The organism is Rhodococcus sp. T9N (genome assembly GCF_024436645.1).
Taxonomy (GTDB): domain Bacteria; phylum Actinomycetota; class Actinomycetes; order Mycobacteriales; family Mycobacteriaceae; genus Rhodococcus_F; species Rhodococcus_F qingshengii.
In genome coordinates this window covers 1-57,504 of record NZ_JAMSKS010000026.1, presented here as the reverse complement: position 1 = coordinate 57,504, position 57,504 = coordinate 1, and the positions used below count along the sequence as shown (strand labels likewise).

Genomic DNA, 57,504 nt, shown 5'->3' with positions numbered 1-57,504 from the left:
GGATACCTCACTGGCCTTCTTGCCGGTCTTTGATTCCATGCCAGTTCGAGCCATGATCATGGTCGCGGGAATCCTCCTCAACGGACTGGCCAGCGTTCTCTACATCGGCGCGGGCATGGGGCCGGGCCCCCGCGACGGATTGATGACCGGACTGGTCGCTCGCACAGGTCTGTCGGTCAGGCTCGTGCGTACCAGCATCGAGATCGCGGTCCTCACGACCGGATGGCTCCTCGGTGGAACCGTCGGCGTCGGAACAGTGTTGTACGCCTTCGGGATCGGACCGACCATTCAATTCCTCATCAAGGTGCTGCCGGATTCCATGACAGCAGCGGTGACCGGAGGACGTGTCACGGAACGTAAGGCCAAGACCGTGGGGCCGGTCAGCGAAATCTCGGTGCCGACGGGAACTTCGGCCGTGGAGGCAGGTTCTCCGGTGGGTGAAGCCGAATCGAACGATGCAGTCAAGGTGCCGTCGAACCATTCCGGAGTGCCGACGGTGACCTGAACCGGTCCACCGGAATGCAGGATCAGGAGCCAACTGTCGTCACCGAGTGGGCGCCCGGTTCGAGTGTGAGACCGAACGTCGGCTCCGTCGATCCAGGCCTGCAGCGTTCGGTGACTCTCGTCGTACCATGCGGTGTCGTCGAATTCGACGCCGGCAGCGTCGAACCAGACGAGGTCCGGGTGCTCCAGTCTTCTTCTGCCTTCGAAGAATTCGGGCTGACGCAACGCCGGTGCCGTTCGGCGTAATCCGAACGCTCGGGAGACGAACTGCACCAACGACTGATCGGCCGCCGTCCAGTCCAGGGCCCACGAATCGGCTGGGGAGGCAAGTGTGGGAACACAATACGCGTTGTTGTTTCCGCCGAGACTGTGGCCGAACTCGTCTCCGGCGGTGAGCATCGGTGTGCCTGTCGACAGCACGAGCGTGGCCAGTAGCGCCCGTACATGACGTGCTCTGGCGTCCTGAATCTCGGGATCGGTGCTCGGGCCTTCGATTCCGTGGTTGAACGAATCGTTGTGATCGGCGCCGTCACGATTGTCTTCACCGTTGGCTTCGTTGTGCTTGTGGTTGTACGCGACCAGATCGGCGGCGGTGAACCCGTCGTGCGCTGTGACGAAGTTGATCGACGCCCAGGGGCGACGGCCGCTGCCGGCAAAGATGTCCTCGGAACCGGCGAGGCGCGACGCGACCTTCCGGACGCTGGAGCCGCCGTTCCAGAACTGGCGAATGGTGCTGCGGTACTTGTCGTTCCATTCCGACCATTGGAGTCCGAAGTTTCCGACCTGGTAACCGTCGGCAGTGGCATCCCACGGTTCGGCGATGAGCTTGCACCGGGTCAGTACCGGATCGGAGGAGATGGCGGACAGGATGGACGCCCGCTGGTCGAAGCCGCCGCCGCGCGGCCTACCCAACGCGCTCGCGAGATCGAATCGGAAGCCGTCGACACCCATTTCGGTGGCCCAGTAACGGAGGCTGTCGGTGATCATGCGGACGGCGATGGGGGAGCAGGCGTCGACCGTGTTGCCGCACCCGGTCAGGTCGATGTCGCGGCCGTCGCCGTCGAGAAGGTAATAGCCGGGGCCGTCCAAACCTCGCCAGCTGACACTGATTCCGTCGACACTTTGCTCGCAGGTGTGGTTGTAGACGACGTCGAGGACGACCTCGATGCCTGCCGCGTGTAGTGCGTCGACCATGATCCGGAACTCGGTGACTTCGCCGCCCGGAGTTGCCGCGTATCCGGGATGCGGGGCGAAGTACGACGCCGTCGAGTATCCCCAGTGGTTGCGCATCCCTCGCTCGCGGACGCTGTGTTCGGTCAGAAATGCCTGTACGGGAAGCAGTTCCACGGCAGTGACGCCGAGTGAGACGAGGTGATCGATCACGGCCGGTGCCGTCAGGCCGAGGTACGTTCCGCGGTGGGCGGCGGGTACTCCTGGATGACTGGCGGTGTACGCGCCCACATGCAGTTCGTAGATGACGCTTTCCTCCCACGGCGTCTCGAGGCGGGCTCCGGCGGGCGCGAGGCCGGGAGTCACCACGGACAGCGGCACGTGGCCGAGCGAGTCGACCGTCGACGGGTCGCCGAAGGGATCGTCGGCGTACGACAGGAGGGCACGGTGATCACCGAGATCCCCCTCGATGCGGCGCGCCCACGGATCGACGAGCAGCTTGTGTGGATTAAGTCTCAGCCCGGCGCGCGGATTCCACGGGCCGGACGCCCGAATTCCGTAACGCTGCCCCGCACCGATCCCGGAGATGATTCCGTGCCAGATTCCGTACGTGTGTTGCCGAAGTTCGACGCGATCTTCGTTTCCGTCCTGGTCGATCAGGCAGATCTGGACGCTCGACGCAGCTGGGGCGTGGACCGCGAACTGGGTTCCGGAGTCCACGATGTGGGCGCCGAGTGGGAACGGAGACCCGGGCGTCGGGGTGTGAGTTTCGATGAGAGGCGACACGCAAGATGATCCTGCCGTGAACGGCCGGAGAATGTGCGGGAAGATGTTCGGGTGCCGCTACCTGATCCAGATCTGCTCATCGATTTCGACAACGTACTCATTCGTCGGGGAGGGTCCACTCTCGTGGGGCCCGTCACCTGGAAAGTGGAGCTGGACGAGCGATGGGTGGTGCTCGGGCCCAACGGTGCCGGCAAGACCTCGCTGCTGCGTATCGCGGCCGGTGAGACTTTCCCGACCAGTGGTTCTGCCCACCTCCTTGGCGAAGTTCTCGGCAAGGTCGACGTCAACGAGTTGCGCCCGCGAATCGGTTTGTCCTCGTCGTCGTTGGCGAACCGCGTGCCCGGCGACGAGAAGGTCAGCGACCTCGTCGTGTCGGCGGGCTATGCCGTTCTCGGTCGGTGGCGCGAGGAGTACGAATCCATGGACACCTCGCGCGCTGTGGAGATGCTCGAAAGCCTCGGCGCCGAGCACCTGGCGGATCGGACGTACGGGACGCTTTCCGAAGGCGAGCGCAAGCGCGTCCTCATCGCGCGAGCCTTGATGACCGATCCCGAACTTCTTCTCCTGGACGAGCCCGCCGCCGGGCTCGATCTCGGTGGACGTGAGGAACTTGTGGCTAGACTCGCCGAACTGGCTGCCGATCCGGACGCCCCGGCTACCGTTCTGATCACCCATCACGTCGAGGAAATCCCGCCGGGATTCACCCACGCACTCCTTCTCAAGGAAGGGGAGGTCGTCTCTCAGGGCCTTCTGGACGACGTCATCACCGCCGAAAATCTGAGCGCGGCATTCAGCCAGTCCATCAGCCTCGACAAGGCGGACGGCCGATACTTCGCGCGCCGTGCGAGGCCGTCCGGAGCTCATCGCGCGTGAGCTTCAGTGGGACCTGAAATGCGGCCCAGATCACAGATCGCGTAGGTTCGCGAAGCATGGCTAACGAGAATGCAAACGCTGTCCCCGAGCCCAAGGATGCGTCGACCGTCATCTTGGTGCGCGATGCCGAATCCGGGATCGAGATCTTCCTTCTTCAACGAGTACAGGGGATGGCGTTTGCCGGGGGCATGACGGTATTCCCCGGCGGCGGCGTCGACAAGTCCGATGCGACGGCCGAGGTCGAGTGGGCCGGACCGTCGGTCGAATGGTGGGCCGAGCGGTTCAGCACGGATGTGGCTCGGGCGAAGGCTCTCGTCTTGGCTGCGGTGCGGGAAACTTTCGAGGAGTGCGGCGTCCTACTCGCCGGACCGACCGCGGACACCGTCGTCGCGGACACGGCCGGCTACGCACAGGACCGAGTAGCTCTCGAAAAGCACGAGCTGTCGTTCAGCGATTTCCTGAAGAAGGAGAACCTGGTCCTGCGAACGGATCTGCTGCGGCCGTGGGCGAACTGGATCACGCCGGTGGGCGAGACCCGCCGCTACGACACGCGCTTCTTCGTCGCAGCGTCACCGACCGGACAGATCGCGGACGGCGTCACCTCCGAGGCCGCCGAGGTTCGTTGGCAGAGCCCGCAAGACGCGCTGGCGCATTGGCGGGAGGGTGGCAGCATCCTGTTGCCGCCGACGTGGAGTCAGCTGACCGAATTGGCCAAGTTCAGTTCGGTGGCGGAGATACTCGCAGCCGAGCCGGAGATTCCCGTCATCCTGCCTACGTTGATCACCGACGAGGAAACGCTGCGCGTCGAGTTCCCGAACCAGGACGGTTACTACGTCGCCGGGCCGCATCCGTGGTCGGTCAAGGCGGCAAAGTAACCTCTCGACCATGGCTGAATTTGTGACTCTCGAGGTTTCCGAAGGCATCGGCACCATCCGTCTGGCGCGTCCGCCCATGAACGCTCTGAACCGTCAGGTTCAGGACGAGTTGGCTGCTGCCGCACACGCTGCGACCGTCGACAAGGCAGTCAAGGCCGTCATCGTCTACGGCGGCGAGAAAGTCTTCGCAGCAGGTGCCGACGTCAAGGAAATGGCCGAGATGGACTACGGCCAGATCCGTGACGCGATCGGCGGCATGCAGGCCGGACTCGGCGCCGTGGCGTCCATCCCGAAGCCGACCGTTGCCGCGATCACCGGATACGCACTCGGCGGTGGACTCGAAGTTGCACTCTCGGCCGATCGCCGGATCGTCGGAGACAACGCCAAGCTCGGAGTTCCGGAGATTCTGCTCGGAATCATTCCCGGTGGCGGCGGAACGCAGCGTCTGGCTCGTCTGATCGGTCCGGCCAAGGCCAAGGATCTGGTCTTCACCGGCCGTTTCGTCGGGGCTGACGAGGCATTGGCCATAGGTTTGGTCGACGAGGTCGTCGCTCCCGACGACGTGTACACCGCGGCCCGGACATGGGCCTCGCAGTTCGTCGGGGGAGCGTCACGTGCGTTGGCTGCTGCCAAGGCAGCCATCGACGAGGGTCTGAACACCGACCTGGAATCCGGGCTCAAGATCGAGCAGCATCTGTTCGCCGGATTGTTCGCGACCAAGGATCAGGCGATCGGCATGGAGTCGTTCATCGCCAACGGTCCGGGCAAGGCCGAGTTCACGGGCGAGTAGGCTCCCCTAAACTAGAACTTGTTCATCTCTTACCAGCGAGTAGGATAGCCGCCATGACAGCCAGCCCGAATGACGACGCAACCGTCACGCCGCCCGCCGCTACCGACACCTCGGTAGTCGACCCCGCGCCGCGGCCGCACGCCACGGCCGAAGAGGTCGAGGCCGCTCGTAAGGACACCAAGCTCGCCCAGGTGCTCTACCACGACTGGGAAGCCGAAACCTACGACGACAAGTGGTCCATCTCGTACGACGAGCGCTGCATCGACTACGCACGTGGTCGTTTCGACGCCGTCGCGGGCGATCAGCCGCTCCCGTACGAGCGCGCGCTCGAACTCGGTTGTGGCACCGGATTCTTCCTCCTGAACCTGATGCAGGGTGGAGTCGCCAAGACCGGTTCGGTCACCGACCTCTCGCCCGGCATGGTCAAGGTCGCACTGCGCAATGCCGAAAGCCTCGACCTTCCGGTCGACGGCCGTGTTGCCGATGCCGAGACCATTCCGTACGAGGACAACACCTTCGACCTGGTGGTCGGCCACGCCGTGCTGCACCACATTCCGGACGTCGAGAAGTCGCTGCGTGAGGTCCTTCGTGTCCTCAAGCCCGGCGGACGTTTCGTCTTCGCCGGTGAGCCCACCACTGTCGGCAACTTCTACGCCCGCTGGCTCGGCCGCGCGACGTGGGAAGCAACCACACGCGTGACCAAGCTGCCGTTCCTCGCAGACTGGCGTCGTCCGCAAGAGGAACTCGACGAGTCTTCTCGTGCAGCAGCTCTCGAAGCTGTCGTCGACATCCACACGTTCGACCCCACCGACCTCGAGAACATGGCGAAGTCTGCGGGCGCCGATCAGGTCCACGCTGCCACCGAGGAATTCGCCGCGGCGCTTCTCGGCTGGCCTGTCCGTACCTTCGAAGCGGCTGTTCCGCCGGAGAAGCTCGGTTGGGGCTGGGGGCGTTTCGCTTTCGGTGGTTGGAAGACACTCAGCTGGGTCGACGAGAAGGTGCTCCGCCACGTCGTTCCTCGCGGATTCTTCTACAACGTCATGATCACCGGCGTGAAGCCCGGCAACTGAATTGGGTTATGACTTCACCCTCGGCGACGTCGACTATCTCGGAAGTGATTCCGGCGTAGCTGCCTTGGCCGAGGTGGATCAGCTCGAACTGTCCACGCGTACGCGTCTGGCCGACATCGGCCGGGCGCGTACGCGTTTCCGTGATCACATGCCTGCGCTCGTGGACACCGTCCTGCTTCGACGTAGAGCCGCCGCCAAACTGCCGGGCAGTGAGCAATGGTTGTTCACGGACGACGCGATGCAACAAGCCACTCCCGGCGTTGTCGCGGCCCACCGCGCGCAGCGTCTGATCGGGCGCGACGTCCACGACGTGACGTGCTCCATCGGCGCCGAACTGCATGCCTTGACCGGAGTTGCGCATCGCGTGATCGGCAGCGACATCGATTCCGTTCGCCTGGCGATGGCACAGCGCAATGTGCCGAGCGCAGCGTTGCTGCGGGCCGACGCGCTCCGCCCGACGACACGCGACACCGTCGTACTGGCAGACCCCGCACGGCGATCGGGCGGTCGCCGCACTCACGATCCGGCAGCGTTGATGCCACCGTTGCCGGACCTCATCGAGGCGTACTCCGGCCGTGATCTCGCGGTGAAGTGCGCTCCGGGACTCGATTTCGACAATCTGGGCTGGGACGGGGAAGTCGAGGTCGTCTCACTCGACGGCGGCGTCAAGGAAGCCTGCCTGTGGTCGACGGGACTGGCCGAGTCCGGCGTCACGCGTCGAGCTTCGGTGCTTCGCTCCGACGGGAGCGGGTGGGCGATCACCGACGCCGAGGACGACGTGATTCCGGAGCAAGCGCCGGGGGAGTGGATCATCGACCCGGACGGAGCGGTAGTGCGCGCGGGCCTCGTGCGCCACTACGCGGCCAGACACGGCCTCTGGCAGCTCGATCCACGCATCGCTTATCTGACCGGTGACAGCGTCCCTGAGGGAGTTCGCGGATTCCGGATCCTCGAGCAGATCAAGTACTCCGAGAAACTGCTCAAACAGACACTGTCCAAGCGGGACTGCGGTGTGGCCGAAATCCTGGTGCGAGGAGTCGACGTGGACCCGGCAGTGCTGCGTCCACGGCTCAAGCTCAAGGGCTCGCGTGCTCTGAGCGTCGTGATCGTGCGGATCGGACGATCGGCGTCGGCCTTCATCTGTGAGGCGTCCCGCTAGCTCACTTGAAGACGAACAGCTCACCGATTGCGCTGGGCGTCAACACTTCGCCCTTGGGGCCGATCGAGGTGCCGACGGTGAAGCCGACTGCTCCCGGCAACGTGTCCTGATCCACCGTCTCACCGGTTTCGGTGTCGAAGGTGATCAGGCTCAGTCCGTTCTCACCCTTGCGTACGACGGTGTATCCGGTGTTGCCGGCGGTCTGCGCCGGAACGCCCAGTTGCAGAAGGTCTTTACGTTCCCAGGCCAGTTCGGCGTGATCTCCCTCGTCGCGCACGGCAAGGAGGTGGCCCTTGTCGCCGCCGGCGGGAATGATCAAACCGTCGTCGGACGTCGAGGCACTACCGGCCGAGTTGAAGCCGATGTCGTAACTCCACCTGGTGTCACCGGTTTCGGCGTTCACTGCCCAGAGAGATCCGTTGTTGTCGGTGGCGTAGACGGTCTTGCCGTCCTTCGACAGGTCCGGGCTCGACGCCGTTCCACCGGGAAGCGCGTCGGTGGACCACTCGCGGGTGATGGACGGATTGTCGCCGCCCGTGTACTTCATGGCCACCAGATCGGCTGCCTGAGAACTGGGTCCGTAGAAGGTGAAGTAGAACTTGCCGGTGCCCAGGTCCACTGCCGGGGTATTGGCCACCGGGCAGCCGGACGTGCCGAGGAAGCACTCGTTCAAACCCTTGTTGTCGGGAATGAGTTCTGCATTCGCGCCCTGGTCGATCGACGGCGGCGGGATCAGGTCGAACGACGGAACCACTTTTGCGCCGGTCTGCGGGTTGAGCACGTTGATCTGACCCAATTGGGTGATGAACAACAGGTTTCCGTCGCCGGTGAACTGTGACGAGAGAGGAGTGCCCACAACGAGCGTGCGCCAACGCAATTGACCAGTCTCGGTGAAGGACATCATCGCGCCGCTCTCGCCGACGTAGACATTGGTGGCAGTGTCGACGATGGGCGTCGAGGCGACTACTCCGTCGTTGAGTCGAGCGCACCACTTCTTGCGACCCGAATCCATCTGGAACGAGAAGAGATTGCAGCCGTTCTCGGTGCGCGCGGTGACGAAGCTCTGACCGTTCGCGGCCACCGAGGCGTACGCGGCAACCGGACCGCCGAGAGGGCGTGACCATGCGAACTCGACATCGCGTGATCCGGTGACCGGGCTCGTGTCGCTGTTGCGGGCGTCGGCATGCATGGCCGGCCAACCCGCCGACGCGTACCGGTCCACCCGTCCGTCGTCGCTGCCGCAACCGGCGATCAGGGCCGCAGCGATCGCCGTCGACACCATCACGGACGAACGTAGGACCCGCCGCATCACAATCTCCCTGCCTTCACTTGATCAAGAGCCCTCGGTAACTGCACAAGCCCGGACCAGAGACTATCCCGACCGGGGCAACGTGACGGGGCACACCCCGAGGGTCGGTGAGTCGGCCCCACGTAGGCTGAACACTCATGACGAGCATGTGGGGCGCACCGTTGCGCACTCGATGGCGGGGATCACGCCGAGGCGACACCGATCAGGCCAAGTTCTTGACGGTCGATTCCCTCAAATGGGTTCTGGCGAACAAGGCGTACACACCCTGGTATCTGGTGCGGTACTACCGTCTCGCCAAGTTCAAGATGGCCAACCCGCACGTGATCCTGCGCGGCATGGTGTTCCTCGGCAAGAACGTCGAAATCCATTCGACCCCCGACCTGTCCCGCCTCGAGATCGGGCGCTGGGTACACATCGGCGACGGCAACGCGATCCGTTGCCACGAAGGTTCGCTGCGCATCGGCGACAAGGTCGTCTTCGGCAAGGACAACGTCGTCAACACCTACCTCGACATCGAAATCGGTGCGTCGACGCTCGTAGCCGACTGGTGCTACATCTGCGATTTCGACCACCGCATGGACGACATCAACACACCGATCAAGGACCAGGGCATCGTCAAGGGCCCCGTCCGTATCGGCCCGGACACCTGGGTGGCAGCGAAGGTCACCGTGCTGCGAAATACTCGCGTCGGACGCGGTTGTGTCCTCGGGGCGCACGCCGTCGTCAAAGGCGACATCCCGGACTACAGCATCGCGGTCGGCTCGCCCGCGAAGGCGGTCAAGAACCGCAAGTCCGATTGGGAAGCCGGCGCTGCCGATCGCGCGAAGTACATCGCGGCGCTCGAAGACATCGCGCGCAAGAAGGCCGCCGCAGACGCTGCCGACGCGTCGTCGACGTCGTAGCTCATTTTCCGCAGAACCAGCGATTACTTTCGGCGCCGCCACCGGTCTGTATCGGTATCGGCGCCGAAAGTCTGCGCCGGTGAAAGGAGTGCCGACATGAGCGAACAGACACCCGAATGGGTCGTGGCGCAGCGCCGCGAACTGGTGGGATTTCTCGAAGGCCTGAGCACGGAGCAGTGGAACGCGCCGACCCTGTGCGAGGGGTGGCGGGTCCGCGAAGTGATCGCGCACATCACCATGCCCTACCGATACTCGGCGCCGCGATTCGTCGTGGAAATGGTCAAGTCACGCGGAAACTTCAACAAGATGTCAAACCGGCGAGCGCTCGCCGATGCGTCGGAAGTCGGTGAGCGACAACTGCTTGCCTCGCTTCGCGACAATGTTGCACACCCGTGGAAGCCTCCAGGCGGCGGCTTCGAGGGTGCGCTCTCGCACGACGTGATCCACGGTCAGGACATTCGCGTGGCACTCGGCGACGACTACGTGGTGCCCGAAGACCGGCTCACTCGCGTGCTCAGCGGACTCTCGCCCAAAACCCTGAAGTATTTCGGAACTGACCTCGACGGCGCTCGGTTGCGCGCCGACGACCGAGACTGGACGTACGGTGCCGGCGCCGAGGTTCACGGGGCGGCGCAGGATCTCCTGCTCGTGCTGTGCGGCCGGATGCTGCCACCAGGCCATCTGCTCGGGGATGCGAGTTCTCGTTTCACCGCGCCACTCCCGACCCCCTGAGATCAGCACAAAGCGAGCTCAGCGACCGGGCAGCGGACGCTCGGGGATCTGCGGACGGGCCAACGGCTGTCGCACCCGACGCTTCGCGCCCGCGTAGACGTGAGCAGTCTCCTCGGCGACCTGATGCCAGTCGAAGTCCGATGTCAGGCGTGCGCGGGCGGCCACTGCCCGTTCCTGTGCCCCGGCGGGATCGTCGAGTACCTCGCGGACAGCCGAGGTGAGCCCGGCGATGTCGCCCGGTTGGAAGGACATCCCCGTCACCCCGTCGACGACGGCTTCGCCCAGTCCGCCTGCGGTGGACGTGATCAGCGGAGTGCCGGCCGCCGCCGCTTCGAGGGCGATGATCCCGAACGGCTCGTAGCGCGACGGCAGGACGATGGCGTCCGCTCCGTGCAGCCAGCTGAGCAGTTCCGTGTGATCGAGGTTGCCGAGAAAGTCCACCGCCCGCGCGACGCGGTGCGTGCGTGCCTGTTGGTAGAGCCAGGTGAACTGGGTGCCTTCGCCCGCGATCGCGAGGGTCGTGCCGGGGTGGCTACGACGGATTCGGGGGAGTGCTGCGATGGCGTCCTGCACGCCCTTCTCGTATTCCAGGCGGCCGACAAAGAGGAGTTTCGGCGGTCCGGATCGCGGTCCACGTTCGCGAAAGTTCCACGTGGTCACGTCGATTCCGTTGCGGATGACGGTGATCGGCGGCAGCGTCGGGCCGTAGAGCTCGGTCACTTCTTCCTGCATGGACGCCGAACAAGTTATGAGAGAGTCGGATTCGTTTGCCAGCCACCACTCGACGGAGTGGACCTGGCGGTTGATGCGTCCGGAGATCCAGCCGCTGTGGCGACCCGCCTCGGTGGCGTGAAGTGTGGAAACCAGTGGGACATCATAGAATTCGGCCAGGGCGATCGCCGGATGTGCGACCAGCCAGTCGTGCGCGTGCACGACGTCGGGCTGCCAGCCCTCGCCCACTCCTGGCTTGTGCAGCGCCATCCCGGCACGGACCATCGCGTGACCCATCGCGAGGGTCCACGCGAGCATGTCCTCGCCGAAGACGAAGTGCGCGGGGTCCTCGGCCACTGCGACGACAAGGACGCCCTCGGAAATGTGCGTGATCGTCGGGTGCGTCGACGCATCCGTTCCGGAGGGGCGACGCGAGAGAACCACGACCTCGTGGCCTGCAGCAGCCAACTCGGTGGCGAGATGGTGGACGTGTCGACCGAGCCCGCCGACGACGACCGGTGGGTACTCCCACGAGACGATGAGAATTTTCACGACGGACTCAGTTCTGTGTCAGGTAGACGGCGAGCATCCAGTCCCGGGAACAACCCGTCGGCGCGATTCCAGCCTTCGGCGAGTCGCACGGCGACGGCATCGCGGCCGGAAACGAGCGCTTCGGAGATTTCCCTGGTCGCATGGGCGTGCTTGTGCGCACGTTCGCGGGCGTACCCCGCGGCCGAATCCTTGCTCACCATGAATGCCCAATCGCTCGAAACTGTCATCAGTGTCTCGCGAAGTACCTGATCGTTGACCCGGTTTCGCAGTTCCGGTCGTCCGGGTGCGTTGTCGCGTCCGCGAGACTTGTCCACGGTGCCGAGCGCGGTCTCCACCACTTCGGAGTTCAGTTGCACCAGGTCGGACACCTGATCGCCAGCCCAGACACGCCAGTCCTTACCCGATCCCCAGGACGAATCCTCGAGTTGAACGGGTTCGCCGACGTATCCCGATGCCTTGGCGTCGGCGAGGGTGCCGACGCGAATTCCGGCCTCGGGAAGCGCGCGCAGGAGTTTTTCGAGCCACTGCGGACCTTCGTGCCACCAGTGCCCGAACAGTTCGGTGTCGAAAGCTGCGACCACGAGGGCGTCGCGGCCGATGCGGGTGGATTCACTGCGCAGACGCGCCCGAACGGTTTCGACGAAGTCGGCAACATGCTTGTCGACGGCGGCCGCAGCGAGTTCGGGGTCGTACGGCAACTTGTCGGCGGAGTCGACGGTCCGTCCGGTGACTCGCGACGGCTTGAGACCCGTCTCGTGGTCGTAGGTGTGGAAGTCGCGGTAGGCGGCGTGACCCGGATATCCGGACTTGGGGGACCAGACCCGGTAGCTGACCTGCAGGTCGCGGCCGAATGCAACCACGTCGGATTCTCGAACCGGGCGGCCGAGGGACGTGTCGCCGCGCAAGGCGGGGCCGTCGACCATGAAGTGGGTGACGCCCGCTTCGGCGTACCCGCGCTCCATGCCCGGGGTGTACCCGCACTCAGGTCCCCAGATCCCGGTCGGAGTGTGATTCCACCGGGCATGCGCGTCGGCGAGACCTTCGCGGAGGGAGAACGCCCGCAAGCGAGGATCGAGCAGCGGTTGGAACGGGTGGGCCAGCGGCCCGCCGAGAAGCTCGAAGGCCTCGCGATCGATGAGGTCGCGGAACACCGGTGAGGCGCCGTGCTGCCAGTGAGTCTCGAAATCTGCGAGAGCGGCAGCTGACGCCCGGTGTTCGCGCGCGCCGAGTTCGCGGTGCGCCGCGTCCGGCATGCCGGCAGCCTCGTGGGCGCGGATCTGCCAGTTGCCGAGCCAGTGATGCATCCCGGCGAGGCAGTGGGGATCGTCCAACTGGGCCGCGAGTACGGGCGTGATTCCCAGCGTCAGCAGGTGCGATCGGCCCTCGTCGGCCAGGCGTCGTAGCGCGGCGGCGAGCGGAATGTACGACGCAGCCCAGGACTGGTAGATCCATTCCTCGCCGACTGGCCATCTGCCGTGGTTGGCGAGCCACGGCAGATGGGAGTGCAGAACCAGGGCGAACATCCCCGGTTCGGTGACGGGTGTTGCGTTACTCACTCGCCGGTTTCCTTCACGGCAATAGCGACGAGGTCGAGGCTGTCGTCGATGTCGGGTTCGCTGATGCTGAAGTCGTCGACGGTGATGCCCTCGACGTCGCGGGTGAGATCTTCCGGCCAGGGCTCGCCGGCCAACGCGCGGTCGATCTGCGCATTGATGAACGATCCGCCGTGCTTGGCGTCGAGTTCCTTCAGGCGCGAACCGTGATGGACGCCGGTCATCAACTGAACGCGGAATCCGGCGTCTTCGAGCAATTCGGTCATTTCGGAGGCGTTGAGCTCACGAGTGTGGAAAGGGTTGAGCGGCGTGTCGCGGCCGGGGGAGAAGGTGATCCGGTTGGGGGTGCTGATCAGAAGTTCACCGCCGGGAGCGAGAACTCGGAAGCATTCGCGTAGGAACTGACCCTGATCCCACAGGTGCTCGATCACCTGGAAATTGACGACGACGTCAACCGAGTTGTCCGCCAGTGGAAGCTCGGCGAGGTTGCCGTGGAGCATCTCGACGCGGGGGTAGCGGGCACGGACGTGCTCGACCGCGGAGATGTCGTAGTCGAGGCCGGTAACCTTTGTTGCGACGTCCGCAATCATGTTGGCGCCGTAGCCTTCTCCGGAACCGGCCTCGAGGACTCGGCGGTCCGTGCAGCGCTCCAGAAGTGCGCGGTACACCACTTCGTGGCGTCGGAACCAGTAGTTCTCCTCGGGGATTCCTGGCACGGTTCGTTCGCCCGTCAAGGGCAGGGGTGCGTCCTCGTGGTTGCTGACACTCGTTTCACTCACCCGTGCGAGATTAGTGCCATCCGAGTAGAACGTGTTCGCCGTGGTCCAGATCACTGCTGTCAATTCCTGTTCGTGCCGTTATGGTGGACGAGGTTCCACGTTAAGTTACCCACCGGTAACTTAACGTGGGGTAATCTAACGCACAGCCGACGTGAACCGAGAAATTCGCCCGTAGGGAGACCTGTCGGACTCTCTTTTCGGACGCTCGGACTGCGCGAGCACCACAGACGATTTATCAGGTGAATTACACACAGGAGGTCGACGAAGACCCATGACGAATATCGTTGTTTTGATCAAGCAGGTCCCCGACACATGGTCCGAGCGCAAGCTGACCGACGGCGACTACACGCTTGACCGTGAAGCCGCCGACGCAGTCCTCGACGAGATCAACGAGCGCTCCGTCGAAGAAGCACTCCTCATCAAGGAAGCTCAGGGCGGTGAGGTAACGGTGCTGTCCGCAGGTCCCGACCGCGCCACCGACGCTATCCGCAAGGCTCTCTCGATGGGCGCCGACAAGGCCGTCCACATCAACGACCCGGCACTGCACGGCTCCGACGCGATCCAGACCGCATGGACGCTCGCTGCTGCTCTCGGACAGATCACCTTCGAGAACGACGAGCCTGCCGACCTGATCATCGCCGGCAACGAGGCCACCGACGGCCGCGTCGGCGCTGTTCCGGCCATCATCGCCGAGTACCTGGGCATCCCGCAGCTCACGCAGCTGCGCAAGGTCGTCGTCGCCGACGGCAAGATCACCGGTGAGCGCGAGACCGACGAGGGCGTCTTCGGCCTCGAGGCTTCGCTGCCCGCGATCGTCTCGGTCACCGAGAAGATCAACGAGCCGCGCTTCCCGTCCTTCAAGGGCATCATGGCCGCGAAGAAGAAGGAAGTTCTCGTCTACACGCTGGCCGACCTCGGAGTCGACCCGGAGACCGTCGGAGTTGCCAACGCCGGCACCACCGTGACGTCCTCCACCCCCAAGCCCCCCCGTACCGCTGGTGAGCGCATCGTCGACGAGGGAGACGGTGGCACCAAGATTGCCGCGTACCTCGTCAGCAACAAGGTCATCTGATCGCGCCCTTCTAGACATCCAGCAGAAGAACTCAGGGAGAGTTAAGTCATGGCAGAAGTACTTGTGCTCGTAGAGCACGCAGAGGGTGCGCTGAAGAAGGTCAGCACCGAACTCATCACCGCTGCACGCGCACTCGGTGAGCCGTCGGCAGTTGTCGCCGGCCCCGCGGGCACCGCAGCAAAGCTCGCCGACGCTCTGGCAGCAGCCGGCGCCGAGAAGATCTACGTCGCCGAGTCCGACGACATCGACGGCTACCTCGTCACCCCCAAGGTCGACGTTCTCGCCGCTCTGGTCGAGTCCACCAGCCCGGCAGCAGTCATCACCGCAGCCGGCACCGAGGGCAAAGAGGTTGCCGGTCGTCTGGCCGCACGTCTGGGCTCCGGACTGCTGACCGACGTCATCGAGATCAAGGCTGACGGCACCGGCGTCCACTCCATCTTCGGTGGCGCGTTCACCGTCGAAGCCAAGGCCAACGGCGACGTTCCCGTCTACTCGGTTCGTCCGGGCGCAGTCGAGGCTGCTCCGCAGGCCGGCGCAGGCGAGCAGATCACCGTCGAGGTTCCGGCCCAGGACGAGAGTGCCGTCAAGGTCACCTCGCGTGAGCCCATCGTCGGCGGCGACCGCCCGGAGCTCACCGAGGCGTCGGTTGTCGTCTCCGGTGGACGTGGTGTCGGCAGCGCGGACAAGTTCTCCGTCGTCGAAGAGCTGGCCGACTCCCTCGGCGCTGCAGTCGGTGCTTCACGTGCCGCTGTGGACTCGGGTTACTACCCCGGACAGTTCCAGGTCGGTCAGACCGGTAAGACGGTCTCGCCGCAGCTGTACATCGCGCTCGGCATTTCCGGTGCCATCCAGCACCGTGCCGGCATGCAGACGTCCAAGACCATCGTCGCGGTCAACAAGGACGAAGAGGCACCCATCTTCGAGATCGCCGACTTCGGCATCGTGGGCGACCTGTTCAACGTCGCACCGCAGCTCACCGAAGCTGTGAAGTCCCACAAGGGCTGAAAAGCACAAACTGCTGTGCGCCTTTATCAACCCCCCGCGGTTGATAAAGGCGCACAGTGCTTTATTCACCCGGCCTGCATCGGCATGTCACTTCGTCGATACCGAGACGCCGTTCGCGCTCGATAAACCTTGCGCATGACAATTACGTCAGTCCTTCGCTCCGCGAGTGACAATCTCGGCCGTGAGGTCGCCCAGCCGAGATATTCCCTGATCGTCTCCTCCGACCGCGAGCATCGTGTCGCTGCGCAGCGCCTTCGATACCGAGTGTTCGCCTCCGAGCCAGGCTTCTCCCTCCCCGCTTCGGCCGGGGTGTTCGAACTCGACGCCGACGCCTTCGACGAATTCTGTGATCATCTTCTCGTTCGCGACAACATCACCGAGGAGTACGTCGGCTGCTACCGAATGCTGCCGCCGGATTCCGCTGCGGCGGCCGGTGGGTATTACACCGCAACGGAATTCGACATCTCCGCGCTCGATCCGGTGGCGAACAGGATCGTCGAAATGGGTCGCGCGTGCGTCGATCCCGCTCACCGCACCGGATCCGTCCTGAGCCTGATGTGGTCGGGCATCCTGCACTATCTCGAATTGACCGGATACGAGTGGGTGATGGGCTGCGTCTCCGTGCCCGTCTTGCCGAGCCCCGATTCAATTGCCGGCGCCGATGTCCGCGGCGTCCGTGACTTCGTGATGAACAAGCACGCCAGTCCGGGGTCGCGGCGGGTGATCCCACGAAACCCGGTGGTCCTCGGGGGTCTGACGCTCGACGAGATCGCCGCACCGGAACGCGTGACGATGCCACCGTTGCTCCGTGGTTACTTGCGGATGGGCGCGATGATCTGCGGGGAACCTGCTCACGATCCCGAGTTCGGTGTGGCCGATTTTGTTGCGCTGCAAGGCCTTCACTCCGCCAACAAGCGCTACCTCGAACGGCTGCGATCGGCGGCCGCCGCACACGAGTCGGGGATCGGCTGATGACCGCGGCGGTGCCGTACTGGGTGCCGACGAGCCCCTGCGGCGACGGGTGCCTACCCGCGGACGCACCCGGTGTGTCGAGTATCACCGTGATGGCCCGCGGGGTCATGGTCGGTGCCGCACTGTTGACTGCGCCTGTGCTTTCGGCCGGCTGGCTCCTCCCGCGCACCTGGCGTACTGAGATGCAACGCGGATACTCGCGCGCGTTGCTTCGTTGTCTGGGGATGAAGCTGACGGTCGACGATCAGCGGTTGGGGCGCGCGGAACCTGACGGGGTCATGGTTGTCGCCGGTCACGTGTCCTGGACCGACGTCCTCGTCGCGAGCGCCGTTGCTCCGGCCAACTTCGTCGCCCGCGCCGACCTGCTCGACTGGGCAGTGCTCGGCGGTCTCGCGCGCCGGATGCGCGTCGTCCCCATCGACCGCGCTCGCCTGCGTGAACTCCCCGGAACCGTCGACGTCGTTCGCGAACGCCTGCAGCGAGGTGTCCGGGTGATGGTGTTTCCCGAGGGGACGACCTGGTGCGGGCGGGCGTACGGCGGTTTTCGTCCGGCGATGTTCCAAGCAGCCGTCGACGCCGAATGCCCGGTTCAGCCGATGGCGATCCGCTACGAGAACGCCGACGGTTCCCTGTGCACCGGACCCTGCTTTGTCGGCACCGAAACGATCGGTCAGTCCATCCGTCGGATCCTGCGTCAGAAGAACGTCGAGGTGAAGGTCAGGCTGGCTCCGCTCGAGGAGGCAGGGGAGTGTCGAGCCGATCTCGCGCAGCGATGCGAGAGAGCCGTACGCGGCGTCGACATCATCGATCTGGCAGCTCACGACATCTTCGACCCCGCACCGGAACTCGTGACACAAGCCGTGGGACAAATCGATCCTTCCCCGGCGATGAGCGCTTAGCCTGCTGAGCGAGGCTGGTCGAACTCTCGTGCTGGGCTATCCTTGTCAAGCCATGACTCTGCCTGCACACAGTGCCCACGCCGGATTTCCGGTGTACCTCGATCATGCCGCCACGACTCCGATGTCGGCAGCCGCTATCGAGGCGATGACCGATACCTTCAAAACCGTGGGCAACGCGTCCTCGCTGCACGGCTCCGGCCGTGCGGCCCGGCGCCGCGTCGAGGAATCGCGCGAATCGATCGCCGCCAGCTTGGGTGCGCGGCCGTCGGAGGTCATCTTCACCTCCGGAGGCACCGAGAGCGACAATCTCGCGGTCAAGGGCATCTACTGGGCTCGCCGTGACGCAGACCCGCGACGCACTCGCATCCTGGCCAGCTCCGTCGAGCATCATGCTGTGCTCGACGCCGTCGAGTGGCTCGAGCAGCACGAGGGCGCGCGCGTGACGTGGTTGCCGGTCGACGAGAACGGTGTCGTCGATCCGCAGACCTTGCGTGACGAGCTTTCCGTCCACGCCGACGAGGTAGCACTCGTGACGGTGATGTGGGCCAACAACGAGGTCGGCTCGATCATGCCGATCGTGGAGTTGGCGGAGATTTCGGCTGAGTTCGAGATTCCGATGCACAGCGACGCGGTTCAGGCAGTTGCACAATTGCCGGTCGATTTCGCGGCGAGCAAATTGTCCGCGCTGAGCATCGCGGCGCACAAGTTCGGTGGTCCGCACGGCGTCGGCGCACTGCTGCTCGGACGCCAGGTTCCGTGTGTGCCGCTCCTTCACGGCGGCGGACACGAACGTGATCTGCGTTCGGGCACTCCGGATACTGCGGGCGTTGTCGGGATGGCTGCGGCGCTGCGCGCAAACGTCGAGAACTTCGATTCCAGCACAAGGGAATTGGCGCAGTTGCGTGACCGTTTGATCGACGGAGTCCTGGAGATCCTTCCCGAGTCGGTGCTCAACGGCCCGACCGGTTCCGATCGGCTTCCCGGTAACGCGCACTTCACCTTCCCCGGTTGCGAGGGCGATTCGTTGCTGATGCTGCTCGACGCTGCCGGTATCGAATGTTCCACCGGTTCGGCCTGCACCGCCGGTGTGGCCAGAGCCAGCCATGTCTTGATCGCGATGGGCGTCGAATCGCCCGTCGCGCGTGGCTCACTGAGATTTTCGCTCGGACATACGTCGAGTGTCACCGATGTGGACGCGCTCATCGCTGCGCTTCCACAAGTAGTAGAGCGCGCTCGGGCCGCCGGTCTTGCCGGTGCCGGTTCGCGTGGAGGGGATCGCTGATGCGAGTACTCGCAGCCATGAGCGGAGGTGTCGACTCCGCTGTCGCCGCCGCCCGCGCTGTCGCCGCCGGACACGACGTCGTCGGCGTTCATCTTGCTTTGTCCACGGCGCCGGGCGCATTGCGGACGGGTTCGCGTGGATGCTGCTCGAAGGAAGATGCCGGCGACGCCAGGCGCGCCGCCGACGTTCTCGGAATACCCTTCTACGTCTGGGATTTCGCCGATCGCTTCAAGGAAGACGTGATCGACGACTTCGTGGCGTCGTACGCAGCGGGTGAGACCCCCAATCCGTGCCTGCGCTGCAACGAGAAGATCAAGTTCACCGCACTCGCCGACCGTGCAGTCGCTCTCGGCTTCGACGCCGTGGCGACCGGTCACTACGCGCGCCTCGAAGACGGCGTCCTGCGCCGGGCGGTCGACGCTGACAAGGACCAGTCGTATGTCCTCGGTGTGCTGACGGCTGAGCAGCTTTCGCGAGCGATGTTCCCGATCGGTGACACACCGAAAGAACAGATCCGCGAGGAAGCCGCCGAGCGCGGTCTGGCTGTGGCGAACAAGCCTGACAGTCACGACATCTGCTTCATCCCGACCGGCGACACACGAGCATTCCTGGGTGCGCGCATCGGCGTTCGTCCGGGAAGCGTCGTCGACGCCGATTCGGGTGAAGTCCTCGCTGCACACGACGGCGTACACGGCTTCACGATCGGACAGCGCAAGGGTCTCGGCGTCGAGGGTCCGGCGGGTGACGGCCGTCCGCGGTACGTGACCGCGATCGAGCCCGAAACCGGAACGGTCCGAGTGGGTTCGGCCAAGAATCTCGACGTCTGGGCCATCTCGGCGCAGCGTGCGATCTGGACCTCGGGCCAGGCGCCGGAGGGCCCCGTCGAATGCATGGTGCAGGTTCGTGCGCACGGTGGACTGGCGCAGGCTGTTGCGGAGGCCGTCGACGACGGTACTTCAAGCGGCGGTATCTCGATCTCGTTGCGCGAACCACTGACCGGCGTCGCAAAGGGACAGGCCGTCGTGTTGTATCGCCCCGACCGCGAACTGGGCGACCAGGTTCTCGGCAGTGGCACCATCTCGGGCACCGAATCCGAGCCGAACACACTGTGACGCAGCAGGTTTCCATCGGTGGTCTCGTCACCGGAATCGGATCCTGGCCGGGCACGGATGCCCGCGAAAGTGCCGCAACCATCCTCGGTGAGCTGGGTGGTTTCCCGCATCTGGTGGAGTTGCCGAGCCGCGGTCTCGGCGCTGACATGGTCGGCCGGGCGGGGGCAATTCTGGTCGACATCAACCTCGACGCCTCGACCCGTGCCTATCGAGTCGTGCCTCGGAGGGGCAATGTCGCGAAGCGAGCCGAGGACTTTCTGAATCAGGATCTCGACGCGCTCGAGGAAGCCTGGGAGTCGGCGCGCTTGGTCGGCGAAGACCACGTCGTCAAGCTCCAGGTCGCCGGCCCGCTGACACTCGGCGCCGAGATCGAAGTCGCAAACGGTTCGCGAGTTCTCGTCGACCGCGGTGCGCTCCGCGACGTCGCAGAATCACTCGGTGAGGGTCTCGCGCGTCATGCGGCCGAGGTCACTCGCCGCACCGGCGCCGCAGTGGTGATTCAGTTGGACGAGCCGCAGATCGCGGCAGTTCTGGCCGGTTCGCTGCCTGGGCGCACCAAGATGGAGAGCGTTCCGGCACTGCCGGAACCCGAGGCACTCGCCGTACTCGACTCGACGATCAGCGGTTGCGGACTGCCCACAATCGTCCACAGTTGCGGCACAGACATGCCGTGGGATCTACTGAGGCGAAGCCAGGCGTTCGGCGTGAGCTTCGACATGTCGCTCATCGGCTCACGCGATCTCGACGGTATCGGCCAGTTGTTCGACGCCGGCAAGGAATTGGCGCTCGGTCTGGTTCCGTCCGCCCCGCCGGAAAAGCCGGTGACGTGGAAAGAGTGTGCGATGCCCGCCGTCACACTGGTAGATCGTCTCGGCTTCTCTCGTGAACTCCTGCAGACCCAGGTCGCGGTCACTCCACGTTGCGGTCTTTCGGGTGCGAACCTCGACTGGGCTCGTGCCGCACTTCGGCTGTGTACAGACGTCGGCAAGGCATTGGTGGACGATCCGTCGGCGTTCTAGTGTGTGCGTTCCGATGTGGAGTCGTGTGGTGTGTCGGTGTGAACCGATAATCTTCTAGCTGTGACTGAAACCGCGGATGCAATGCAGCCAGCGCCCAACGAGGCGCGCGAGCAGTGGACGGAGCTGGCCGAAGAGGTACGCCAGCATCAGTTCCGCTACTACGTTCGTGATGCGCCCGTCATTTCGGACGGTGCATTCGACACATTGCTCGGGCAGCTCAATGCTCTCGAAGAGCAGTACCCGGATCTGCGAACTCCCGACTCTCCGACGCAACTCGTCGGTGGCGGATTCGCGACGGACTTCACGTCCGTCGACCACCTCGAGCGGATGCTCAGCCTCGACAACGTCTTCGACGAGTCGGAGCTCCGAGCATGGATCGCCAAGGTAGAGCAGGAAACCGGGCCGGAACTGCACTATCTCTGTGAAGTGAAAATCGATGGTGTCGCCCTCAATCTCGTCTACGAGAACGGCAAACTCGTTCGTGCCGCAACCCGCGGTGACGGTCGTACGGGCGAGCTGGTCACGCTCAACGCTCTGACGATCAACGACATCCCGGAGCGCCTTACCGCCACGGACGAGTACCCGATTCCGAGCCTGCTCGAGGTGCGTGGCGAGGTGTTCTTCCGCCTCGAGGACTTCGCAGCACTCAATGCCTCCCTGGTGGAGGAGGGTAAGGCGCCGTTCGCCAATCCGCGCAACTCCGCGGCGGGCTCCCTGCGTCAGAAGAATCCTGCCGTCACCGCGCGTCGCCGCCTCGGAATGATCTGCCACGGGTTCGGGCGCATGGAAGGTTTCGAGCCGGCCTCGCAGTACGACGCCTACGTGGCCCTCGCCGCCTGGGGTCTGCCGGTGTCCACGCACACGTCGCGGGTGGTCGGCGCCGACGCCGTGGTCGAGAAGATGAAGTACTGGGGAGAACACCGCCACGACGTCGAGCACGAGATCGACGGGTTGGTGGTCAAGGTCGACGAGATGTCGTTACATCGACGTCTGGGCACCACGTCGCGCGCACCACGGTGGGCGATCGCGTACAAGTACCCGCCGGAAGAGGTCACGACCAAGCTCCTCGACATCCGGGTCAGCGTCGGACGTACGGGTCGTGTGACGCCGTTCGCGTACATGGAACCCGTCACGGTGGCGGGTTCCACTGTGTCCTTGGCCACGCTGCACAACGGCTCGGAGGTCAAGCGCAAGGGTGTGCTGATCGGCGACACCGTGGTGTTGCGCAAGGCCGGAGACGTCATCCCCGAGGTTCTCGGTCCCGTGGCAGACGTTCGTGACGGTACCGAGCGCGAATTCGTCATGCCGACGCATTGTCCCGAGTGCGGCACGTTGTTGGCACCCGCGAAAGAGGGCGACGTCGACGTGCGATGCCCCAATCAGCAGTACTGCCCGGCGCAGTTGCGCGAGCGCGTGTTCCACGTCTCGGGGCGCGGTGCATTCGACATCGAGGTGCTCGGTTACGAAGCCGCGACCGGGCTGTTGGAGGCGAAGGTCATCGGCGACGAGGGCGATCTCTTCTCACTCGACGCCGAGAAACTGATCGAAGTTCCGATCTTCCGCACCAATGCGGGATCCCTGTCCGCCAACGGAAAACGCTTGCTGGCCAACCTGGATTCGGCCAAGGACAAGCCGCTGTGGAGAGTGCTTGTGGCACTGTCGATTCGGCACGTCGGCCCCACTGCCGCGAGGGCGTTGGCCGGCGAATTCGGCTCGCTGCAACGCATTCGGGAAGCTTCGGTCGACGAGTTGGCTGCAGTCGACGGCGTCGGATCGACTATCGCCGCCGCCGTCGTGGAGTGGTTCTCCGTCGACTGGCACCAGCAGATCGTCGACAAGTGGGCGTCGGCCGGAGTACGCATGGAGGACGAACGCGACGATTCGATTCCGCGCAATCTCGAGGGCCTCTCGATCGTCGTCACCGGTTCGCTCGAGACCTACTCGCGTGATCAGGCGAAGGAAGCGATTCTGGTGCGCGGCGGCAAGGCTGCAGGGTCGGTCTCGAAGAAGACTGCGTTTGTCGTCGTCGGTGAAGCGCCCGGTTCCAAGCACGACAAGGCGGTCGAATTGGGTGTGCCGGTGCTCGACGAAGACGGCTTCCGGCGGTTGCTCGAAGATGGCCCGGATGCGGTCGCTCCCACCGATTTGGACGAACCAGAATGACTTTGTCCGATTTCTGAGATTGGTGTGCTGGGTGCGATAGTGACGCCATGATCGAGATTCGTGAAGTTCTACCGGCTGAGTTCGAGACCGTCGGGGAGCTGACTGTGCAGTCGTACGTGGGTGGCGGATTTGTCGCCGGCGGATCGCCGTACGCGGAGCGCCTGCGAGACACCGCAACTCGGGTGGAGCAGGGCCGGGTGCTGGTTGCGGTTCTCGGTGACGAAGTCGTGGGCTCGTTGACGATCGCAGAACCCGGCACGCCCTTCGCGGATGTTGCGCAGAAGGGCGAACTCGAGTTCCGCATGCTCGCAGTCTCGCCGCAAGCTCGGGGATCGGGCGCCGGAACCGCATTGGTTCGCGCAGTGATCGCCGAAGCCTACGACCGCGGCGATCACTCGGTGGTCATCTCGACGCAGCCCGAGATGGTCGATGCCCGTCGTATCTACGACCGCAACGGTTTCGTCCCCGATCCCGAGCGGGCGTGGGAGCCGATTCGCGGTATGGAACTGACCGTCATGGTTCGCGGCCTGGCCTGATCAGCCAGCCTGGTCAACCCAGTACCGTCGCCACGATTCCTGCGAGGTAGCCGAGGCGGGCTATCTCCGAAGGGCGGAATTCGGGCCCACCGGGACGACCGAGCATGAGGACTCGATTGCCGGAGCCGAGAGGTGCGGCAGCGAGGCTGGTGTTCATGTCGCGCCATACGTCCGGAACCCAGTCGGCCTCGCCGTCGAGGGCGGTGGGCTTGTCCAGTGGCATCCACGGAATGTCGGTGGCGTGGGTTTCCGGCGCGCCGGCGCTACCGACGACGCGGTACGCACCGTGCTTGCCGATGTCCGCGACGACGCACCAGCCGACTCGCAGTACACGCGGCGCGCCGTCGACGAGGACCTGTAGTCGATCGTTTCGGGCCGTCGCAACGGAATCTATGAGTTCGAGCTCACGGTGAGTGTCGAGAATCCCGGCGTAGGGGCGGATCGAATCGACCAGCACGTCCGGTAGATGCTCGGCAGCGGTGATCAAGGTGTCGGGCAGCGCGCCCGGTTCGACGTCGACCACGAGGTCGTCGATGGCAAAACCGTCACCTCGTTCCACGACGTCGAGGGAGAGGATGTCTGCGCCCACGGATCCGAGAGCTACGGCGAGCGCGCCGAGGCTGCCTGGTCGATCGGGCAGTTGGACGCGAAGCAGGTACGACACGTGCGTGCCTTTCGCTGATCGGTTCTCGCCCGGATCACGTCGACCCGGGCCTGACTCATCTTTGCACTTGCCCAACCTGCGATGGTGGGCGCCGCGGGGGCGTCACGCCAGATGCACATGCTTGTCACACGAGCGAAACACACTGCGGGCTTTCGGCGTGGCGATCGACACAGTGAGCGTGCTCGTCGTTCGATACAGCGGGCGTGCTTACAGGTCTGTCGCGGCGAGCAACTAGGCTGGACCGGCAATGTTCACGTCCTCTTCCGAAAGGGGCCCCGCGGTGCCTGCCATCTCCCGTGACGAGGTCGCGCACCTCGCGCGGCTGTCCAGACTCGCCCTGTCCGATGCCGAACTCGACGAGTTCGCCGGTCAGTTGGATTCGATTCTCAACCACGTCAAGGTGGTCACCGAGGTTGCGGCCGACGACGTCCCGCCCATGGCGAATCCCAATGCCGTCACCAACGTGACGCGCCCCGACGTGATCGTGCCCGGGTTGACCCCCGAGCAGGCATTGTCCGGAGCACCCGCAGTCGAACAGGATCGCTTTGCGGTTCCGCAGATCCTTGGAGAGGGCGAATGACCGATCTGACCACGCTGGACGCCGCTGAGCTGGCCGGCAAGATCCACTCGCGTGAGGTGTCCTCCGTAGAGGTCACGCAGGCGCATCTCGACCGCATCGCGGCCGTCGACACCGAGTACCACGCCTTCCTGCACGTTGCAGGCGAACAGGCTCTCGAAGCCGCCGCAGCAGTGGACAACTCGCTCGCAGGCGGAAACGAACCTGCTTCGGCACTCGCCGGCGTTCCGATCGCGTTGAAGGACATCTTCACCACGACGGACATGCCGACCACCTGTGCGTCGAAGATTCTCGAAGGCTGGGTCGCGCCGTACGACGCGACTCTGACCTCCAAGCTGCGCGCTGCCGGCATCCCGATCCTCGGCAAGACGAACCTCGACGAGTTCGCGATGGGCTCTTCGACCGAGAACTCGGCCTTCGGCCCGACGCGTAACCCGTGGGACGTCACCCGCATCCCCGGTGGCTCGGGCGGCGGTAGCGCAGCGGCGCTCGCGTCCCGTCAGGCCCCGCTGGCCATCGGCACTGACACCGGCGGTTCGATCCGTCAGCCCGCTGCGGTCACCGCGACGGTCGGAACCAAGCCGACGTACGGAACTGTCTCACGCTTCGGACTCGTCGCGTGCGCGTCCTCGCTCGATCAGGGCGGTCCCTGTGGCCGCACCGTGCTCGACACCGCTCTGCTGCACGAGGTCATCGCCGGGCACGATCCGCGTGACTCCACGTCCATCGACGCCCCCGTGCGTCCGGTGGTCGCTGCGGCACGTGAAGGTGCAGCCGGCGACCTGCGCGGCGTCAAAGTCGGTGTGGTCAAGGAACTTCACTCCGACAGCTACCAGCCCGGCGTCATCGCTTCCTTCGACGCTGCTGTCGAGCAACTCAAGGCTTTGGGCGCCGAAGTTGTCGAGGTTTCGTGCCCGAGCTTCGAGCATGCGCTCGCGTCGTACTACCTGGTGCTGCCCAGTGAGGTCTCGTCCAACCTGGCTCGCTTCGACGCCATGCGCTACGGACTGCGTGTCGACGACGGCAACATGAGTGCCGACCAGGTCATGGCGGCAACCCGCGCCGCCGGTTTCGGTCCGGAGGTCAAGCGCCGCATCATGATCGGTACCTACGCACTGTCCTCGGGATACTACGACGCCTACTACGGTTCGGCGCTCAAGGTTCGTACGCTCATCGCGCGCGATTTCGACAAGGCCTACGAGAAGGTGGACGTACTGGTCTCGCCGACCAGCCCATTCACGCCGTGGAAGTTGGGGGAGAAGGTCGGCGATCCGTTGGCCATGTACCTCTCCGACCTGTGCACGCTGCCGACCAACCTGGCCGGACACTGCGCGATGTCGGTGCCCTCGGGCCTGTCCGCGGACGACAACCTGCCGGTGGGCTTGCAGATCATGGCGCCCGCCATGGCTGACGAGCGCCTCTACCGTGTCGGTGCCGCCTACGAAGCAGCTCGCGGCCCGATCGCGACTGCAGTCTGACCTGTTTGCTGTGCGCCTTTATTAACCCCCCGCGGTTAATAAAGGCGCACAGCAGTTTCAGGAGCAAGTTCTCAGGGCCGTCCCCTGATCGGTTCCGTAGCGATGGCCGTGACCGGCGGGGACACCGAGCGAACCGAGCATGTCGACGGTGGTCTGCAAGAACGTGACACCCGGGATCCACTGCGGGATCGGTGCATCTTGCACGGCACGGCTCAGATCCGGTTTCTGTGTCGCGAGGGCAGGCGACCACCACACCACCGGGTCGGAAGTGTTCGCGAGGACGGTTGCGCCGTCCGTTCGTGTCGCGCCGGCCGGGGGACCTGCCCACAACACGTCGCACGCGGTGGTGGGACTGCCCTCGGACAAAGCCTCGGTCAGTGCGGCGCTGCCGCCGACCGCGCCGAGGCTCTGTCCGTAGAGGAACAGGTCCGGTCGATCCTCGGCGGGCATAGCGGCAATGTGGCTGCCGACGGCGGTGAACAGAGCGGTTGCCGATTCTTCGGCATCGTCGCGGCTGAACAGGAATGTCGCCCAACTGGGTGCGTCGGAGTATTGCTGCCCGACTATTGCGACGTCGCCGCCGAACCGTTGCTCGATACCGGCGACTGCATGCGTGTCGATCCACCCCGATCCGGTCGGAACGGCCACTACGACGCTGTTGCGGGCAAAGCCGCCGACGCGATCGAGTTCGCTCACCGCGAGAGCGGCACGTGATGCAGTGTCGGGTGCCGAATCCAAACCGGCGTAGACACGCACCGAGTCTTCGCCTGCTGCGACGAATTTGCGTCCCTCCGCCCCCATCGACGTCCACGAGATGAGAGATTCGGGGCTGCCTGACACAGAGGCCGAAAGTGGCTGTGTCAGAGCGGTGTCGATGTACGCGTTGGACTTGTCGAACGAATCGGCGAGGCCGTTCCACACGACGGGACCGACTACCAACTGCACCCCGAGAACACCCATGACCAGTGCGCCGACGCTCCGCGCGAAACCCATCCACCGCAGCGCCTTCGAAATTCCGATCCCGATGCCCCAGAGACCAAGTGCGGTCAGTGCTGCAATGCAACCCGCCTCCGCCCAGTGGAGAAGTCCGGCAGACGGTGCGCCCATCGCCGCTCGCAACGAGTTCTGCCAACCGGCGGCGGCGAACATCGCAACTGCGGTGCCGGCAGTCGACAACCCGAACGCGGTGATGCGCCAATGACGTTCGTCGAATCGGGCCTTGACCCGGTCGGGGACGAGCCGACGGGCTACCGCGGAGAACGCCCACATCGCCAGTAGTCCGGCCGCGACGAGCAGACCGCTGAACACCCCTTGTAGTACGGCTGATCGCGGCAGGAGTCCGGGAGCCAGCGAGATGGCGGACATCGCTGCCACGGCGACGCTCGTGGACACGCGGGGGAGTGCGAGCGCCCCGACTCGGGCGAGGACGGGGGTCCGTGACGCATTCAGAACGCTCATGCTGCAATCGCTTTCGGGGAGTAGGAGAACTCGTTCGACGGGTCGAGGCGCCGCGATCGCATCAGGGTGAAGCCGAAGGCGGAGACTGCCAGAACACCGGCCGTGCCGTAACCGAATCCCGATTCCGCGACCGGCGTCAGATAGCTTTGGCGCCAGGAGTTTCCGTTCACAGCCGTGACGGCTACATCGGCCATCGCGAAGCAATACCCTCGTGAGAGAAAGGACGTGCGGTCTTCACACGCGGCATGCATTCGCTGGTCGAGCTGACCGTCGAGGACCTGACGTGCCCACGGCCCCAGTTCCGTTCCGTGCGAATGCGCGTAGCGGAGTAGGTCGTAGCCGAGATCGTGCGCTTTGCAGGCCGAGTCGAATTCGTCGGGAAGTGGGACCGGCGACGAGCAGTCGCCGTGGGGATTGGCGAGGTATCCGTCGACGACGGCGGGGGTGTAACCGGCGAATGCCGCAAAGTCCGCCGGGATGGTGGTCGCAGCGTCAGCGGCATCCGCAGTAGTCACGGTGGCGATCGCCCTGGATGCGTTCGAATTCTCGGTGCGCGGCGACTGGGCTCCGCTCGCTCCGGCAGTGACCGTGATCGCTGCCGTTGCAGCCAGCGCCAGGGCCGCCCAGGTGCCGGCGCTTCGAGAGATGTCTTTCACCCGTGTGATCCGCATGCCGTTCACGCTATGAACGGACAATCCTGGCGGTCATCGCTCTGTGGAGGGGTTCTCCGACGCGCATTCGGGTGAGAATTCCCTCCCCTGTGATACCTCGGAGGTAGGGGGATCTCACTCTGCAGTATGAGGACTTTCGGGGTTCGCCTTCATAGGCTTGACGAGTGATCAAGGTCCGTAGGAAGAACAAGGGTGCACCGGATGTGCCCGCGCCGACATACGCCACCGCCGGGTCGATGCTGTCCGGCCTCGACGGGGCGGTCGTTCATTCGGAGAAAGTGCGTCGGGCAACCAGTTTCGTGGCCCGCGGTCAGTTCTGGAACATCGTCATCGTAGCGATCACTCTGATCCTCTATTCGATTGCCTGGCCGACACTGCAACTGACGCATCATGTTTCGCCGCCGATCATGCCCTTCGTCGCCGCGTTGGCTGCATTTCCGTTCGTCCTGATCCGGATCAACGCTCCGTTGGGGTGGGCGGTGTCGGCGGTCTCGGCGTTGATCATCCCGTTGGTGTTCGACAACACTCCCGGTTACGACTACCCGTGGCAGGTCGTCCACATCATCGTGCTGATGTCGTTGCTGGCCGCAGTGAGTCTGCGGGCGCCCATTCAGGTTGTCGGTGTCGCCTGGATCGCCACGGTGCTGCTCTTTCTCGGCAACGCCCCGGGAAGCGACGGCGCCGGTTGGGCTGTCGGGCTGAGTGCCCTGGTCGTCTTCTGCCTGTTGATCCGCTGGTTGGTCCTCTCGCGCCGCCAGTTGGCCAAGCAGGAGGAAGTCAGCGAACTCGAACGCACTCGACGCACGATCCTCGAGGAGAAGGCGCGGATCGCGCGCGACTTGCACGACATCGTGGCCCACCACATGTCGATGGTGGTCGTGCAAGCTCAGAGTGCGCCGTACAGACTCGATGCAGTCACTCCGGAGATCCGAACCGAATTCGAATCGATAAGTGAGACAGGGCGAGCAGCGCTCAACGAGATTCGTGGTCTCCTCGGAGTACTGCGCAGCGACGGGGACCACATGGTGACAGCTCCGCAACCGGGCGTCGACCAGTTGGACGAACTGTTGCTCGGCAGTACCCGTGCCGGTTTGCCGGTATCGTGGCGAGTCGACGGCGATCGAGCGTCGGTCTCGGAATCCACGGGCCTTGCGCTCTACCGGATCATTCAGGAGTCGATCACCAACGCGGCCAGGCATTCGCCAGGCGGACCCATTGAGGTCGCCGTGGCCTTCGGTCCGCAATCGGTGAGCGCGCTCGTGAACAACGGACCTTCGCCATTGGGTGGCAATCAGCACTCGGCGTCGGAAACCACTGGTGGCAACGGAATCCGCGGAATGCGTGAGCGGGCTTCGGCGGTGGGCGGCATGCTGTTGGCAAACCGGCGCGAGGACGGAGGGTTCGAGGTCCGGGCCGAGTTGCCGTCGGTGCCCGCCTAGGCTGTCCGAGTGCCCATCACAGTATTCATCGCAGACGACCAGGCGATGGTTCGACAAGGGTTCGGAGCCCTACTCTCCGCCCAGCCCGACATCAGCGTGATCGGCGATGCGCCGGACGGCAAGATCGCCGTCGCCGAGGTCGCGCGATTGCGTCCGGATGTGGTCTTGATGGATGTTCGCATGCCCGAGATGAACGGACTCGACGCTGCCCGCCAGATTCTGTCCGCCGGATGGGAACCGCCGGTGCGAGTCCTCATGCTCACCACTTTCGACATCGACGACTACGTCTACGAGGCCCTGAGCGTCGGAGCGAGCGGTTTCATGCTCAAGGACGCACCGGCTGAGGAGCTGATTCGGGCGGTACGCGTCGTTGCCGAAGGGCAGGCTTTGCTGGCGCCGACGGTGACTCGGCGTCTGATTGCCGATGTGACCAGCCGGCGGGCGGCCCCGCGCGCACGGCCCGAAGCGCTGGACGCCCTGACCCCGCGTGAGCGCGAGGTCCTCGAACTGATCGCCCGCGGATTGTCCAACGTCGAGATCGCCGAGCGGCTGTTCGTCGCCGAGCAGACCGTCAAGACCCATGTCGGAAAGGTGCTGTCGAAGCTCGATCTGCGCGATCGCGCCCAGGCAGTCGTGTTGGCGTACGAAAGCGGGCTCGTCACGCCGGGTTAGGGGTCCCGTGCGGCGCGGCGTTGCGGCTCGGCAACGCCGCTATCCTGCGGCAATACCGTGACTGGGGGAAGATGGACACCAAGATCCACAATCCGGTCACGAGAGGTGCTGCACTATGCGAATCGGAATCCTCACGGGCGGCGGCGACTGCCCGGGCTTGAACGCGGTCATCCGCGCCGTCGTACGTACGTCGGCCGGTCGTTACGGCAGTACCGTGGTCGGATTCCGGGACGGCTGGCGAGGATTGCTCGAGGACCGCAAGGTCCCGCTCGACTCCGATGACCGCATCAACCGCATCCTCACCCGCGGCGGCACGATCCTCGGCACCGCTCGCGTGAACCCCGACAAACTCCGTGCGGGCCTCGATCAGATCAAGCAGACTCTCGACGACAACGGGATCGACGTCCTGATCCCGATCGGCGGCGAAGGCACTCTCACCGCGGCCAGTTGGCTTTCCGAGAGTGGCGTACCCGTGATCGGTGTGCCCAAGACGATCGACAACGACATCGACTGCACTGACGTAACTTTCGGTTTCGACACCGCCTTGGCTGTCGCCACCGACGCCATCGACAGGCTCCACACCACGGCCGAATCGCACCAGCGCGTCATGCTCGTCGAGGTCATGGGCCGGCATGCGGGCTGGATCGCGCTGCAGGCCGGACTGGCGTCGGGGGCACACCTGACTCTGGTTCCGGAACAGCCGTTCGACGTCGACGAGGTGTGCGCGATGGTCAAGAAGCGCTTCCAGCGTGGCGACTCCCACTTCATCTGCGTCGTGGCTGAAGGTGCGATGCCCGATCCCGCGTCGATGACCCTGCGCGAAGGTGGCATAGACGAGTTCGGCCACAAGATCTTCACCGGTGTCGCGCAGCAGCTCGGAAACGAGATCGAGCGCCGGATCGGCAAGGAAGTTCGCACCACCGTCCTCGGGCACATTCAGCGCGGTGGCACCCCGACGCCGCACGACCGCATCCTCGCCACTCGCTTCGGCGTTCATGCCACCGACGCAGCTCACCGCGGAGATTTCGGTCAGATGGTCGCGTTGCACGGAACGTCCATCGACCTCGTTCCGCTCGCCGAGGCGACCCGCAAACTCAAGACGGTGCCCAAGGAGCGCTACGAGGAGGCAGCCGCATTCTTCGGCTGAGCCGCAGACGCATAAACTGATCACCATGACTGCTGTCGATGCGCCCGACATCCTCGATTACGACGAAGTACTGACCAAGTATGAGCCTGTGATGGGTATGGAGGTGCACGTAGAACTCGGCACCGCGACCAAGATGTTCTGCCCGTGCCCCACCGAGTTCGGTGCCGAACCCAATACCCAGGTGTGCCCGGTCTGTCTGGGCATGCCCGGTTCGTTGCCGGTGGTGAACGCAGCCGCTGTCGAGTCCGCGATCCGGATCGGCCTTGCGCTCAACTGCTCCATCACGCCGTGGGGCCGATTCGCACGCAAGAACTACTTCTACCCGGATCAGCCGAAGAACTACCAGATCTCCCAGTACGACGAGCCGATCGCAACCGAGGGTTACCTCGACGTGATCCTCGACGACGGCACGACGTGGCGCGTCGAGATCGAGCGCGCCCACATGGAGGAGGACACCGGTAAGTCCCTCCACGTGGGTGGCGCTACCGGTCGTATCCACGGTGCCAGCCATTCGCTGCTCGACTACAACCGTGCGGGCGTTCCCTTGGTGGAGATCGTCACCAAGACCATCCACGGTGCCGGTGAGCGCGCCCCCGAGGTTGCTCGCGCGTACGTCACGGCGCTTCGTGATCTGCTGAAGTCCCTCGACGTCTCCGACGTCCGCATGGATCAGGGATCGATGCGCTGCGACGCCAACATCTCCCTCATGCCGATCGGTTCCACCGAACTGGGGACCCGCACCGAGACCAAGAACGTCAACTCCCTCAAGAGCGTCGAGGTCGCAGTTCGCTACGAAATGCGCCGTCAGGCAGCAGTTCTCGACGCCGGCGGTGAGGTCATCCAGGAGACCCGCCATTTCCAGGAAGGCGACGGCACCACCGCAGCGGGACGCCGGAAGGAAACGGCCGAGGACTACCGCTACTTCCCGGAACCGGATCTCGAGCCCGTCGCTCCGAGCGCCGAGTGGGTCGAAGAACTGCGCGGTACCTTGCCGGAGCTTCCCTGGATTCGCCGTGCGCGGATCCAGAAGGACTGGGGAATCTCCGACGAGGTCATGCGCGACCTCGTCAACGCCGGTGCCATCGATCTGGTGATCGCGACCACCGAGGCCGGTGCTTCGCCCGAGGCAGCGCGCTCCTGGTGGCTGTCCTACCTGTCACAGCAGGCGAACACCCGTGGCGTCGAACTCGGCGCTCTGCCGATCACCCCGGCGCAGGTTGCCCAGGTCGTAGCTCTCATCGACAGCGGCAAGCTCAACAACAAAGTGGCTCGCCAGGTCGTCGATCACGTCCTCGACGGCGAGGGTGACCCGGAGCAGGTTGTCGCGGCCCACCCGGAGTTGGTCGTCGAACGTGACGAAACCAAGCTCAAGGCAGCCGTCGACGAAGCGCTCGCAGCGAACCCCGACATCGCGGACAAGATTCGTAGTGGCAAGGTGCAGGCCGCCGGAAAGATCGTCGGCGACGTCATGAAGGCCACTCGTGGACAGGCAGACGCGGCTCGTGTGAAGGAACTTGTCATCGAGGCGTGCAGCTAGCGCACACTGAATTTCTGACACTGATGCCCGGCCGAATCGAATTCGGCCGGGCATCAGTGTTTTTCGCTGTCGTTTTGCCGCTGTCGGTCTACAGACCAGGGACCACAACCGCGCGGCCGCTGAGCGTTCCGGCGGCCAGTCGTCGATACGCTTCGGCGCCGTTGTCGAGACTGAAGGTCTCCACCGCGATGTCGAAGATGCCGGCGTGCGCCAGGTCGATCAATTCGATCAGCTCGTTGCGGGCACCCCAGTACGGAACTGTCACAGAAGCCTCGTAAGGACTTTGGAAGAACCCGACTTTGGCATGGGCCTGCCCGTCGCCGATCCCGACGATCGTGACGTCCGATCCGACGCCGGCGACAGCCATCGCGGTGTCGATGGTGGGCTGATAGCCGACGAAGTCGAGAACCAGTGCGGCGCCCTGACTTCCGGTGATCCTGCGGACGTTCTCGGCCGCGTCCTTGTCGGACAGAACCACTTCGTGAGCGCCTACCTTGGTTGCCAGTTCGAGCTTGTCCGCGCTCACGTCGAGTGCGATGACGGTTGCTGCCGAGAGGTGGCGGAGGAGTTGGATGGCGACATGGCCGAGACCGCCGGTACCGATGACGACGGCGTACGAGCCACCGCGAAGTTTCGGCAGTGAACGCTTGATCGCGTGATACGGAGTCAGACCGGCGTCGGTCAGCGGCACCGTCTTGACCGGATCGAGGTCGCCGATCGGGACGAGGTGGCGAGGTGAATCGACGATCATGAATTCGGCCAACGCGCCGGGTGCACCGAGACCAGGAGGATTGATGCCGAGTTCTTTTGCTCGAGAACAGTAGTTTTCGAGTCCTTGCGAGCAGTGCCAACAGCTGCCACAGCCCCAGGGTCCGTAGACGACGACATTGGTTCCGATGTCGAGCCCTTCGACGCCCTCGCCGACGGCGGCGACCCGGCCGGCGCCCTCGTGGCCGAGCGTGAGAGGAAGGCCGTAGGTGTACTGCTCCTCGGGCAGGCTCATGATGAAGTCGTCCGAGTGGCAGACGCCGGCAGCGGTGACTTCCAGGAGCACTTCACCTGGACCGGGCTCGGGTTTGGGAATCTCCGTGAGTTCGGGTTCTGCGCCGATTCTCGTGTACTGGATTGCCTTCATACCGACTCCTTTGTCGTGGTTGGGCCAACCGGTCCTGGCAAATGCGTGGTGTTTAGCCCCGCTAACAAAAGAGTACGCATCTGTGCATGTTCGGTCACGGGATCCGTGACCGAACAGACATGGCGGCTCAGTCGATCCCGCCGCTGCCACTCGGCATCGGGATCTTGACCACCTTGTCGTCGTTCGGACCCGGCTCGCCCGCGGTTTTGTTTATCGTGCTCGCCCACATCAAACCGTCGGATCCGAGTGCCAAACCGCCCAGCTGGCCGTACGTGTCTTTCGCCACTGCCGACGGCGCGGTCGTGACGGCACCTGTTCCTGGATCTGCGGCCAGCGCCGAGATCGCTTTGCCGGCCCCCAGCGCGACAGCTACCACTCCCTGCGCCGCGATGCACCCGCCGACTCCGGGTCGGTCGGGCCACGTCCACGCGGGGGATGTCACCGTGCCGTCGGCGCCGACGCGTTGGAGGCGATCCTCGAGAGTGGTTCGGTCCGTGACCCACGTCGCGATTCCCGGATCGACGCACACGCCGCCGCCGTTTCCGATTCCGGACAGAACAACTTCCGGGCGAGGCGGCGCAGCGTTGGGCGTCAGCGATCGGACCCGCAAGAGTTTCCCCGCCAACGAGGCGGGATCCTGAGCAACCGCGGGGTTTCCGGTATCGCCTGTCAGAACCATGAGCTGGTCCGGGGCCGCGAACTCCAGTGACCCGCCGTTGCCGCTCGCGCCGCGCGGGATTCCACCGAGTACTTCCTTGGCGGTGTCACCCGGAGCGATGCGGACCACCCGGTTGTCCGTTCCGGTGGTGACGTAGGCATAGATCAGGTTGTCTTCGACAAACGTGGGGGAGAGTGCGATGTCGAGCAGGCCGCCGTCACCGCTGCCGTCGACGTCGATCTTGGCTACCTCGACCGGTGTCGTGTTGGGAGCTACCTGCATGATCCGGCCGGTCCGCCGTTCGGCAACCAGTCCGGAGTTCCCGTCCGGGAGTGTGACGAGCCCACCCGTGGTGTCGAGACAGGTTGCGATCACGGCGGTGTCGGCATCCTGACACGGTCCGAGGGGGCCGGTCCGCGGCGCCGGCGGCGTGGTCGACGGCGGCGGGTTCTCCGGCTGCACTTCCGCGCTGGCCTGGTTGGTCGGTTCGGGTGTGAACGGCGAGGCAGTCGATTCGTCGAAGTCGGCGCAACCTGCGAGCAACGATGTCCCGAGCACCAGCGCCAGTGCGCCCAGCGCTGCATGCCTACCCGTAGTCATGCCCAAGACGTTACGTAATGCACGGCAGATGCCGCCACGCCGGACCAAGGTTCCCCGTCGAGTTCGTGAATCGGTCATAGGCTCACCTACGTGACTGACGAGCGAAAAGATCCCAGCGAGTTGTCGGATGCGGACAAGCCGACGGGCAATGTGTCCAGTCCGTATGATTCGCCCACCGAACAATTTCCGACGGTGAGCGCCAAGAATCCGTTGCCGCGGACCGACGACGATCTCGATTTCGGTTCCACGAACGCCAACTCCCTGACCGAACAGATACCGACATACCGAGCACCTGGCGCGGATCAGCCGACCGTGGCACTCGAGCGTGAGACGGCGTACGACGCTCCGATCGCCGCCGTCCCCACCGCCGAAGCCGTGGCAGGTACAACTGAGTCTCCGCGGGGCCGAGGCACTCTCGACCTCGGGTTGCTTGCACTGCGATTGGCCGTCGGTGGAACTGCGTTGGTGCACGGTCTGCAGAAGTTGACCGGTATCTGGAACGGGCCGGGGCTGAACGGGTTCGAGTCGATGCTGGCGGACGCCGGGTTCCAGCAGGCGAAGTGGATGGCGATACTCGGCGCCGTCGGTGAAGTCGCAGGTGGCGCCCTCCTGATCCTCGGGTTGCTGACTCCCGTTGCGGCAGCGTCGGTTCTGGCGGTGATGATCAATGCGTGGGCGCTGCGTCAGGCGAGCGCACCCGGCCTGGAGTACTTCGCCCCGGCCGGGACCGAGTACGAGATGCTGCTCGGAATCTGTGCGGGCGTCATCATTTTGACGGGACCAGGTCGTATTGCGCTCGACGGTCGTCGTGGCTGGGCAACTCGTCCGTTTATCGGATCGCTCGTGGTTTTGATCCTCGGTATCGCTGCCGGCGTCTGCACCTGGATCTTCCTGAACGGTGCCAATCCGCTCATCTGAAACTCGCGCCGTCGAACAAAACGAACCGCCGCTCTCCGAATCGGAGAGCGGCGGTTTGTTTATGAAGGATCAGTCCTTGACGAGTACCGGGTCGGCGTTCGCGGACGGGATGGCGGTTCCGTCCTTGAGTTTGCGACCGAGGACCGACTTGCGGTGACCGTAGGCGAAGTACACGAGCACACCGATGGCCATCCAGACGAGGAACCGGATCCAGGTCTCGACCGAGAGGTTGAGCATCAGCCAACCGCAGGCGAGCACGGCGACGATCGGAACGAACGGCACCAGCGGGACGCGGAATCCGCGCGGCAGGTCGGGGCGGGTGCGGCGAAGGACGATGACACCGACACAAACCAGGACGAAGGCGAACAGCGTTCCGATGTTGACCATCTCTTCGAGCGTGCCCATCGGGAAGAAGGCTGCCAGGACGGCGACGATGCCACCGACGATCAACGTGATGCGCATCGGGATGCCCTTGGCGTTGGTCTTGGCCAGGCTGCGCGGCATGAGTCCGTCACGGGACATGGCGAAGAGGACGCGGGTCTGGCCGAGCATCATGACCATGACAACTGTCGTGAGGCCGGCCAGGCCACCGAAGTTGATGGCGGTTTGTGCCCAACCGATTCCGTTGGCCTCGAATGCGGTTGCGAGGGTGGCGCTGGAATCGCCGACCAGCGGACTGCCGTCCTTGAGTTCGGTGTACTTGACCATGCCGGTCAGTACAAGCGTGACGGCAACGTAGAGAACCGTGACGATGGCGAGCGAGCCGAAGATTCCTCGCGGCAACGACTTCTGCGGGTTCTTGGTTTCCTCGGCGGTGGTGGCGACGACGTCGAAACCGATGAAGGCAAAGAACACGAGGCTGGCGGCTGCGAGCAATCCGTAAGCGCCGTAGCTGCTTCCGCCTGCGCCGGTCAGCCAGGAGAACAAGGTCTGATGGATTCCGCTTGCAGAACTCTCGGTTCCTTCGGACGGCGGGATGAAGGGGGAGTAGTTCTCCTTCTTGATGTAGAACGCGCCCACGACGATGACGAGCAGGACTACTGCGATCTTGATCGCGGTGATGATCGCGGAGACTCGCGAGGAAACCTTGGTGCCGATCGCGAGGATCAGCGTGATCGCGCCGATGATGAGCAGAGCGCCCCAGTCGAAGCTGATCGAACCGATGTGGGCGGTGGTGCTTCCGCTGGCCCCGATGACGTTGCCGAGGTACAGCGACCAGCCCTTGCCGACGACGGCGGAGGCGAGAGCGAACTCGAGAATGAGGTCCCAGCCGATGATCCAGGCGGCGAACTCCCCGAACGTGGCGTAGGAGAACGTGTATGCGCTGCCTGCGACGGGGACGGTGGAGGCGAACTCCGCGTAACACAGCGCGGCGAGGCCACAGGCGATGGCAGCGAGAACGAAGGCCAGTGAAATGGAGGGTCCTGCGACATTGCCTGCGGTTCGAGCAGTCAGCGTGAAGATGCCTGCGCCGATGACGACGGCGACTCCGAATACCGTGAGGTCCTTCGCGGTCAGTTCCTTCTTGAGCTTTGTCTCAGGCTCGTCGGTGTCCGCGATCGATTGCTCGACGGATTTGGTGCGCCATATGCCGACTCCGGGCATGTATTGCTCCTTGGTTGTTTCCCGTCGACCTTGTGGGTGACGGGCGGTGGCTGACTGTCGTCGTTGTGATGTGCGTCTCAGCGACCTGATGAGGGAACCACTGGTGAGCGCCGTGTGCAAGTCGGCTCGCTCGAACTGACCGAAATGATCACCTGACTGAAAGTCATCCCCCCTCATGTATCTGAATTGATCAGCTGGTGTCTGAAACCCTACGTCCAAGTGAATTCGCTCACGAGCCGGACGCGCGATTCGGTCTGAAATGTCTGATAGCTCATATCGTTCCGTTGGTGCTCCGCGTGTCGCCCGACTATTCGGTACCTGTCGGTCGGTCTTGCTGTCGATGAGTTGCACTGTCGCTGTACCAGCACGTCCCATTTCACCCGTATCGGGGCGACAGGCGAGAGGACCACCGCGTACCTGGATCCGGTCGAGCGTCCATCACGCGTCGTGGCAGAGTGTGTCGGCGACGGGATGATCGGATTGGGTTGTGGTTCAAGCTCATACAACACCGGAGGAAGTATGGCGTGTTCGGACGCAGTCGGTCCCGCGTTCTTCTCCGAGGTGAAATGAACCCGACTCTGTCGACCCTCTGTCGTGGCCCGTTGGCGAGCATTCTCGTGGAGCTGAGTTGGTTGCCGCACGTGCGCCTGCCCGAAAACCTTGTGTGACTGTCACATCGGCTACGGGCGTCTCGAGCCGCACGAGCGCTGACAGAAAAAATCCCCGGCCGAAAAGCGGCCGGGGATTTTTTCGATTCGTGGCAGAACTTACGGAACGTAGCGAACCGCGCCCTTGTCGGCGGACGTCGCCAGAGCGGCGTAGGCGCGCAGTGCTGTCGTCACGGTGCGCTGACGATCGACCGGCTGCCACGGGCGCTCCGAGGCCTCCATCTTCGCGCGTCGCTCGGCGAGGACGTCGTCGTCGACCAGGATCTCGAGCGTGCGCGAGGCGACGTCGATGCGAACCTGATCGCCGTTCTGGACGAGACCGATGATTCCGCCTGCAGCAGCCTCAGGGGAGATGTGACCGATGGACAGCCCGGAAGTTCCGCCCGAGAAACGACCGTCGGTGATCAGTGCGCATTCCTTACCGAGGCCTGCGCCCTTGAGGAAGGCAGTGGGGTGCAGCATTTCCTGCATGCCGGGGCCGCCCTTGGGGCCTTCGTAGCGCACGACGAGAACGTCGCCGGCCTTGATCTTCTTCTGCAAGATGACCGAGACGGCTTCTTCTTGGGATTCGACGACGAGCGCCGGGCCCTGGAAGGAGAACAGTTCCTCGTCGATGCCGGCCGTCTTGAGGATTGCGCCGTCGAGTGCGATGTTGCCGCGCAGGACAACCAAGCCGCCTTCGACGGTGTAGGCGTTCTCGACGTCGCGGATACAGCCGCCGGCCGCATCGGTGTCGAGGGCAGACCAACGGTTGTCCGTGGAGAACGGTTCGATGGTGCGCACGCCGCCGGGAGCCGCGTGGAAGAGTTCGATTGCCTCGTCGGTTGCCTTGCCGGAGCGGATGTCCCAGTCGTCGAGCCACTGGTCGAAGCTCTTGGTGTGCACGGTGGACACGTCGGTTTCGAGGAGTCCGCCGCGGCGAAGCTCACCGAGCAGGGCGGGGATTCCGCCGGCGCGGTGGACGTCTTCCATGTGGTAGTCCGAGTTGGGAGAGACCTTGGACAGGCACGGAACCTTTCGGCTGATCGCGTCGATGGTGTCGAGGTCGAAGTCGACCTCGCCTTCCTGCGCCGCAGCCAGCGTGTGCAGGACGGTGTTGGTGGAACCGCCCATGGCGACGTCGAGAGCCATCGCGTTGCGGAACGCTGCCGGGGTCGCGATGTTGCGTGGCAGCACCGACTCGTCGCCGTCGCGGTAGTACTTGAGGGCCGCCTCGACCACAGTGGTGCCCGCACGAGAGAAGAGTGCGTGACGAGCCTTGTGAGTTGCCAGCGTGGAGCCGTTGCCCGGCAATGCGAGGCCGAGGGCCTCGGTCAGGCAGTTCATGGAATTGGCGGTGAACATTCCGGAGCAGGACCCGCATGTCGGGCACGCGCTGCGCTCGACCTCGTCGAGGCCTTCGTCGGACACGGCATCGTTGGCAGAGGCGGAGATCGCGGTGATGAGGTCGGTGGGGGCTTGGGCCACGCCGCCGACGACCACTGCCTTACCGGCCTCCATCGGACCACCGGAGACGAAGACGGTCGGGATGTTCAGACGCATCGCAGCGTTGAGCATTCCGGGAGTGATCTTGTCGCAGTTGGAGATACACACCAGTGCGTCGGCCGTGTGGGCGTTTGCCATGTACTCGACCGAGTCGGCGATGATCTCGCGGCTCGGGAGCGAGTAGAGCATTCCGCCGTGGCCCATCGCGATGCCGTCGTCGACTGCGATGGTGTGGAACTCGCGAGCGACGCCGCCGGCCGCACTGATGGCCTCGGCAACGATCTCGCCCACGTTCTTGAGATGCACGTGGCCGGGTACGAACTGGGTGTACGAGTTCGCTACGGCGACGATCGGCTTTCCGAAGTCGGAATCCGTCATTCCTGTGGCGCGCCACAGGGATCGGGCTCCGGCAGCATTACGTCCGATGGTGGTGGTGCGTGACCTCAACGGGGGCATGGGCGTGTTCCTTATGTGATCGTTGCTGGTCCACTCAAATAGAAGCGAGGGCCTTTCAACGCTACTCGCGTGCTACGGGCGCTTCTCTTCGGGCTGGTCCTGTGTGTTCTCGACGAGCTCGGATTCTGCTTCTGCTTCTGCAGCTGCTTCTTCCTCCTCGGCTTCCTTGGCGGCGAAGGCTTCTGCGGCGGATGCGTAGGGATCGGTGATGCGGCCGCCGCTGGCGATCGCGATCTCGGGAAGCCTGACGAAGCTGACCGCAGGCAGGGGCACCTCGGTTCCGTCGGTGAGTTCCGCGCGCGCCCAACTCCGCTTCGGGAAGCGGAAACCCTTGACGTCGTCCCAGGCGAGGGTGCGCTTGGAGAACGTCGAGCGGACCTCGAGGCCGTCAGGGCTGACGGTGGTGCGCAGTCGCGCGACGAGATAGACGGCGATGATCGGAAGGATCAGCAACCAGCTGAAGGCGACGGGCCACCCGAAGATCGGGAAGCTGACCGCGAACAGAAGGAACGCGCACGCCATGTAAGCGAGCTGCGAAATGCGGATGACGTGCCGAAGTGGTTTCGGCGTGTGGGATGATTGAGCCCGTGGCACGGGCTGCTGCGAAGTTGACACCTCTACATCTTCGCATTGCAGCCGATGTATCTCAGATTCTGGGACGGTCGACTCACCAAGTTTGCCGTTCGCGACTAGCGCCTCTACTGTCGAGTGCGTGAAACAGAATGAGTTGCTCGTAATCGGCCGGCGCGTCGTCGCCTGAGTCGATTTTTCAACTCACCAGATAACGACGCGCCACCCTCGCTCAGCAGATGCTGACGGGGGTTTTTTGTTGCCCGGAGCCAGAATCAGAGGATTTCCCAGTGAGCGCACCAACAGCACGGCCTCAACCCACGCCGCGCAAGTCAGGGACACCGAGCCCGACAACCGCGGCTGCCGCAACCCAGACGGCCAACCGTCGCCAGCTCCCGCCTGAGCGGGTAACCGGCGCGCAGTCTGTGGTTCGAGCCCTCGAAGAGCTCGAGGTCGACACGGTATTCGGCATTCCCGGCGGTGCCGTGCTCCCGGTTTACGACCCACTCTTCGATTCGGTCAAGGTCCGCCACGTGCTCGTGCGCCACGAGCAGGGTGCAGGCCACGCTGCCACCGGTTACGCCCAGGCGACCGGCAAGGTCGGCGTCTGCATGGCCACCTCGGGTCCCGGTGCGACCAACCTGGTCACGCCGCTGGCCGACGCGCAGATGGACTCCGTTCCGATCGTCGCGATCACCGGGCAGGTGGCGCGCTCGCTGATCGGTACCGACGGCTTCCAGGAAGCCGACATCTCAGGCATCACGATGCCGGTCACCAAGCACAACTTCCTGATCACCGACGCGATCGACATCCCGCGCATCATGGCCGAGGCCTTCTACCTCGCGGCCAGCGGTCGCCCCGGCGCTGTCCTGGTCGATATCCCCAAGGACATCCTGCAGTCGCAGACCACGTTCTCGTGGCCGCCGGAGATGCGTCTGCCGGGCTACCGCCCGGTCACCAAGCCGCACGGCAAGCAGGTTCGTGAAGCTGCACGTCTGATCGCCGACGCCAAGTCGCCGGTTCTGTACGTCGGTGGCGGCGTCATCAAGTCCGACTCCTCGCCGGAGCTGCTCGAATTGGCCGAGCTGACCGGTATCCCCGTCGTCACCACGCTGATGGCCCGCGGCGCGTTCCCGGACAGCCACGACCTCAACTGCGGTATGCCGGGAATGCACGGCACCGTTGCCGCAGTCGCCGCTCTGCAGCGTAGCGATCTACTGATCACCCTCGGTGCGCGTTTCGACGACCGCGTCACCGGTCAGTTGAATTCCTTCGCGCCCGACGCCAAGGTCATCCATGCCGACATCGACCCGGCCGAGATCGGCAAGAACCGCTACGCGGACGTCCCGATCGTGGGCGACTGCAAAGAGGTCATCACCGAACTCATCGAGGCGATCCGTGCCGACATGGCCACGGGCACCACGTTCGACCTCACCGAGTGGTGGGCGTACCTGAATGACATCCGTCGTACGTACCCGCTGAGCTACGACCGTCCCACCGACGGTCAGCTGAGCCCGGAGTACGTCATCCAGACCGTCGGCAAGCTCGCCGGACCGGATGCCATCTACTGCGCCGGCGTCGGTCAGCACCAGATGTGGGCCGCGCAGTTCGTCGGCTACGAGAAGCCGCGCACGTGGCTCAACTCGGGCGGGCTCGGCACCATGGGGTACGCGGTTCCCGCAGCCATGGGCGCCAAGATGGGTATGCCCGACACCGAGGTGTGGGCGATCGACGGCGACGGCTGCTTCCAGATGACCAATCAGGAACTCGCAACCTGTGCCCTCGAAGGTATCCCGATCAAGGTTGCCCTCATCAACAACGGCAACCTCGGCATGGTGCGTCAGTGGCAGACACTCTTCTACGAAGAGCGCTACTCCAACACCAACCTCGGAACGCACGGCGCCATCCGCATCCCGGACTTCGTGAAGCTCGCAGAAGCATTGGGCTGCCACGGAATTCGTGTCGAGCGTGAAGAAGATGTCGAGGCTGCGATCCGTGAGGCGCAGTCCATCAACGACAAGCCTGTCGTGATCGACTTCATCGTCACTGCCGACGCACAGGTGTGGCCGATGGTCGCTGCCGGAACGAGCAACGACGAAATCATGGCGGCCCGGGGCATCCGGCCGCTGTTCGACGACGACGAGGCAGTTGCCGAGCCCGCCGTCATCCACGAAGCCATGTCACGCGAGCAAGCCGGACCCGCCGCGGGCACAGGGGAGGATCAGAAGTGAGCACCAGTCACACCCTCAGTGTTCTCGTCGAGGACAAGCCAGGCGTGCTGGCTCGCGTCTCCGCACTTTTCTCCCGCCGCGGATTCAACATCGAATCCCTTGCGGTGGGCGGAACCGAGATCCCCGAGATCTCACGTATGACCATCGTCGTCACGGTCGACGAGTTCCCTCTCGAGCAGGTGACGAAGCAGCTCAACAAGCTGATCAACGTCATCAAGATCGTCGAGCAGGACGGTGAAGCATCCGTCGCTCGCGAGCTCGTGCTCATCAAGGTGCGCGCTGATGCAAGCGTGCGCACGCAGGTCATCGAAACGGTGAACCTGTTCCGCGCCAAGGTGATCGACGTCTCTCCGGAGTCCGTCACCATCGAGGCGACCGGTACTCGGTCCAAGCTGGATGCACTGCTGCGGATGCTTGATCCGTACGGTATCCGGGAGATCGTTCAGTCCGGGGTCGTGGCAGTCGGTCGAGGGCCGAAGTCGATCACGGCCACCCGCTAGTACTTTTAGACACGTAAAAATCCAAGGAGAGGTTGAGAACTGTGGCAGTCGAGATGTTCTACGACGACGATGCCGATCTGTCGATCATTCAGGGCCGCAAGGTTGCTGTGATCGGCTACGGAAGCCAGGGCCACGCCCATTCGCTGAGCCTGCGTGACTCGGGCGTCGATGTGCGCATCGGCCTCAAGGAAGGCTCGAAGTCGCGTGAGAAGGCTGAAGAGCAGGGGCTGACGGTCGGTACGCCGGCAGAGGTTTCCGAGTGGGCCGACGTCATCATGGTGCTCGCACCTGACACCGCTCAGGCGAGCATTTTCACCAATGACATCGAGCCGAACCTCAAGGACGGCGACGCGCTGTTCTTCGGTCACGGCCTGAACATTCACTTCGACCTGATCAAGGCTCCGGAGTTCGTCACCGTCGGCATGGTCGCCCCCAAGGGCCCCGGCCACCTGGTGCGTCGTCAGTTCGTCGACGGCAAGGGCGTTCCCGCGCTCATCGCCATCGACCAGGATCCCAAGGGTGAAGGCCAGGCTCTTGCTCTGTCCTACGCCAAGGGCATCGGCGGAACCCGCGCAGGCGTCATCAAGACCACGTTCAAGGAAGAGACCGAGACGGACCTCTTCGGCGAGCAGGCCGTGCTCTGCGGCGGCACCGAGGAACTGGTCAAGACCGGTTTCGAGGTCATGGTCGAGGCCGGCTACGCACCCGAGATGGCGTACTTCGAGGTTCTGCACGAGCTCAAGCTCATCGTCGACCTCATGTACGAGGGTGGCATCGCCCGCATGAACTACTCGGTGTCCGACACCGCTGAGTTCGGTGGATACCTCTCCGGCCCGCGCGTCATCGACGCCGACACCAAGGAGCGCATGAAGGCGATCCTGGCCGACATCCAGTCCGGCGAGTTCACCCGTCGTCTGGTTGCCAACGTCGAGAACGGCAACACCGAGCTCGAGGGCCTGCGCAAGGCCAACGCCGAGCACCCCATCGAGGTCACCGGCAAGAAGCTGCGCGACCTGATGAGCTGGGTCGATCGTCCGATCACCGAAACCGCGTAATTCGCAGTTTCACGCTCCACGTCTCCACTGGCCTGATGCCGCGCCGGTTCAATTACGTTGAACCAGCGCGGCATTGGGCCGGAGTCGTTTTCCGGGTCGTCTGAGTCCGGATTCATATTCCGTCGAGAATTTGCCCGCGAAAGTGTCCACTATGTGGTATTGCCTACCGCGTTGTGGATTCCAAGTGAGCGCGCACTAAACTATCGGTGGTTAAACCACCTTCACACCCACCTAATCAGGGAGTTTGCACGTGAGCCAGCCTGGCCGTCCCGTTGTTCTGATCGCCGACAAGCTCGCGCCGTCCACAGTCGAGGCGCTCGGTGACGGTGTGGAGGTGCGTTGGGTCGACGGACCCGACCGCCCGGCGCTGCTCGCCGCGGTACCCGAGGCCGACGCGATTCTCGTCCGTTCCGCCACTACCGTCGACGCCGAGGTTCTGGCTGCCGGCACCAAGCTGAAGATCATCGGCCGCGCCGGTGTCGGCCTGGACAACGTCGAGATCCCCGCAGCCACCGAGCGCGGCGTGATGGTCGTCAACGCACCGACCTCCAACATTCACTCCGCTGCCGAGCACGCTGTCGCGCTCCTCATGTCGACCGCTCGCCAGATTCCCGCAGCAGACAAGACTCTGCGTGAGAACACCTGGAAGCGAAGCAAGTTCAACGGTGTCGAGATCCTCGGCAAGACCGTCGGTGTCGTCGGACTCGGCCGCATCGGCCAGCTCTTCGCGCAGCGTCTCGCTGCGTTCGAGACCACGATCATCGCGTACGACCCCTACCTGCCCGCAGCGCGCGCAGCGCAGCTCGGCATCGAACTGGTCACCATCGACGAGCTCGTCGAGCGTGCCGACTTCATCTCCGTGCACCTGCCCAAGACCAAGGAAACGGCCGGCCTGATCAACGCCGAGCGCCTCGCCAAGGCCAAGGACGGCGTCATCATCGTCAACGCCGCTCGCGGTGGTCTGATCGACGAAGATGCGCTCTACGACGCACTCGTCTCCGGCAAGGTCCGAGGCGCCGGTCTCGACGTGTTCAGCACCGAGCCGTGCACCGATTCCAAGCTTTTCGAGCTCGACAACGTCGTTGTCACCCCGCACCTCGGAGCATCGACGTCCGAGGCTCAGGACCGCGCAGGTATCGACGTGGCCAAGAGTGTTCTCCTCGCTCTGGCAGGCGAATTCGTTCCCGAGGCTGTCAACGTCTCCGGCGGCCCCGTGGGCGAAGAAGTTGCTCCGTGGCTCGAGCTCGTCCGCAAGCTCGGTTTCCTCGCTGCGACGTTGTCGCCCGAAGCTGTGCAGACCGTGCAGGTTGTCGCCACCGGCGAGCTGTCTGCCGAAACCGTCGACATCCTCGGCCTGGCTGCACTGCGCGGCGTGTTCTCCGCCAGCAGCGATGAGGCCGTCACGTTCGTCAACGCTCCGGCACTGGCCGAGCAGCGCGGCGTGACCGTGTCGGTCGAGAAGCACTCGGAGGCTCTTGCCCACCGCAGCGCGGTCGAGGTGCGTGCAGTTGCCGCCGACGGCACGGTCACGTCGGTCACGGGCGCACTCACCGGTCTGCAGCAGGTCGAGAAGATCGTCAACATCAACGGACGCAGCTTCGACCTGCGCGCCGAGGGCCACAACATCGTCGTTCACTACAGCGATCGCCCGGGCGTTCTCGGTGTCCTCGGTACCGTCCTCGGAAACGCGGGCGTCGACATCCTCGCAGCAGCACTGAGCCAGGATGCCGAAGGCGAAGGCGCAACTGTCATCTTGCGCGTCGATCGCGTCGTCGGTGACGCCGAGGTCGAGGCAATCGTCTCGCAGCTCGACGCTCGCGTCGCCCAGGTCGACCTTTCCTGATTGTTTTTGCTGTGCGCCTTTATCAACCGCCCGCGGTTGATAAAGGCGCACAGTTCTACTGAGATGAGGACTCCATGAAGCTTGCGGTCATTCCGGGTGACGGAATCGGCGTCGAGGTCACTGCCGAGGCGCTCAAGGTGCTCGGCAAGTTGGTTCCGGATCTGGAAACCACCGAATACGATCTCGGTGCCCGTCGCTACAACGCCACCGGCGAGTTGCTCCCGGCGGACGAGCTGGACCAGATTCGTCAGCACGACGCAATTCTGTTGGGCGCCATCGGTGATCCGCGGATCGTCGCACCCGGCATCCTCGAGCGTGGTCTGCTGCTGAACATGCGCTTCCAGCTCGATCATCACGTGAATCTTCGCCCCGCACAGCTGTATCCGGGTGCGCTGTCGCCGTTGGCGGCCCAGCCGGAGATCGACTTCGTCGTGGTTCGTGAAGGCACCGAGGGTCCGTACACCGGAAACGGTGGAGCGATCCGCGTCGGCACCGATCACGAGATCGCAACCGAGGTGTCGATCAATACCTGGTTCGGTGCCGAGCGCGTGGTGCGTTACGCATTTGCCTTGGCGCAGACCCGGTCCAAGCACCTCACCTTGATTCACAAGACCAACGTGCTCTCCAACGCGGGCGCAATCTGGACGCGTGCAATCGAGACCGTCGGTGCCGAGTTCCCGGACGTCGAAACCGCGTACTGCCACATCGACGCGGCCACGATCTACATGGTCACCGACCCGTCGCGCTTCGACGTGATCGTCACGGACAACCTCTTCGGTGACATCATCACCGACCTCGCCGGCGCCGTAACCGGTGGCATCGGTTTGGCCGCAAGCGGAAACATCGATGCCTCGGGTACCAACCCGTCGATGTTCGAGCCCGTTCACGGCAGTGCTCCGGACATCGCCGGCAAGGGAATCGCTGATCCCACCGCCGCGATCCTCTCGGCCGCACTGCTTCTTCGCCATCTCGGACGCGAGGACGACGCCGCTCGGGTAGAGGCTGTGGTCGCTGCCGACCTGGCTACCCGCGGCGAAGGTCCCATCTCCACAACGGAGATCGGCGACCGGATCACTGCAGCGCTGTAAGGAATTCTTTCACGAGACTGACGCGCGTGAGCCTTTCGGCTTGCGCGCGTCAGTCGTTTCCGGCACCCCGATAGACTGGCCGGCATGCGTCTTGGTCGAATTGCCAGTCCCGATGGTGTTGCGTTCGTCAGTATCGAAGGTGAAGAGGATGCCCTCGTCGCCAAGGAAATTGCGGAGCACCCGTTCGGGAACCCCACATTTACCGGCCGAAGTTGGCCGCTCGCCGATGTCCGTCTGCTGGCTCCGATTCTCGCCAGCAAGGTGATCTGTATCGGCAAGAATTATGCAGATCACATCGCGGAGATGGGCGGAGAGGCTCCCGCGGACCCCGTGATCTTCCTCAAGCCCAACACGTCCATAGTTGGCCCGGGTGCCCCGATCGTCTTGCCTCCCACCTCGAACGAGGTGCACTTCGAGGGTGAACTCGCGGTCGTCATCGGTCAACCGTGCAAGGACGTTCCGGCGGCGAAGGCGTTGAGCGTGGTCCTCGGTTACACGATCGCCAACGACGTGTCGGCGCGAGATCATCAGCGTCACGACGGGCAGTGGACGCGCGCGAAGGGCCACGACACTTTCTGCCCACTCGGCCCCTGGATCGAAACCAGTCTGGATGCGTCCGACGTCGACATCAAGACCGAGGTGAACGGTCAGGTCAAGCAGGACAGCAGCACGGCTTTTCTCCTCCACGACATTCCGAAGATCATCGAGTGGATCTCGGCGGTGATGACTCTCTTGCCTGGCGACGTCATCCTCACCGGCACCCCCGCCGGAGTAGGCCCGATCGTCGACGGCGATTCCGTGTCGGTCACGGTCTCGGGGATCGGCACGCTCACGAACCCGGTGACCGCCAAGAGCTGATCCTGACCCGGTTCGTTCAGTCACGCGACTACGGAGGCCCCATCCAACCGGATGGGGCCTCCGTCGTGGTGTGAGGTCGAGAGGTGTCTGTCGCAGAAAAGTTGCAAGATGGTAACTATCGCCAGTGGGGTGATCGGGATTGCCTACCGACTCGAAGAAATCAGGCTCCGGGACTGACCTGCGGGTTTCATGACCCAGGCGAAGCTTCGCTTCTGATCCTCCTGGCGTTATGTCGGATTTGGCCAGGTTGGGAGAGTTCGCCCCACGGTTTGCTGTCGCGGCCCGTAACAGACCAAATTCCCTGAAATGTAACGCTGAGCAGTAGGGTGACCGATAACTGGATAGAAGCCGATGGGGCAATCGAGTGGATTGCGCAGAAACGTGGTGATACATGACGACCTTCGCGGAAGCCTCCCGGACAGCGGCAGGGCAAGCGCGGAACGGGCAGCGGCCGGTGTGGCGAGACAAGAAGCGCTACCTGTGGCCACTGGGTTTGCTGGTTCCTCTCAGCCCGTTCGCTGCGTGGTTCCTGGTCGACAAATTCAGTCTCGGGCTCTTCTGGGCCATCGGGGCGTGGCTGATCGTCATCGTCATTCCCCTGATCGATCTCCTGGCGGGCGAGGACGGTAACAGCCCACCGGACGAAGCGATCCCTGAATTGCAAGAGGATCGTTTCTACCGCTGGTGCACGTACTTGTTCCTGCCCCTCCAATACGTCGGGCTGGTGTTCGTCGCGTGGTGTTGGGTGAACGCGCCGATGGCGGCGGGGGAGAAGTTCGCGCTCGCGATGACTGCCGGCGTGGTTGCCGGTGTGGGGATCAACGCGGCGCATGAATTGGGGCACAAGAGTGAGAAGCTCGAGAAGTGGCTCGCGAAAGTAGCGCTCGCGCAGTCCTTCTACGGCCATTTCTACGTCGAACACAACCATGGTCATCACGTCCGCGTCGCGACGCCGGAGGATCCGGCCAGCTCGCGGTACAAGGAAAACTTCTGGTTCTTCTTGCCTCGCAGCGTCATCGGCGGCCTGCGCTCGGGATGGCGGATCGAAAGCGCTCGTCTGAGGCGTCAGGGGAGACGGACGTGGAGTTACCGCAACAACATCCTGAACGCGTGGGCGATGAGTGTGGTTCTGTTCGGCAGTCTGATCGCCGCGTTCGGCTGGGAAATTGCGCCGTGGCTCGCCGTTCAGGCAATTGCAGGCTTCACGTTCCTCGAGACCGCCAACTATCTCGAGCACTACGGCTTGCTACGTGCGAAGCGGCCTGACGGCTCGTACGTCCGGTGCTCGCCCGAGGACAGCTGGAACAGCGACCACGTCGTCAGCAATCTGTTCCTCTATCAACTTCAGCGTCACAGCGACCATCACGCGAATCCGCGTCTGCGGTACCAGAGCCTGCGAAGTGCGGCCGAAGCGCCGCAACTTCCAGCGGGTTACGCAGTCATGATCGTCTGCGCGTGGGTGCCGCCGCTGTGGCGAAAGGTCATGGACAAGCGACTGCTGGCCTACTACGACGGCGACATGACACGCATCAACGTCCTGCCGGGTAAGTGATCGGCCGGATGGAGGAAGGGCTGCCGGACTAACCTGTAGTACGACCATCCATCATCGCCGAGCCAAGTGAGCCATGACCAACAGCGAAGTACGCGTCCGTTTCTGTCCGTCACCCACCGGAACCCCGCACGTGGGTTTGGTGCGCACCGCCTTGTTCAACTGGGCATTCGCACGACACCACGGCGGCACATTCGTGTTCCGTATCGAAGACACCGATGCGCAGCGCGACAGTGAAGAGTCCTACCAGGCCATCCTCGACGCCCTCCGCTGGTTGGGGCTCAATTGGGACGAAGGCCCGGAGGTCGGTGGGCCGCACGCACCGTATCGCCAGTCCGAGCGTCGCGACCTGCATCTCGACGTTGTTGCCAAGTTGCTGGCCGCGGGCGAGGCCTACGAGTCCTACTCGACCAACGAGGAGGTCGAAGCGCGACACAAGGCGGCCGGACGCGATCCGAAGCTCGGATACGACAACTTCGATCGCGAGCTCAGCGACGAGCAGCGCGCTGCCTACATCGCCGAGGGGCGCAAGCCCGTCGTCCGCCTCCGGATGCCCGATCACGATCTGACCTGGAACGACCTGGTGCGGGGCGAGACCACGTTCAAGGCAGGCACCGTTCCGGACTTCGCGCTGACTCGCGGCAACGGCATTCCGCTGTACACCTTGGTCAACCCGGTCGACGACGCGTTGATGAAGATCACCCATGTACTGCGCGGCGAAGATCTGCTGTCCTCGACTCCGCGTCAGCTCGCGTTGTACGAGGCATTGATTCGTATCGGTGTCGCCGATTTCACACCGTCGTTCGGGCACTTGCCTTTCGTGATGGGTCAGGGCAACAAGAAGCTTTCCAAGCGCGATCCCGAGTCCAACCTCTTCATCCACCGCGATCGGGGCTTCATTCCCGAGGGATTGCTGAACTACCTGGCTCTGCTCGGGTGGAGCATCGCCGACGATCACGATGTCTTCTCGCTCGACGAGATGGTTGCGGCCTTCGACGTCTCCAAGGTCAACTCCAATCCTGCCCGCTTCGACCAGAAGAAGGCCGACGCGATCAATGCCGAGCACATTCGTCTGCTCGAGCCGGCCGACTTCGCCGGTCGTCTGAAGTCGTTCCTGGTGGAGCACGGACACATCGGCGCCGACGTCGACGAAGCGACGTTCACTGTTGCGGCGGACCTCGTGCAGACGCGCATCGTCGTCCTGTCCGACGCGTGGGATCTGCTGAAATTCCTGTTCGTCGACGAGGCGTCGTTTGCTCTCGATCCGGCCGCGGCGGCAAAGAACTTGAAGGAAGATGCCGGTCCGGTTCTGGACGCGTCTCTTGCGGCGCTCGATGCCATCTCAGAGTGGTCGGCGGCCAGTATCGAGGAAGCACTCAAGAAGGCCCTCATCGAGGATCTGGAGCTCAAACCGCGTAAGGCCTTCGCTCCGGTTCGGGTCGCGATCACGGGCTCTCACATCAGCCCTCCGCTGTACGAGTCGATGGAATTGCTCGGTCGTGAGGTCTCGCTCGCTCGGTTGCGCGCCGGTAGGGCAGCGGTAACCGCCTAGATCGGACGGTCTTCCGGCCGAAAATGAAGCAAAAACCTCCTGTGACCATACGATTTGGTATTTGGGGCAGGGGTACTGGTAATCTTCTTTTCGGCCGGAGACGAGCCGCCGAGCACAACAGCGAAGCGGATCGGGCAAGGCTGGTGAGCAAGACCTTGGGGTATGGTGTAATTGGCAACACAGCGGTTTCTGGTACCGCCATTCTAGGTTCGAGTCCTGGTACCCCAGCGGAAATCCGGTCGATTTTGTGGCCGGACTCAGACAAGCTAAGCTTGCTGAGCATCCAAGAGCAAGACTGAAATACCACGTTTAAAAGCGTGTCCTGGCCCCGTCGTCTAGCGGCCTAGGACGCCGCCCTCTCAAGGCGGTAGCGCGGGTTCGAATCCCGTCGGGGCTACAAAGGAAAGACCCTCCGATCATTGATCGGGGGGTCTTTTCGTATGTGCGGGAAATGTTTCCGGCGATGCGAAAAACGATCACCCCCAGTCGAATTCGACTGGGGGTGATCGTCATCTCACTCTGTTGTCCGCGATCGGTTATCCGCTCTTACGGCGGAACTCTCGCTTGTGATCGGCGGGGCCATGCGTGTTGTGGACCTTGGACTGTCCGTCGCGATGGTCGGTCGATTTGGCGTTCTGATGATTCTTCCGTTCGAGGGCCTCACGGAACTTTCGTTTGGTTTCCTCCGATTGGGATTCGGGTTCGGACGGGGTGTTGCTGTCGAGATCGCTCATATGCTCACTCCTTGTTGTTGGGCCTGTTGGTGAAACTACGCCGGCCCGAATTCGATTGCTCGTGATTTTTCCGCTCACGAATCTCAGGGCTGCGGCGGCGGTGCGGTAGAGCCGGAAAGAGGCATCGCAGGCATCCCGAGCTTGCGGTGATCCCACGAACGAGTTCGATCGGGAACGAACCGTACCGCGACGCGCTTGTGGAGCATCGCGTCGACGGCCGGGCGGAGATCGTCGGTGTACGGGCCCGTGTATCGCTCCCAGACGCTGATTCCCACAGCGAAGAGGGCTTCCGGATCTTCGACGATGACCCCGGTACCCTCCATCGAGACTCCTCGGAGCGTGTCGTACGTCTGACCGTCTTCGATCAGGACGGACATTCGGGCGTCCCGGCGAAGATTGACGGCCTTCTGCGACTTGGCTTTGGTCTCGAACCAGATTTCGCCGTCGACTATCGCGAACCACATCGCGATCAGGTGAGGCATTCCGTCGGCGCTCAACGTCGCCATCGTTGCCGTACGGCTCTTTTCGACGAAGCTCGAGATTTCGGCCTCGGTCATCGTGATCTGACTACGCTGCTTTCCTGCCATGGTCGCGTCGTACTCCTACGTGCTCGAGGATCTGAAGGCCTTACTGTGTCACGAATTACAGACGCTTGTGGAGCGCTTCGGCAGCTGCGAGAAGGTCCGCCGCCCAGCGGGCTCCCGGTCGTCTACCCATCCGATCGATGGGGCCGGAGACCGAAATCGCGGCAATGACAGCGCCTGCCGAGTCTCGGACGGGAGCCGCGACGCTGGCGACACCGGGCTCACGTTCGGCTGCGCTCTGTGCCCAGCCGCGCCGGCGAACCTCGAGGAGCACTCGTTCGCCGAAGGACGCATCGGCGAGGACGGTCCGTTGGGTTTGTGGATCTGCCCATGCGAGAAGGACCTTGGCGCCGGATCCGGCGTTCATCGGCAGTCGGGCTCCGACGAGCACCGTGTCACGCAGGCCGGTCGGTGGTTCCATCGACGCGACGCAGATGCGTTGTGTGCCTTCGCGACGGTACAGCTGGACGCTTTCGCCGGTGATTTCGCGAAGGCGGGGGAGGATGAGTCCGGCCGCAGCAATGAGTGGATCATTAGCGGTGGCAGCGAGTTCGGCGAGTCCGGGCCCTGGGCACCACTGACCGTCCGAGTCGCGAGTGAGGAGTCGATGGACTTCGAGACCGACGGCGAGTCTATGGGCGGTCGCGCGCGGCAAACCGGTTCGTGCACAGAGTTCGGTGAGGCTGCACGGTTCCTCAGCTACTGCATGAAGCACGCCCATTGCTTTGTCCAGGACGCCGATGCCGCTATGCTGTCTCATAGGTCGATACCAGTTTCTCGCATAGTGGGATGCTACCGCATTTCCTGGAGGGATAGCGCATTTCCTCGGGACAGTCTGCATCTGCTGTGAAGGCTGGGGACCTACTTCACGCGCGGCGGGCCAGCCCGTAGTCCGCCGACGCGAGGCTACGTACAGAGGTGGAAGACATGGCACAGAAAGCACGCACTCTCGCCGAGAAGGTGTGGGACGACCACGTTGTCGTGAAAGGGGAGGGGCAGGATCCCGACCTCATCTACATCGATCTCCACCTCGTTCACGAAGTGACGAGCCCCCAGGCATTCGACGGACTTCGCCTGGCGGGACGCCAGTTGCGCCGTCCCGACCTGACGATCGCCACCGAGGACCACAACGTTCCGACGATCGACATCGACAAGCCGATCGCAGATCCTGTGTCCAAGACTCAGGTCGACACCTTGCGCCGAAATTGCGAGGAGTTCGGAGTTCGCTTGCACCGCATGGGCGATCTCGACCAAGGCATCGTGCATGTGGTCGGACCGCAGCTCGGCCTGACGCAGCCCGGAACCACCGTGGTGTGCGGCGACAGTCATACGTCGACGCACGGCGCATTCGGTGCGCTCGCAATGGGAATCGGCACCAGCGAGGTCGAGCATGTGATGGCAACGCAGACATTGTCGTTGCGCCCCTTCAAGACCATGGCGATCACGGTCGACGGCGAGCTGCCTCCCGGCGTCACGAGCAAGGACTTGATCCTGGCAGTCATCGCCAAGATCGGCACCGGCGGCGGCCAGGGCTACGTACTGGAGTACCGCGGCGAGGCCATTCGCAAACTGTCGATGGAAGCTCGTATGACCATCTGCAACATGTCGATCGAGGCCGGAGCCCGCGCGGGCATGATCGCACCGGACGAGACCACTTACGAGTTCATCAAGGGCCGTCCGCATGCACCGTCCGGCGCAGAGTGGGACGAAGCCGTCGCCGCGTGGGAGTTGCTCAAGACCGACGAGGGCGCGGAATTCGACAACGAGGTTCACATCGACGCAAGCGCATTGACGCCTTTCGTCACGTGGGGAACCAATCCGGGACAGGGTGCGCCGCTCGGCGACCGTGTGCCTGATCCCGAACTGATCGTCGACGAGAGCGAGCGTCAGGCAGCCGAGAAGGCGCTCACCTACATGGGTCTCGACGCCGGTATGCCGCTTCGGGATGTTTCTGTCGACACCGTGTTCGTCGGTTCGTGCACCAACGGACGCATCGAAGACCTGCGCGCAGTGGCGGAGGTGCTCGAGGGTCGCCATGTGGCAGAGGGCGTTCGGATGCTCATCGTTCCCGGCTCGATGCGGGTGCGGGCTCAAGCCGAAAGCGAAGGTCTCGGTGAAATCTTCACAGCGGCAGGGGCTGAATGGCGCCAGGCCGGTTGCTCGATGTGCTTGGGAATGAACCCTGACCAGCTTGCTCCCGGCGAGCGTTCGGCATCGACGTCCAACCGGAATTTCGAAGGCCGACAGGGTAAAGGCGGCCGGACTCATCTGGTTTCCCCGCTCGTCGCGGCTGCCACGGCGGTCCGCGGAACGCTCTCGGCACCGGCCGATCTGGTCTGACCCACTTACCATCTCGAGGAGAATTTCGATGGAATCCTTTACCACGCACAAGGGTATCGGCGTCCCGCTGCGACGCTCGAATGTCGATACCGACCAGATCATCCCTGCCGTGTACCTGAAACGGGTGACGCGCACCGGATTCGAGGACGGGCTGTTTGCAGGCTGGCGTACCGACCCCAACTTCATTCTGAATCTGGCTCCGTACGACAAGGGAAGCGTCCTCGTGGCCGGTCCCGATTTCGGCACGGGCTCTTCGCGTGAGCATGCCGTGTGGGCTCTCTCCGACTTCGGATTTCGGGTCGTCATTGCTTCCCGGTTCGCCGACATCTTCCGCGGAAACGCCGGAAAAGCCGGTCTCGTAGCGGCACAGGTCGAGCAGAGCGACGTCGAATTGCTCTGGAAGTTGCTCGAAGAGCAGCCCGGACTGGAATTGACAGTAGATCTCGAGAATCGGACCGTCAGCGCCGGAACTACGGTGGTGCCGTTCAATATTGACGACTACACACGGTGGCGTCTGCTGGAGGGTCTCGACGACATCGGACTGACATTGCGGCAGGTAGACGCGATTTCCGAGTTCGAAAAGTCAAGGCCTTCATGGAAACCGACTACCCTTCCAGCCCGAATTTCGCAGGGCTGAACCGAAATCCGCAACTCCGCGCGGGAAGAGAAATAGGTCACCATTTCGCAGTCACGTTGAATGAGAATTGGCGTGGCACATAGACTCTTGCCGTTATCAGGTTTACCGTGGTTCTCAGTCGGTCCGACGGTGGACCACAATTAGCGGAGGAATTTCAATGAACAAGGCAGAGCTCATCGATGTTCTGACTGAAAAGCTGGGTTCGGACAGGCGCACAGCGACCGACGCAGTGGAGCACGTCGTGGACACCATCGTCCGCGCCGTCCACCGTGGCGAGAGCGTGACCATCACCGGCTTCGGAGTCTTCGAGCAGCGTCGTCGTGCAGCACGTGTTGCACGCAACCCGCGTACGGGCGAGACCGTCAAGGTCAAGCCGACGTCGGTTCCGGCTTTCCGTCCGGGTGCGCAGTTCAAGGCTGTTATCGCTGGTGGACAGAAGCTTCCGGCCACCGGCCCGGCAGTCAAGCGTGGCGTAGCAGCACCGGCCACCAAGGCTGCAGCCAAGAAGGCTGCTGCCAAGAAGACCGCAGCCAAGAAGGCTCCGGCCAAGAAGGCTCCGGCCAAGACCGCAGCCAAGAAGACGGTTGCCGCGAAGGCTCCCGCCAAGAAGGCTCCGGCCAAGACCGCAGCCAAGAAGACGGTTGCCACCAAGGCTCCTGCCAAGAAGGCTCCGGCCAAGACCGCAGCCAAGAAGACGGTTGCCACCAAGGCTCCCGCCAAGAAGGCTCCGGCCAAGACCGCAGCCAAGGCTCCGGCCAAGAAGGCTCCGGCCAAGAAGGCTCCCGCCAAGACCGCAGCCAAGAAGGCTCCGGCCAAGAAGGCTCCGGCCAAGCGCGCAAAGTAGTCGCGTTCGGGTGAAAAACCCGATGCCGTAAGACAAAGAGGTGGGGGGGGGGGGGGGGGGGGGGGGGGGGCGCGGGGGGGGGGGGGGGGGGGGGGGGGGGGGGGGGGGGGGGGGGGGGGGGGGGGG

The 57,504-nt window shown here is 64.0% G+C and carries 50 protein-coding genes, 2 tRNA genes and 1 pseudogene (1 of these 53 only partly in view); 37 read left to right on the top strand and 16 right to left on the bottom strand.

The window, feature by feature from the left end; genetic code table 11:
- Positions 1-505: the 3' portion of a membrane protein gene (locus M1L53_RS29200; RefSeq protein ID WP_311053611.1), read on the top strand. The gene continues 290 nt to the left of window position 1, outside the view; only the last 505 of its 795 coding nucleotides appear in the window; its start codon lies beyond the left edge, outside the window; the stop codon is at positions 503-505.
- Here M1L53_RS29200 and glgX read toward each other — a convergent pair.
- Positions 418-2,460, bottom strand: a pseudogene (gene glgX / locus M1L53_RS29195) (glycogen debranching protein GlgX); the annotation flags it as partial. The gene M1L53_RS29200 and the pseudogene glgX overlap by 88 nt on opposite strands.
- Positions 2,461-2,511: 51 nt before the next feature.
- Between glgX and M1L53_RS29190 the strand changes: the two are divergent.
- The 5 genes from M1L53_RS29190 to M1L53_RS29170 are packed head-to-tail and all read left to right on the top strand — an operon-like array spanning position 2,512 to position 7,227.
- Entirely contained in the window at positions 2,512-3,333 is an 822-nt protein-coding gene (locus M1L53_RS29190; protein WP_003944728.1) for an ABC transporter ATP-binding protein, read from the top strand.
- 56 nt (positions 3,334-3,389) lie between these two features.
- Positions 3,390-4,208 carry an NUDIX domain-containing protein gene (locus M1L53_RS29185; protein WP_003944751.1) on the top strand — a complete coding sequence of 273 codons (819 nt, stop codon included), beginning with the start codon at positions 3,390-3,392 and terminating at the stop codon, positions 4,206-4,208.
- A 10-nt stretch (positions 4,209-4,218) separates the two neighbouring features.
- Positions 4,219-4,998 (top strand): enoyl-CoA hydratase/isomerase family protein, encoded by a 780-nt coding sequence (locus M1L53_RS29180; RefSeq protein WP_003944701.1) that lies wholly within the window; start codon positions 4,219-4,221, stop codon positions 4,996-4,998.
- Between the two features lie 53 nt (positions 4,999-5,051).
- Entirely contained in the window at positions 5,052-6,068 is a 1,017-nt protein-coding gene (locus M1L53_RS29175) for a class I SAM-dependent methyltransferase (RefSeq protein WP_054187776.1), read from the top strand.
- A gap of 1 nt (position 6,069) precedes the next feature.
- Positions 6,070-7,227 carry a THUMP-like domain-containing protein gene (locus M1L53_RS29170; RefSeq protein ID WP_054187775.1) on the top strand — a complete coding sequence of 386 codons (1,158 nt, stop codon included), beginning with the start codon at positions 6,070-6,072 and terminating at the stop codon, positions 7,225-7,227.
- Position 7,228: 1 nt separating this feature from the next.
- Here M1L53_RS29170 and M1L53_RS29165 read toward each other — a convergent pair whose 3' ends face one another.
- Positions 7,229-8,536, bottom strand: coding sequence for a PQQ-binding-like beta-propeller repeat protein (locus tag M1L53_RS29165; protein ID WP_054187774.1), 1,308 nt, complete (start codon positions 8,534-8,536; stop codon positions 7,229-7,231).
- Positions 8,537-8,673: 137 nt separating this feature from the next.
- Here M1L53_RS29165 and M1L53_RS29160 point away from each other — a divergent pair, with 137 nt between their 5' ends.
- Both M1L53_RS29160 and M1L53_RS29155 read left to right on the top strand, forming a co-directional pair.
- Entirely contained in the window at positions 8,674-9,438 is a 765-nt protein-coding gene (locus M1L53_RS29160; protein WP_054187773.1) for an acyltransferase, read from the top strand.
- Positions 9,439-9,534: 96 nt separating this feature from the next.
- Positions 9,535-10,170, top strand: a complete 636-nt coding sequence (locus tag M1L53_RS29155; protein WP_042926126.1) for a maleylpyruvate isomerase family mycothiol-dependent enzyme — start codon at positions 9,535-9,537, stop codon at positions 10,168-10,170.
- 18 nt (positions 10,171-10,188) lie between these two features.
- Here M1L53_RS29155 and M1L53_RS29150 read toward each other — a convergent pair whose 3' ends face one another.
- The 3 genes from M1L53_RS29150 to M1L53_RS29140 are packed head-to-tail and all read right to left on the bottom strand — an operon-like array spanning position 10,189 to position 13,765.
- A complete protein-coding gene (locus M1L53_RS29150) occupies positions 10,189-11,433 on the bottom strand; it encodes a glycosyltransferase family 4 protein (RefSeq protein ID WP_003944732.1) in 1,245 nt (414 codons plus the stop codon).
- The gene (locus M1L53_RS29145) at positions 11,430-12,956 is read right to left on the bottom strand and encodes a glycoside hydrolase family 57 protein (RefSeq protein WP_054187795.1); all 1,527 of its coding nucleotides are present in this window, start codon (positions 12,954-12,956) and stop codon (positions 11,430-11,432) included. Before M1L53_RS29145 ends, M1L53_RS29150 begins: the two co-directional genes overlap by 4 nt.
- Positions 12,957-12,985: 29 nt before the next feature.
- Positions 12,986-13,765 (bottom strand): bifunctional 2-polyprenyl-6-hydroxyphenol methylase/3-demethylubiquinol 3-O-methyltransferase UbiG, encoded by a 780-nt coding sequence (locus M1L53_RS29140; RefSeq protein WP_042451468.1) that lies wholly within the window; start codon positions 13,763-13,765, stop codon positions 12,986-12,988.
- Positions 13,766-14,036: 271 nt separating this feature from the next.
- Here M1L53_RS29140 and M1L53_RS29135 point away from each other — a divergent pair, with 271 nt between their 5' ends.
- From M1L53_RS29135 to M1L53_RS29095, 9 genes are all read left to right on the top strand, one after another.
- The gene (locus M1L53_RS29135; RefSeq protein WP_003944754.1) at positions 14,037-14,837 is read left to right on the top strand and encodes an electron transfer flavoprotein subunit beta/FixA family protein; all 801 of its coding nucleotides are present in this window, start codon (positions 14,037-14,039) and stop codon (positions 14,835-14,837) included.
- 48 nt (positions 14,838-14,885) lie between these two features.
- Positions 14,886-15,842, top strand: a complete 957-nt coding sequence (locus M1L53_RS29130) for an electron transfer flavoprotein subunit alpha/FixB family protein (RefSeq protein WP_003944698.1) — start codon at positions 14,886-14,888, stop codon at positions 15,840-15,842.
- A gap of 135 nt (positions 15,843-15,977) precedes the next feature.
- Positions 15,978-16,814 carry a GNAT family N-acetyltransferase gene (locus M1L53_RS29125; RefSeq protein WP_003944707.1) on the top strand — a complete coding sequence of 279 codons (837 nt, stop codon included), beginning with the start codon at positions 15,978-15,980 and terminating at the stop codon, positions 16,812-16,814.
- Positions 16,814-17,713, top strand: a complete 900-nt coding sequence (locus M1L53_RS29120) for a 1-acyl-sn-glycerol-3-phosphate acyltransferase (RefSeq protein WP_007729400.1) — start codon at positions 16,814-16,816, stop codon at positions 17,711-17,713. The genes M1L53_RS29125 and M1L53_RS29120 overlap by 1 nt, the downstream gene beginning before the upstream one ends.
- A 52-nt stretch (positions 17,714-17,765) precedes the next feature.
- A complete protein-coding gene (locus M1L53_RS29115; RefSeq protein ID WP_019747909.1) occupies positions 17,766-18,995 on the top strand; it encodes a cysteine desulfurase family protein in 1,230 nt (409 codons plus the stop codon).
- Positions 18,995-20,107, top strand: a complete 1,113-nt coding sequence (gene mnmA / locus M1L53_RS29110) for a tRNA 2-thiouridine(34) synthase MnmA (RefSeq protein ID WP_042447455.1) — start codon at positions 18,995-18,997, stop codon at positions 20,105-20,107. The genes M1L53_RS29115 and mnmA overlap by 1 nt, the downstream gene beginning before the upstream one ends.
- Entirely contained in the window at positions 20,104-21,126 is a 1,023-nt protein-coding gene (locus tag M1L53_RS29105) for a methionine synthase (RefSeq protein WP_042447454.1), read from the top strand. Before mnmA ends, M1L53_RS29105 begins: the two co-directional genes overlap by 4 nt.
- A gap of 81 nt (positions 21,127-21,207) precedes the next feature.
- On the top strand, positions 21,208-23,289 hold the full coding sequence (gene ligA, locus M1L53_RS29100; RefSeq protein WP_007729389.1) for an NAD-dependent DNA ligase LigA: 2,082 nt from the start codon (positions 21,208-21,210) through the stop codon (positions 23,287-23,289).
- Positions 23,290-23,336: 47 nt separating this feature from the next.
- Positions 23,337-23,825: a GNAT family N-acetyltransferase gene (locus tag M1L53_RS29095; RefSeq protein ID WP_003944764.1), complete on the top strand. Its 489-nt coding sequence runs from the start codon at positions 23,337-23,339 to the stop codon at positions 23,823-23,825.
- Positions 23,826-23,838: 13 nt separating this feature from the next.
- Here the strand turns inward: M1L53_RS29095 and M1L53_RS29090 are convergent, their stop codons facing one another.
- Positions 23,839-24,489 (bottom strand): amino acid-binding protein, encoded by a 651-nt coding sequence (locus tag M1L53_RS29090; RefSeq protein ID WP_003944719.1) that lies wholly within the window; start codon positions 24,487-24,489, stop codon positions 23,839-23,841.
- Positions 24,490-24,769: 280 nt separating this feature from the next.
- Between M1L53_RS29090 and gatC the strand changes: the two genes are divergently transcribed.
- The gene (gene gatC, locus M1L53_RS29085) at positions 24,770-25,069 is read left to right on the top strand and encodes an Asp-tRNA(Asn)/Glu-tRNA(Gln) amidotransferase subunit GatC (RefSeq protein ID WP_003944747.1); all 300 of its coding nucleotides are present in this window, start codon (positions 24,770-24,772) and stop codon (positions 25,067-25,069) included.
- Positions 25,066-26,544, top strand: coding sequence for an Asp-tRNA(Asn)/Glu-tRNA(Gln) amidotransferase subunit GatA (gene gatA, locus M1L53_RS29080; RefSeq protein ID WP_007729384.1), 1,479 nt, complete (start codon positions 25,066-25,068; stop codon positions 26,542-26,544). Before gatC ends, gatA begins: the two co-directional genes overlap by 4 nt.
- 57 nt (positions 26,545-26,601) lie before the next feature.
- Here gatA and M1L53_RS29075 read toward each other — a convergent pair whose 3' ends face one another.
- Positions 26,602-28,002 carry an alpha/beta-hydrolase family protein gene (locus M1L53_RS29075; RefSeq protein ID WP_054187772.1) on the bottom strand — a complete coding sequence of 467 codons (1,401 nt, stop codon included), beginning with the start codon at positions 28,000-28,002 and terminating at the stop codon, positions 26,602-26,604.
- On the bottom strand, positions 27,999-28,673 hold the full coding sequence (locus tag M1L53_RS29070; protein WP_039973090.1) for a membrane protein: 675 nt from the start codon (positions 28,671-28,673) through the stop codon (positions 27,999-28,001). The genes M1L53_RS29075 and M1L53_RS29070 overlap by 4 nt, the downstream gene beginning before the upstream one ends.
- Before the next feature lie 164 nt (positions 28,674-28,837).
- On the opposite strand from M1L53_RS29070, the gene M1L53_RS29065 reads away from it, so the two are divergent.
- The 4 genes from M1L53_RS29065 (at position 28,838) to gatB (ending at position 33,468) form a co-directional block, all read left to right on the top strand.
- The gene (locus M1L53_RS29065; RefSeq protein WP_054187771.1) at positions 28,838-30,112 is read left to right on the top strand and encodes a sensor histidine kinase; all 1,275 of its coding nucleotides are present in this window, start codon (positions 28,838-28,840) and stop codon (positions 30,110-30,112) included.
- Between the two features lie 9 nt (positions 30,113-30,121).
- Positions 30,122-30,784 carry a response regulator transcription factor gene (locus M1L53_RS29060; protein WP_054187770.1) on the top strand — a complete coding sequence of 221 codons (663 nt, stop codon included), beginning with the start codon at positions 30,122-30,124 and terminating at the stop codon, positions 30,782-30,784.
- Between the two features lie 115 nt (positions 30,785-30,899).
- Entirely contained in the window at positions 30,900-31,931 is a 1,032-nt protein-coding gene (locus tag M1L53_RS29055) for an ATP-dependent 6-phosphofructokinase (protein WP_019747919.1), read from the top strand.
- Between the two features lie 25 nt (positions 31,932-31,956).
- A complete protein-coding gene (gene gatB, locus M1L53_RS29050) occupies positions 31,957-33,468 on the top strand; it encodes an Asp-tRNA(Asn)/Glu-tRNA(Gln) amidotransferase subunit GatB (protein WP_007729370.1) in 1,512 nt (503 codons plus the stop codon).
- Positions 33,469-33,556: 88 nt separating this feature from the next.
- Here gatB and M1L53_RS29045 read toward each other — a convergent pair whose 3' ends face one another.
- Positions 33,557-34,603, bottom strand: a complete 1,047-nt coding sequence (locus tag M1L53_RS29045) for an NAD(P)-dependent alcohol dehydrogenase (RefSeq protein ID WP_042447438.1) — start codon at positions 34,601-34,603, stop codon at positions 33,557-33,559.
- A gap of 127 nt (positions 34,604-34,730) precedes the next feature.
- Positions 34,731-35,861, bottom strand: a complete 1,131-nt coding sequence (locus M1L53_RS29040) for a sorbosone dehydrogenase family protein (protein WP_003944688.1) — start codon at positions 35,859-35,861, stop codon at positions 34,731-34,733.
- A 90-nt stretch (positions 35,862-35,951) separates the two neighbouring features.
- Between M1L53_RS29040 and M1L53_RS29035 the strand changes: the two genes are divergently transcribed.
- Positions 35,952-36,779, top strand: coding sequence for a DoxX family protein (locus M1L53_RS29035; protein WP_003944742.1), 828 nt, complete (start codon positions 35,952-35,954; stop codon positions 36,777-36,779).
- A gap of 69 nt (positions 36,780-36,848) precedes the next feature.
- Here M1L53_RS29035 and M1L53_RS29030 read toward each other — a convergent pair whose 3' ends face one another.
- From M1L53_RS29030 to M1L53_RS29020, 3 genes are all read right to left on the bottom strand, one after another.
- Positions 36,849-38,384, bottom strand: a complete 1,536-nt coding sequence (locus M1L53_RS29030; RefSeq protein WP_003944693.1) for an amino acid permease — start codon at positions 38,382-38,384, stop codon at positions 36,849-36,851.
- A gap of 767 nt (positions 38,385-39,151) precedes the next feature.
- A complete protein-coding gene (gene ilvD / locus M1L53_RS29025) occupies positions 39,152-40,993 on the bottom strand; it encodes a dihydroxy-acid dehydratase (protein WP_007729361.1) in 1,842 nt (613 codons plus the stop codon).
- A 72-nt stretch (positions 40,994-41,065) separates the two neighbouring features.
- Entirely contained in the window at positions 41,066-41,587 is a 522-nt protein-coding gene (locus tag M1L53_RS29020; protein ID WP_054187794.1) for a PH domain-containing protein, read from the bottom strand.
- 266 nt (positions 41,588-41,853) lie between these two features.
- Here M1L53_RS29020 and M1L53_RS29015 point away from each other — a divergent pair, with 266 nt between their 5' ends.
- The 10 genes from M1L53_RS29015 (at position 41,854) to M1L53_RS28970 (ending at position 52,636) form a co-directional block, all read left to right on the top strand.
- Entirely contained in the window at positions 41,854-43,794 is a 1,941-nt protein-coding gene (locus M1L53_RS29015; protein ID WP_030535411.1) for an acetolactate synthase large subunit, read from the top strand.
- Positions 43,791-44,294, top strand: a complete 504-nt coding sequence (ilvN, locus tag M1L53_RS29010) for an acetolactate synthase small subunit (protein ID WP_003944718.1) — start codon at positions 43,791-43,793, stop codon at positions 44,292-44,294. The genes M1L53_RS29015 and ilvN overlap by 4 nt, the downstream gene beginning before the upstream one ends.
- 53 nt (positions 44,295-44,347) lie before the next feature.
- Positions 44,348-45,349 (top strand): ketol-acid reductoisomerase, encoded by a 1,002-nt coding sequence (ilvC, locus tag M1L53_RS29005; RefSeq protein WP_030535412.1) that lies wholly within the window; start codon positions 44,348-44,350, stop codon positions 45,347-45,349.
- A gap of 250 nt (positions 45,350-45,599) precedes the next feature.
- Positions 45,600-47,192 (top strand): phosphoglycerate dehydrogenase, encoded by a 1,593-nt coding sequence (gene serA, locus M1L53_RS29000; RefSeq protein WP_054187769.1) that lies wholly within the window; start codon positions 45,600-45,602, stop codon positions 47,190-47,192.
- A 74-nt stretch (positions 47,193-47,266) separates the two neighbouring features.
- Positions 47,267-48,280 (top strand): 3-isopropylmalate dehydrogenase, encoded by a 1,014-nt coding sequence (locus M1L53_RS28995; RefSeq protein ID WP_003944691.1) that lies wholly within the window; start codon positions 47,267-47,269, stop codon positions 48,278-48,280.
- Between the two features lie 84 nt (positions 48,281-48,364).
- Positions 48,365-49,138: a fumarylacetoacetate hydrolase family protein gene (locus M1L53_RS28990; protein WP_003944722.1), complete on the top strand. Its 774-nt coding sequence runs from the start codon at positions 48,365-48,367 to the stop codon at positions 49,136-49,138.
- 391 nt (positions 49,139-49,529) lie between these two features.
- The gene (locus tag M1L53_RS28985; RefSeq protein WP_030535413.1) at positions 49,530-50,690 is read left to right on the top strand and encodes an alkane 1-monooxygenase; all 1,161 of its coding nucleotides are present in this window, start codon (positions 49,530-49,532) and stop codon (positions 50,688-50,690) included.
- A gap of 73 nt (positions 50,691-50,763) precedes the next feature.
- Positions 50,764-52,239 carry a glutamate--tRNA ligase gene (gene gltX, locus M1L53_RS28980; RefSeq protein WP_003944712.1) on the top strand — a complete coding sequence of 492 codons (1,476 nt, stop codon included), beginning with the start codon at positions 50,764-50,766 and terminating at the stop codon, positions 52,237-52,239.
- A gap of 156 nt (positions 52,240-52,395) precedes the next feature.
- Positions 52,396-52,467, top strand: a tRNA-Gln gene (locus tag M1L53_RS28975).
- 96 nt (positions 52,468-52,563) lie between these two features.
- Positions 52,564-52,636: transfer RNA gene (locus tag M1L53_RS28970), tRNA-Glu, on the top strand.
- A gap of 139 nt (positions 52,637-52,775) precedes the next feature.
- Here the strand turns inward: M1L53_RS28970 and M1L53_RS28965 are convergent.
- The 3 genes from M1L53_RS28965 to M1L53_RS28955 form a co-directional block, all read right to left on the bottom strand.
- Positions 52,776-52,973 carry a DUF5302 domain-containing protein gene (locus M1L53_RS28965; RefSeq protein ID WP_007729345.1) on the bottom strand — a complete coding sequence of 66 codons (198 nt, stop codon included), beginning with the start codon at positions 52,971-52,973 and terminating at the stop codon, positions 52,776-52,778.
- Positions 52,974-53,056: 83 nt separating this feature from the next.
- Positions 53,057-53,560, bottom strand: a complete 504-nt coding sequence (locus M1L53_RS28960; RefSeq protein WP_003944740.1) for a pyridoxamine 5'-phosphate oxidase family protein — start codon at positions 53,558-53,560, stop codon at positions 53,057-53,059.
- Positions 53,561-53,615: 55 nt separating this feature from the next.
- The gene (locus M1L53_RS28955; protein ID WP_007729342.1) at positions 53,616-54,317 is read right to left on the bottom strand and encodes an IclR family transcriptional regulator; all 702 of its coding nucleotides are present in this window, start codon (positions 54,315-54,317) and stop codon (positions 53,616-53,618) included.
- A 158-nt stretch (positions 54,318-54,475) separates the two neighbouring features.
- Here M1L53_RS28955 and leuC point away from each other — a divergent pair, with 158 nt between their 5' ends.
- The 3 genes from leuC (at position 54,476) to M1L53_RS28940 (ending at position 57,378) form a co-directional block, all read left to right on the top strand.
- Positions 54,476-55,897 carry a 3-isopropylmalate dehydratase large subunit gene (gene leuC / locus M1L53_RS28950; RefSeq protein ID WP_003944727.1) on the top strand — a complete coding sequence of 474 codons (1,422 nt, stop codon included), beginning with the start codon at positions 54,476-54,478 and terminating at the stop codon, positions 55,895-55,897.
- A gap of 28 nt (positions 55,898-55,925) precedes the next feature.
- On the top strand, positions 55,926-56,534 hold the full coding sequence (gene leuD / locus M1L53_RS28945; protein WP_003944724.1) for a 3-isopropylmalate dehydratase small subunit: 609 nt from the start codon (positions 55,926-55,928) through the stop codon (positions 56,532-56,534).
- Between the two features lie 157 nt (positions 56,535-56,691).
- Positions 56,692-57,378: an HU family DNA-binding protein gene (locus M1L53_RS28940; protein WP_047271271.1), complete on the top strand. Its 687-nt coding sequence runs from the start codon at positions 56,692-56,694 to the stop codon at positions 57,376-57,378.
- Positions 57,379-57,504: the final 126 nt, after the last annotated feature.

What these genes read in the sequence shown, in the direction of transcription:
- M1L53_RS29185 (WP_003944751.1), top strand. Translation starts at nt 3,390, where the DNA reads ATGGCTAACGAGAATGCAAACGCTGTCCCCGAGCCCAAGGATGCGTCG.
- M1L53_RS29180 (WP_003944701.1), top strand. Translation starts at nt 4,219, where the DNA reads ATGGCTGAATTTGTGACTCTCGAGGTTTCCGAAGGCATCGGCACCATC.
- M1L53_RS29175 (WP_054187776.1), top strand. Translation starts at nt 5,052, where the DNA reads ATGACAGCCAGCCCGAATGACGACGCAACCGTCACGCCGCCCGCCGCT.
- M1L53_RS29165 (WP_054187774.1), bottom strand. Translation starts at nt 8,536, where the DNA reads ATGCGGCGGGTCCTACGTTCGTCCGTGATGGTGTCGACGGCGATCGCT.
- M1L53_RS29160 (WP_054187773.1), top strand. Translation starts at nt 8,674, where the DNA reads ATGACGAGCATGTGGGGCGCACCGTTGCGCACTCGATGGCGGGGATCA.
- M1L53_RS29155 (WP_042926126.1), top strand. Translation starts at nt 9,535, where the DNA reads ATGAGCGAACAGACACCCGAATGGGTCGTGGCGCAGCGCCGCGAACTG.
- M1L53_RS29145 (WP_054187795.1), bottom strand. Translation starts at nt 12,956, where the DNA reads ATGTTCGCCCTGGTTCTGCACTCCCATCTGCCGTGGCTCGCCAACCAC.
- M1L53_RS29135 (WP_003944754.1), top strand. Translation starts at nt 14,037, where the DNA reads ATGACGAATATCGTTGTTTTGATCAAGCAGGTCCCCGACACATGGTCC.
- M1L53_RS29130 (WP_003944698.1), top strand. Translation starts at nt 14,886, where the DNA reads ATGGCAGAAGTACTTGTGCTCGTAGAGCACGCAGAGGGTGCGCTGAAG.
- M1L53_RS29125 (WP_003944707.1), top strand. Translation starts at nt 15,978, where the DNA reads ATGACAATTACGTCAGTCCTTCGCTCCGCGAGTGACAATCTCGGCCGT.
- M1L53_RS29120 (WP_007729400.1), top strand. Translation starts at nt 16,814, where the DNA reads ATGACCGCGGCGGTGCCGTACTGGGTGCCGACGAGCCCCTGCGGCGAC.
- M1L53_RS29115 (WP_019747909.1), top strand. Translation starts at nt 17,766, where the DNA reads ATGACTCTGCCTGCACACAGTGCCCACGCCGGATTTCCGGTGTACCTC.
- mnmA (WP_042447455.1), top strand. Translation starts at nt 18,995, where the DNA reads ATGCGAGTACTCGCAGCCATGAGCGGAGGTGTCGACTCCGCTGTCGCC.
- ligA (WP_007729389.1), top strand. Translation starts at nt 21,208, where the DNA reads ATGCAGCCAGCGCCCAACGAGGCGCGCGAGCAGTGGACGGAGCTGGCC.
- M1L53_RS29095 (WP_003944764.1), top strand. Translation starts at nt 23,337, where the DNA reads ATGATCGAGATTCGTGAAGTTCTACCGGCTGAGTTCGAGACCGTCGGG.
- gatA (WP_007729384.1), top strand. Translation starts at nt 25,066, where the DNA reads ATGACCGATCTGACCACGCTGGACGCCGCTGAGCTGGCCGGCAAGATC.
- M1L53_RS29075 (WP_054187772.1), bottom strand. Translation starts at nt 28,002, where the DNA reads ATGAGCGTTCTGAATGCGTCACGGACCCCCGTCCTCGCCCGAGTCGGG.
- M1L53_RS29070 (WP_039973090.1), bottom strand. Translation starts at nt 28,673, where the DNA reads ATGCGGATCACACGGGTGAAAGACATCTCTCGAAGCGCCGGCACCTGG.
- M1L53_RS29055 (WP_019747919.1), top strand. Translation starts at nt 30,900, where the DNA reads ATGCGAATCGGAATCCTCACGGGCGGCGGCGACTGCCCGGGCTTGAAC.
- gatB (WP_007729370.1), top strand. Translation starts at nt 31,957, where the DNA reads ATGACTGCTGTCGATGCGCCCGACATCCTCGATTACGACGAAGTACTG.
- M1L53_RS29045 (WP_042447438.1), bottom strand. Translation starts at nt 34,603, where the DNA reads ATGAAGGCAATCCAGTACACGAGAATCGGCGCAGAACCCGAACTCACG.
- M1L53_RS29040 (WP_003944688.1), bottom strand. Translation starts at nt 35,861, where the DNA reads ATGACTACGGGTAGGCATGCAGCGCTGGGCGCACTGGCGCTGGTGCTC.
- M1L53_RS29030 (WP_003944693.1), bottom strand. Translation starts at nt 38,384, where the DNA reads ATGCCCGGAGTCGGCATATGGCGCACCAAATCCGTCGAGCAATCGATC.
- ilvD (WP_007729361.1), bottom strand. Translation starts at nt 40,993, where the DNA reads ATGCCCCCGTTGAGGTCACGCACCACCACCATCGGACGTAATGCTGCC.
- ilvC (WP_030535412.1), top strand. Translation starts at nt 44,348, where the DNA reads ATGTTCTACGACGACGATGCCGATCTGTCGATCATTCAGGGCCGCAAG.
- M1L53_RS28995 (WP_003944691.1), top strand. Translation starts at nt 47,267, where the DNA reads ATGAAGCTTGCGGTCATTCCGGGTGACGGAATCGGCGTCGAGGTCACT.
- M1L53_RS28990 (WP_003944722.1), top strand. Translation starts at nt 48,365, where the DNA reads ATGCGTCTTGGTCGAATTGCCAGTCCCGATGGTGTTGCGTTCGTCAGT.
- M1L53_RS28985 (WP_030535413.1), top strand. Translation starts at nt 49,530, where the DNA reads ATGACGACCTTCGCGGAAGCCTCCCGGACAGCGGCAGGGCAAGCGCGG.
- gltX (WP_003944712.1), top strand. Translation starts at nt 50,764, where the DNA reads ATGACCAACAGCGAAGTACGCGTCCGTTTCTGTCCGTCACCCACCGGA.
- M1L53_RS28965 (WP_007729345.1), bottom strand. Translation starts at nt 52,973, where the DNA reads ATGAGCGATCTCGACAGCAACACCCCGTCCGAACCCGAATCCCAATCG.
- M1L53_RS28960 (WP_003944740.1), bottom strand. Translation starts at nt 53,560, where the DNA reads ATGGCAGGAAAGCAGCGTAGTCAGATCACGATGACCGAGGCCGAAATC.
- M1L53_RS28955 (WP_007729342.1), bottom strand. Translation starts at nt 54,317, where the DNA reads ATGAGACAGCATAGCGGCATCGGCGTCCTGGACAAAGCAATGGGCGTG.
- leuD (WP_003944724.1), top strand. Translation starts at nt 55,926, where the DNA reads ATGGAATCCTTTACCACGCACAAGGGTATCGGCGTCCCGCTGCGACGC.
- M1L53_RS28940 (WP_047271271.1), top strand. Translation starts at nt 56,692, where the DNA reads ATGAACAAGGCAGAGCTCATCGATGTTCTGACTGAAAAGCTGGGTTCG.